This is a genomic window from Amycolatopsis eburnea, assembly GCF_003937945.1.
Lineage (GTDB): Bacteria > Actinomycetota > Actinomycetes > Mycobacteriales > Pseudonocardiaceae > Amycolatopsis > Amycolatopsis eburnea.
On the sequence record NZ_RSEC01000036.1, the window covers coordinates 560,543 to 616,153 of the forward strand.

The window sequence follows — 55,611 nt, forward strand, 5'->3', positions numbered from 1 at the left end:
ACCGTCGCGAACGCCGAGCGCACCGCCCGGACGTACGCGGCACGCCACACGACCCCCGCCCCCAGATTCCACATGGCCGGGGAGTCTGCGCCACGACCGGCCCGCGGGGAAGGACTTCGCCGTCAGGTCACCCCGAATGCCGGATGGGTTACTACTTTGGTCTGGGGCTGAACGGTGGAATTCGTAGAACTACCGTCGCCGTTCGCCGATCCATCTGCTTATAACTCCGGCCACACCGCAATCGGCAAGCGCTCTTACCGGATCCGGCTGGGGGATTCATGATCACAATTCACACTGTGGGTGACCGTGCGGACACGAATTCGGTACACCCACCTGAGCAGGGCAGATGACCACCCCTTTCCCGGGGCCGGCCCACAGTGGACTCACCGTAGTCATTCCGTGCTTCAACGAAGTCGAGAACGTCGAACCGTCCTATCGGGAAATAACCAACGAACTAGGCCACTATTCACTGGAACTGTTCTACGTCGATGACGGGAGCGTCGACGGAACCCTGGACAAGATCCGCGCGCTCGCGGCCGCCGACCCGCGCGTGCGGTACTTGTCCTTTTCCCGGAACTTCGGTTTCGAGGCCGCTTTCTCGGCCGGCTACCGCTACGCGTCGCAGCCGTGGATCCTGCACGTCGACGCCGACCAGCAGTTCCCCGCCGCCGAGGCGGAGAAGCTCGTCGCGGCGGCCGAGCAGGGCAACGACGCGGTCTTCGGCGTCCGCACGAACCGGCAGGACCCGCGGTTGCGGCGGTGGGGCACCGCCGCGTTCCACTTCCTCGGCCGGCGCGTGCTGCGCATCGAGATCCCACCGGGCGCCACGGCGTTCCGGCTGGTCCGCGCGGAACTGGCCCGCAAGATCGTCGACCTGCGCCTGGGCACGCCGTACTTCCTGGCCACCGTGCCCCGGCTGACCAGCCGGTACACCTGCGTCCAGGTCGCGCACCGGGCCCGCGAGCGCGGCGAGTCCAAAGTTGGCTTCGGGTTCCTGGCTTCGCACGCCATCGAGCTCTTCGTCGGGTTCACCCGGCGGCTCACGACCGCGGCGTCCGCGACGGCGCTGCTGGCCGCGGGGATCGCGGTGCTCGCCGGCGGCGCGGCGGCGTTCGGCCTGCTCGGCGCGGGGGTCACGGCCACGCTGCTGTTCGCGCTGCTCGCGGTGCTGCTGCTGGTGGCGTCGCTGACCGTGCGCTACCTCGTCGTGGTCGGCGCGGGCCAGGCGCGGCCGCGGCAGTTCTACGTCCGGGAGGCGAACGTCGTCGTCGACGCCGAGGACCGGCTCTTCACCCCGGCGGACCCGGCGGGTCCCCGGCTCATCGATGTGCAACTGGGGAAAGGCGTTTCGGCGTGACGAGTTCGAAGAAGGACCCCGCGAGAACCCTGGTGATCCTGGGGGGCGCGGACGGTTCGGTCAGCACCTACGAGCGGGCGCGGGAACTGGGGTTCCGCACGATCTGCGTCGACGTCCGGCCCGCCGCGCCGGCGGTGGCGTACGCGGACGAGTTCCTGCAGGTCAGCGTCCGGGCGCCGGAGCAGATCGCGGCCGGGCTGGCGGGCCGCCGCGACCTCGCGGGCGTGCTGTGCCCGGCCAGCGACGTCGGGCTGCCCGCGCTGGCGTGGCTGACCCGCCACTGGGGGATGCCCGATCCGCTGCCCGAGTACGCGGTCCGGGCGTCGACGGACAAGTCCGTGTTCCGCGCGCTGTGCGACCACCTCGGCCTGCCGAGCTACCGCAGCGTCGACGGCCGCCCGGGTCCGGAGCTCGCCCACGCCGCCCAGCAGCTGCGGTTCCCCGCGCTGGTCAAGCCGGTCGACTCCTCCGGCAGCCGCGGGGTCGTCTCGTGCGCCGGCCCCGGCCTGCTGCCCAAGGCGTTCACCGAGTCGCTCGCGTTCTCGCCGTCCGGCCGGCTGGTCGTGGAGGAGCACCTCGACGGCTCGCACTACACCATCGAGGCGCTGGTCGTCGACGGCCGGATCGTCTTCCACGCCGTCACCGAACGGGTGCTCACGCCGCCGCCGTTCTTCGTGACGTCGTCGCACCTGCTGCCCGCCGAGCTGCCCGCCGACGTCGAGCTGGGCCTGATCGAAGCCCTCGACCGGATCTGCACCGAGCTCGGCTACCGCACCGGCCCGCTGACGCTCGACGCCGTGCTCGGCCGGGACGGGCGGCTCTACCTCATCGAGATGGGCTCCCGGATGGGCGGCAACGGGCTGGCGGAAGCGATCGCGCACTGCCACGGCGCCGACCTGATCGGCGCGGGGATCGCCGCGGCCACCGGCGGCGAGGTCACGCTCGACCTGCACGAGCCGAAGCCGACGCTGGTGCACATCCTGGCGTCCGACCGCGGTGGTCACCTGTCCCGAGTGGACGGTGCCGACGACGTGCGCGCGATGCCCGGCCTGGTCGGGCTGCACCTGTTCGCCGACGCGGGTTCGTTCGTCCGGCCGTACGAGCAGGCGGGGCACAAGCTCGGGTACGTCGTGCTCACCGCCGGCTCGGTGCCGGAGCTGCTCACGGCGGAGAACGCCGTCCGCGGCACGCTGAAGTTCCTGCTCCACGACCAGGACATGGCGGTACCCCTGCCGTGACCGCGCCCGCCACCGCCTCGCCGGCCGCGGCCCCGCCGCGCCCGGCGGTGGTGCTGCGGCTGCTCGCCGGCCGCGGGGTCTTCCGGCTGGCGGTCCAGCTGATGGGGCTGGTCCTGATCACGGCGTGGGGCGCCCGCGACTACGGGCGCTTCGCGAACGCGCTCGGCCTGATGACCTGGCTCAACTTCGTGCCGGCCGCGGCGGAGAAGTCGGCGTTGAAGAGCCTGCCGCGGCTGCACCGGACCCGGGACGCCGTCGCGGCGCTCGCGGTCCGGCTGGCCGCGGTGCCCGTGCTGGCGGTGCTGGTGGCGACGGCCGTCGCGCTGGTGCTGGCGCCGCGCTCGGACGCGGCGCTGTACCTGACGGCGGCGGCCTGGTCGATCTCCGGCGGGCTGCTGATGACGGTGTCCGGCCTGCACCGGTTGCGCGAGAGGTCCACTTTGGACGCGCTGGCGTTCGCCGCGGGCTCGGTCGTCGTCGGCGTCGTGACGTGCGTGACGTGGGCGGTGCGGTGGCCGCCCGAGACGCACTTGGCGTTGCTGCTGGGCGGGATCCTCGTCATCCTCGGCACCTCGGTCGCCTTGCTGCCGCGGCCGTGGCTGCGGGGCGGCGGTGTCCCGGGGCACCGGCTGCTGCCCGCGTTCGGGCGCAGCACCGTCCTGCTCGGCCTGACCGAACTGCTCGACGTCATCTCGACGTCGGTCGTGTTCGCGGTGCTCGCGCTGTCCGGCCGGACCACCGACAGCGGCCCGTTCTACCTGGCGTTGCTGGTGTCGAGCGCGTTCTGCTCGCTGCTGTACTACCAGCTCAAGCTGCACCAGCCGGCGGCGTCACGGCGGATGCGCGGCACGGGCGCGGCGGCCGGGCGGGCGCGGGCGGTTTCGCTGCTGCGGCTGGTCGAACGCGCCGGGATCGCCGTGGTCGTCCTGCTCGGCGCGGGTCTCGCCATCCCCGCGACCCGCGCCCTGCTCACCGCCGAAGACGCGTACGTCGTCCTCGGGGTGCTCGTGCTCGCCGAGACCGCGTTGTACGCGATCGGCCTGTACGCGGGCTTCCTCATCGAAAACACCAACAGCAAGGTGCTGACGCTGACGTCCGGTACCGCCGTCGTCTCGCTCGTCGCCACCGCCGTCGCCGCGGCGCTGCTCGTCCCCGTCCTCGGGCCGGTCGGCGGGTTCGCCGCGCTCGTCCTCGCGCTCGCGGTGAAGGCGGCCGTCCTGCGGCGCCTGGTCCGCCGATTCTGAACCACTGGGAGAGATCATGTACGTACTGGGCATCAGCCGGGTGCACGACTCGGCGGCGGCACTCGTGCGCGACGGCGAGATCATCGCGTTCGCCGAAGAGGAGCGCTTCACGCGCGTGAAGCACGACGGCGGCTTCCCCGCCGAGGCCATCAAGTTCTGCCTCGAGCGCGCCGGGATCACCCTCGCCGACGTCGACCACGTCGCCTACTACTGGCAGCGCTGGAAGGAAGGCATCCACGCGGCCAAGGTGTTCGCACGGTACTTCCCCGGCACGCTCGACGTCTTCCGCAACGCCAACGGCGACGAAGGCGGCAAGTCCGCGGGCATGGTCGACACGTTCCGGACCGGCGGCGGCTCCGGCCACGACGACTACCACGTCGGCGGCGCGGTCCTGGCCCACATCAAGCGGTCCTACACGCTGGCCAACGACGTCAAGGAAGCCGTCGGCTGGACCGGGCCGACGAAGTTCAAGACCCACCTCGTCGACCACCACCGCGCGCACGCGGCCAGCGGCTACTTCATCTCGCCGTGGGACGAGTCGGCCGTGCTCACCTTCGACGGCATCGGCAGCGACGGCACGGCGACCTACCTCGCGCACGGCCGCGGGAACAAGATCGTCGACCTGCGGCGGATCAAGTTCCCGCACTCGCTCGGCGCGATGTACGCGGGCGTCACCGGCTACCTCGGTTTCTTCCCGACCCGCGACGAAGGCAAGATCATGGGCCTCGCGCCGCTGGGCGAGGACACCTACGTCGACGCGTTCAAGCAGCTCATCCACCTCGACGACGACGGCGGCTTCGAGCTGGACCTGTCGTGGTTCGGCCACCACCGCACGGGCAAGCACGTGATGTCCCGCAAGTTCACCGACACGTTCGGCCCGGCGCGGCCGAAAACCCGCGTCACAGCCGCGAACCCGGTTCCCCAGCACTACTGCGACATCGCGTACGCGCTGCAGGTGACGCTGGAGGAAGCGGGCCTGCACCTGGCGCGCTGGCTGCAGCGGGAGACGGGTTCGAAGCGGCTGTGCGTGGCCGGCGGGGTCGCGTTGAACAGCGTCATGAACGGGCGGATCCTGCTGGAGACGCCGTTCGAGGACTTCTTCGCCCAGCCCGCGGCGGCCGACGACGGCTGCGCGCTCGGCGCCGCCCTCGACGTGTCGGTGGCGAAGTACGGCAAGCCGCGCCCGCGTGACGGCTACACCTACACCGGCCCGGACTACACCGAGGCCGAGATGGAGCTGGCGCTGCAGGACGCGGGCGTCAAGTACGAGCGGGTCGACGACATCGCGGCGCACACGGCGGCGAAGGTGGCCGACGGCAAGATCGTCGGCTGGGTGCAGGGCCGGATGGAGTGCGGGCCGCGGGCGCTGGGCAACCGCTCGCTCGTCGCCGACCCGCGCGACCCGGAGTCGAAGACGCGGATGAACGAGAAGGTGAAGCACCGCGAGGCGTTCCGGCCGTTCGCGCCGTCGTGCCTGGAAGAGCGGGCGGGCGAGTACTTCGTCAGCGATTACCCGTCGCCGGTGATGCTGCTGGTGTTCGACGTCCTGCCGGACAAGCGGGCCGAGGTCCCGGCGATCACGCACGTCGACGGCACCGCGCGGGTGCAGACTGTGAGCCGTACCGACAACCCGCTGTACTACCGGATGATCAGCGAGTTCGAGAAGCTGACGGGAGTGCCGATGGTCGTCAACACCTCGTTCAACGACAACAACGAGCCGATCGTGGCCAGCCCGGCGGACGCGATCGCGTGCTACCTCAAGACCGACGTCGACGCGCTGGCCCTCGGACCGTTCTGGGTGGAGAAGGAACTGTGACGCTCTTGGAATCGCCCGGCCTGGTCGCCGCCCTGTACCGGCGGCGGCAGTGGCTGTGGCTGGTGGCCGCCGTGCCCGCGGTGGTCACGACGCTGCTGATCATGGTGGTGCTGCCGCCGGACCAGACGCTGGACAACGTCGGCGACTGGGCGTTCAAGCTGTGCCCGTTCGTCTTCGCGGTGCTGACGGTCTCGCTGTTCCCGCGTGGTCGCTTCGGACCGGCGTTGATCGTGTTCGCGGTGTTCGTCTACATGTCCTATTTGGACACCGAGCTGGTGATGCGGGTGCAGGGCTTCGCGCGCTCGCCCGACCAGGACTTCCAGCCGGTGTACCAGTTCGAGCTGTTCGTGACGACGTTCATCGTGCTGTTCGCACTGCTGGCCTACCGCCTCGGCGGCGGCCGGACGGCGAACGTGCTGAAGGTCGGGATCGCGTCGATCCTCGTCGTGATCTCCGGCGTGAACGACCTGACGTTCTGGGCGCTCAACGACGTCTGGGCGGCGGGCACGAAGCCGACCGAGCTGAAGTGGGCGTCGCACATGATCGTGTTCCTCGGCGGGCCGCCGAGCGTGCCGGCCGCGGTGGCGTTCATGGCCGTGCACCTGGTGCTGGCCGCGATCGTGGTGGCGCTGCCCGTGGGCCGCTGGGTGTCGGTCAGAGTCCGCGGCTCACGGCCTGCAGCTTCGTGACGGCGGCCGCGTCGCCTTCGAACTCGAGGTGCACGGCGTCGCGGCCGAACACGAACAGCAGCAGGTCGATCGGCGCCCCGATCACGGCGACGGGCTCGGGCCCGGCCTTGACGACGGCCTCCTGCCCGGTGGTGGTCCGGAGGGTGACGCCGACCGGGGCCTTGCGGAGGTTGAGCTTGGCGGCCTGCTTCGCCGACCGCCACGCGGCGGCGTCCCTCGTGCCGTCGGCGGGCCGGGGCTCCCAACCGGGCTGCGCGCGCCGGACGTCCTCGTGGTGGACGAGGAACTCGGCGGTGTTGATGAGCTCGTCGAGGGGGCCGATCGCGGTGGGCCAGAACTTCGCCGGACCCTTCTTGACCTGCTCGACCAGGCTGCCCCACGGCTTGGCGGCGTAGCGGTCCTGGACCTTCTGGGTGTGCCCGGCGAGCGCGGGGATGAGGATCCCGGGCGCGGCGTCGGGGCGGTGCTCACGCACGACGAGGTGCGCGGCGAGGTCCCGGGTCGTCCACCCTTCGCACAGCGTGGGCGCGTCGGGCCCGAGTTCGCGAAGGAGGGAGCTCAAGGCCTGACGTTCGTCTGCGGCGACACCCATGGCGTTGAGGTTACTCGCCGGTAGAGACGTTGGCGACGGGAAGAGACGGCGGGCACGTGCCGTTGCGCATGAGGTGAGCCGACTCTTCAGCCCGATCACCGTCCGCGGCCTGACCCTGCCCAACCGCGTCTGGGTGTCGCCGATGTGCCAGTACTCCGCCACCGATGGCTTCCCCGGTGACTGGCACCTCGTCCACCTCGGCCAGTTCGCCACCGGCGGGGCCGGGCTGGTGCTGACCGAGGCCACCGCCGTCACCCCCGAGGGGCGGATCAGCCCGCAGGACACCGGCATCTGGAGCGACGAGCACGCCAACGCCTGGCGCCGGATCGTCGACTTCGCGCACGGGCAGGACACCGCGATCGGCATGCAGCTCGCCCACGCCGGCCGCAAGGGTTCGACGCACCGGCCGTGGGAGGGGCCCGGGAGCGTCATGCCCGAGGACGGTGGCTGGGAGAGCGTCGGCCCGTCCGCGACCGCGTTCGGCAGTTACGCCACGCCGCGTGAGCTGACCGCCGACGAGGTGAGCGCGCTCCCCGAGGTCTTCGCCCAGGCGGCCCGCCGGGCCGAGAACGCCGGCTTCGACGTGCTCGAGCTGCACTTCGCGCACGGCTACCTCGTCCACCAGTTCCTGTCGCCGCTGTCCAACACGCGCACCGACCGCTACGGCGGCGACTTCGAGGGCCGCACGCGCCTGGCGCTCGAGATCGCCGACGCCGTCCGCGCGACGACCGAGCTGCCGCTCTTCGCCCGGCTGAGCGCCACCGACTGGGCCGACGGCGGCTGGACCGCCGACGACTCCGTCCGGCTGGCGAAGCTCCTGGCCGAGCGCGGGATCGACCTCATCGACACCTCGACCGGCGGCAACGTCCCGAACCCGGACATCCCCGTCGGCCCCGGGTACCAGGTGCCGTTCGCCGAGCGGATCCGCGCCGAAGCCGGCCTCCCGACCGGTGCGGTCGGCATGATCACCGATCCGCACCAGGCCGAGGAGATCCTCGAACGCGACCAGGCCGACGTCGTCTTCCTGGCCCGCGCCCTGCTGCGCGACCCGCACTGGCCGCTGCGCGCGGCGAACGTCCTCGGCGCCGACGTGCGCTGGCCCGACCAGTACGCCCGCGCCAAGTCCTGGCACTAAGGCCAGGATCGAAATAGTTCAGCGCCGTTCGGCGACCGTGGCCCCGCCTCCTGGCCGCAGGAATGCCGTGAGCGTGATCCAGGATTCCGGCAGACCGTCCACGCCTCGCTCGCCGCGCTGCCGCCGTGTGACCGGCGACAAAGTGCCTGGCCGCGTGGTCTGCCCGGCGCCGCGGGGATGGCCGGACCACCCGCCGGCTGTCCGCACCGACACCGACGCCGATTTCGATACAGACCTAGTGGTGGAAGGCGGTCGCCTTCGAAGGATCCTTCGGGTGGCCTCCCTCCTTCGCCAGGTCAGGCAACACGCGCTCGAGGTCCGCCAGCAGCAGGTCCGCGAGGTCGTGCGTGAAGCCGTTGCGGACCACGATCCGCAGCACCGCCAGGTCCGTCCGGTGCTCCGGGAACGTGTACGCCGGCACCAGCCAGCCCCGCTCGCGCAGGCGGCGGGACACGTCGAAGACGTCGAACCCCGCGTCCGGCCGGGTCGTGAACGCGAACACCGGGAGCTGGTCGCCGCGGGTCAGCAGTTCGAAGGGCCCCAACGCGGAGATCCCCGACGAAAGGTGCGTGGCGACGTCACGCGAAGCCTGCTGCACCGCCCGGAAACCCTCCCGGCCCAGCCGGACGAACGTGTAGTACTGGGCCGCCACCTCGGCGCCCGGGCGCGAGAAGTTCAGCGCGAACGTCGGCATGTCGCCGCCCAGGTAGTTGACGTTGAACACCAGCTCCGACGGCAGCGCCGCCCGGTCGCGCCAGAGCACCCAGCCCACGCCCGGGTACACCAGCCCGTACTTGTGGCCGGACGTGTTGATCGACGCCACCCGCGGCAGCCGGAAGTCCCACTCCAGCCCGGGGTCGAGGAACGGCGCGATCATCGCGCCGGAAGCGCCGTCGACGTGCATCGGGATGTCCCAGCCCGTCCGCGACGCCAACGCGTCCAGCGCCGCGGCGATCTCCGCGACCGGCTCGTAGCTGCCGTCGAACGTCGAGCCCAGGATGGCCACCACGCCGATCGTGTTCTCGTCGCAGCGCGCGACCGCCTCCTCGGCGGAGAGGTGGTACCGGTCGCCCTCCATCGGCACCAGCCGCGGCTCGACTTCCCAGTACTCGCAGAACTTCTCCCAGCAGACCTGGACGTTGACGCCCATCACCAGGTTCGGCTTCCCGGTGTGCCCGAGCTTCGACCAGCGGCGCTTCAACGCCATCCCGGCGAGCATGCACGCTTCGGACGAACCGGTCGTCGAGCAGCCCATGACGTCGGTGGGATCCGGCGCGTGCCACAGGTCGGCGAGGATGTTCACGCAGCGGCGCTCCAGCTCCGCCGTCTGCGGGTACTCGTCCTTGTCGATCATGTTCTTGTCGACGCACTCGGCCATCAGCTCGCGCGCCTGCGGCTCCATCCACGTCGTGACGAACGTGGCGAGGTTGAGCCGCGCGTTGCCGTCGAGCATCAGCTCGTCGCGCACGAGCTGCAACGCGGTGTCGGGTGGCAGCGAGTCGTCGCGCAGCTTGTCGTGCGGCATGACGAAGTCCGCCGCCAGCGCCGGGTTGGCCCCGGCGTAGAGCGGGTTCGTCCCGGCGGTGCGGTCGCGGTCGGCTTTCCCTTGGTGCAGGACCATGCCACCGAACGTACTTGCCCCCACCGACGAAAAAGGGCCGCTCCGCCCGGAACGGCCCTTTCGCGCTAAAAAATCAAGCCTGCTGGGCCTGCCACATCCAGTGCGCCTCTTCCAGCGCGCGGGTGATCTCGATCAGCAGGTCCTGCGTGACGAGGTCGCTCTTGTCGGTCTCGTCGATGCGGGCCCGCAGCCGCTCGATCAGCTTCGCGAGGATGTCGACGATCGCGGCGACCGTGGACTCGACGGACTGCCAGTTGTCCGGGTAGTCCGGCGCGCCCGAGCTCTCGACGACGGTCTTCGCCTTGCCGTTCGGCGAAACACCGATGGCGTTGGCGCGCTCGGCCACCTCGTCGACGTACTGGCGCGCGGTGTTGACCAGCTCGTCGAGCTGCAGGTGCGCGCTGCGGAAGTTCGCGCCGACGACGTTCCAGTGTGCCTGCTTCGCGATCAGGGAAAGGTCGACCAGGTCGACCAGCGTCGCCTGCAGGGCGTTGCCCGTGATCTCCTTGTCGGCCTCGGAAAGCGGGCTCTTGATGGGAGAGTTGCTCATCTGGCGGTGATCCTTTCCTCTGACTGGTTCGGAGCGGGGGTCAAACGGTGGCGGACAGCGCGACCTCGATGTTGCCGCGGGTCGCGTTGGAGTAGGGGCAGACCTGGTGGGCCTGCTCGACCAGCTGGTCGGCCTGCGCCTGCTCGAGACCCGGGAGCGAAACGTTGAGCGCGACGCCGAGGCCGAAGCCGACCTCCTGCTTGAGCACGCTCACTTCCGCGGTCACCGTCGAGTCGTGGAGCTGGACCTTGGCCTGGCGGGCGACGAGCTGCAGGGCGCTGTGGAAGCAGGCCGAGTAGCCGGCGGCGAAGAGCTGCTCGGGATTGGTCTTGTCCCCGCCCGGACCGCCCATCTCCTTCGGGATGGCCAGCGACTCGTCGATGACGCCGTCCGACGAAGTCACCTCGCCGTTGCGGCCGTCGCCGCGCGCCGTCGCCACCGCCGTGTAGATCGCCTGGCTCATCCTCAGCCCGCCTTCTGGTTCCGGACACTCCTCTACGAGCGTCTCACTGGGCACAACATCCCGCACCCGCGGAACAGTGCCCGCACATGGCAGGCGTCACGTCCATCGATTACCCGGGCACCCCCGGGCGAAACGTCATGCGGCGCGCGTCACCGCGAATTCGGCCACCTGGCGGCCGATCAGGCGAAGCGTCCGGACGCTCTTCTCGTCCGACGCGCCGCCGCCCTCGTCGAACTTGGTCTCGGCCGAGTTGATCGAACCACCCAGAGGGGTGGCCCAGCCGCGCAGCGCGTGCGTGATCGTGCGCAGCTGTTCGAGCGTGGTCACCGCGGCCTGCCAGCCGTACGCGACGGCGGCGAGGCCGACCGCGCGGCCGTCGAGGTAGGGCCGCTGGTCGTCGCGCAGGTCCTCGACGTAGTCCAGGGCGTTCTTGACCAGGCCGGACAGCGCGCCGTGGTAGCCGGGCGAGACGACGATGATCCCGTCCGCCGCCCGGATGGCTTCGACGAGCCGGGTGGCGCGTTCGTCGCGTTCCGGCACGCCGGCGTCGTAGAACGGGAGGACCAGCTCCGGGCCGGACAGCAGCCGGGTCCGGACGCCGACTTCGGCCGCGCCGCCGAGCGCGATCTGCAGCGCGCGTTCGGACTGCGAGCCCTCGCGGAGGGAGCCGCCGATCCCGAGCACGTTGAGCGTCCTGGCTGAAGTCACGTTTTCCAGGCTAACCCCTCCACTTAACTGGAGGACCAGTCTCTGGGACGGAGGTCCTGGTCACAGCTGGACCTGTTACCTACTGACAAGTAACGTCCGGGGCGGCATCGACGCTCAGGAGGAACCATGGCGATCCCGCTCCCGATCCGTGTCCAGGCGGCCGCGTCCCAGCTGGCGTTCTGGCTGCCCACGCCGGTCCGGCGCGCGGCGGCGGGCCGGACCGTCCGCATCGACGGCCAGGAGCTGGCGCTCGACGCCCAGCTGCTGCTCCGGTTGCAGAAGATCGCGAAGGCGGAGCTGGTGCGCGGCTCGGTCGAGCAGTCGCGCGCCCTGCTCGACGTGGGCAGGCACCTGGTCAGCGGCAAGCCGGTCGAGCCGGTCTCGGTGCGAGAGATCGCCGTACCGACCCCGGACGGCGACTTGCCCGCCACGCTCTACACGCCGGCCGGGCTGCCCGAGAAGTCGCCGCTGCTGGTGTTCTTCCACGGCGGCGGCTGGGTGATCGGCACCCGCGCGAGCCACGACAACGCCTGCCGCTTCCTGGCCAAGCACGCCGGGGTGCGGGTGCTCTCGATCGAGTACCGGCTGGCCCCGGAGTTCCCCTTCCCGGCGGCGACCGACGACGCACTGGCGGCGTTCGACTACGCGGTGGCGAAGGCGGGCGACCTCGGCGCCGACCCGGCGCGCATCGCCGTCGGCGGGGACAGCGCGGGCGGCAACCTCGCGGCGGTGACCGCGCAGCAGGCGGTCAAGCGCGGCGGCCCGGCGCCGGCGTTCCAGCTGCTGATCTACCCCGCGACGGACTTCGCGCACCGCTACCGCTCGCAGGACCTGTTCGCCGAGGACCTGTTCCTGACCGACGTGCACATGAAGTGGTTCGAAGGCCACTACGTGCCGGAAGGCACCGACCTGACCGACCCGCGGCTCTCCCCGCTGCGCGCGGACGACCTGAGCGGCCTGCCGCCGGCACTGGTCGTCACGGCCGGCTTCGACCCGCTGCGCGACGAGGGCGAGGCGTACGCGAAGAAGCTCGCGGACGCCGGCGTCGACGTGGCGCTGCGACGGCACGAGGACCTGATCCACGGCTTCATCAACTTCACCGGCGTCGGCACGCGATTCCGCGAAGCGCTGGCCGAAATGGCGGGCGCGCTGCGGCAGGGATTGTCATGAAAGAGTCGTTCATCTCGCCAGACGCCAGGGCCCCGGCAAAGTCGCCGGGGGCCGGCCGCCCTCGGTCTGAACCCACTGGCGCCGGCCGCGGCGAGTGGTGCCGGGCGGCCCTGCGGTGTCTTGAATGACTCATTCAGGACCTCCGAAGACCTGAATGAGTCATTCAAGACGTCGGCGAAGCCGCCGCCGCGCAAACCGCCGCGACTTTTCCGGGACCCTGATCTCCGAACGGAACCGGCGTAAAACGAATCCGGAGCCCGGCGCGGAGAAATGTCCGCGGGCCGGGCTCCGGATCCCCCTGTTTCCTCTGTGGTTATGGAGCGGGCAGCGGCGGCACCGGCAGCGGCGGTACCGGCAGGCCGCCGAGCAGCCCGCCGAGGATGCCCGTGACGGCCGCGAGCAACGCCTTCACCAGGTCGCTGACGATCTTCAGCGGGCCGGGCAGGTCGGGCAGCGACGGGATCGGCACCGGCAGCGGCGGCAGCTGGCGCGCCTTGGCCGTGGGGTCGGCCAGCAGCCGGGCGGACTCGTCGGCCCGGCCCTTGGCCAGGCCGGCCAGCTGCTCGGTGTCGGTCTGGACCGTGTAGCGCTTGCCCGCCGCGATGTCCGCGAGCACCGGGCTGAACTGCCCGAGGTCGCCGCGCGTGGCGCCGACGTTGCCCGCGTAGGCCACCTTGGTCAGGTCGTCTCGCAGCTGGAGCACCTGTGCGGCGAGGGCCTGGGTGCTGGAGGAACCCTTGCCCCCGTCCGGGCTCGCCGAGGCGATCCCCGCCATTCCGACCGCCAGCAGACTGCTCGCGGCTACCAGGGCGATGGACCGCCCGAACTTGCCTTTCATTCCTTACCTCCTGGCCTCGGGAGACCTGACGGGTTAAATCGATACCCGCCGTGTCGGAGATAAGCCACCCGATCACCTGTTGGGAACGTTTTCTAACCCTTACGTGCCGGATCCGGAAAGAGCGAACTGGCCCGCATCTGATTAACGTCGAAAGCTTGCCCGTCCCCCTGAAGATCATCCTGACCGAGCACGATCGTCACTCAGCGGTGAGCACTGTCCACTATGGAACAGTTGGGTCACCCACACAGGCGTAAACGGTGATCATTTGGCTTCATCACTCCGTCGGACCGCGTGTCGCGGCTGCTCCGGACGGGGAGTCCCCCACGCTCGCACCGCCACCCACACAGGTCAGCGCGAAGACGCGAAAGCGATTCGCCGATTCAGAGCGGCAAGCCCGCTTCCAGGTGCGCCACGGCTTCATCGAGGACCTCCAGCGTGTCCGCCTCGGGGTCCGCCGCCGACCCCAGGAACGCGGCCAGCACCACGCCGACCACCGCGCCCGCCCAGTTGCGGACCTCGAAGCCGCCCGGCTCGCGGCCGGTGCGCTGCGCCGCGAACCCGGCCAGCAGGTCGATCCCCTCGGCGAACTTGTCCATGGCCGCGGTGCGCAGCTCCGGTTCGCGCAGCACCAGCCGCTGCCGCTGGCGTTCGCGCTCCCACTCGTCGGCGGGCAGCACCTCGCGGATGGTCGTCACGGTCGCCCGCAGCGCGCCGATCGGGCTGAGCTCGGGCGGCTGCGCCAGCGCCGCGGCGATGAGCATCGGGTCGAAGGGGTCGTACAGCACCGTCGCCTCCTTCGTCGGGAAGTACCGGAAGAAGGTGCTGGGCGAGATCTCCGCCGCGGCCGCGATCTGGTCGACCGTCGTCGCGCTGTAGCCCTGCTCGTGGAACAGCCGCAACGCGTGCCGCTGGATCGCGGCGCGCGTCCTGGCCTTCTTCCGCTCGCGCAGTCCCTGCGGTTCAGATGGCGACGACGTCATGCCCCGATTCTCGCGGCTGCGCCCCGGCGACCGCCCGCCCGGGCAGGAACAGCGCCGCCAGCAGCGCCCCGGCCACGCCGAGCCCGGCGCAGACCCACAGCGTCGCCGCCATGCCGTCGGTGAACGCCGTCCGCGCGGACTCGGCGAGCCCGGGCAGGTGGAGCTGCTCCGCGACGGCGACCGCGGCGGACGCGCTGCCTCGCGCCGCGTCGGCCACCGGCGCGGGCAGGCCCGCCACCTCGACGCCGTCGCGGTAGACGCCGTTGAGCACGGTGCCCAGCACGGCGACACCGATGGTGCCGCCGACCTGGCGCAGCACCTGGATCAGCGCCGAGCCGGCGCCCGAACGCCCCTCGGTGAGCGCGCCCATCGCCATCGACATCAGCGGCGGCAGCGTGCACCCGGTGCCGAGGCCGATGACGACCTCCCAGCCGACGGTGCCGCCGTAGCCGTCCGACGGCGCCGTCCCCCACGCCAGGCCCGCCGCGAGCAGCAGGAACCCGCCGGTGACGACCACGCGCACGCCGAGCGCGGCGACCAGCCGCTCGGCGATCTTCGCCGAGACCAGCATCCCGCCGATCAGCGGCAGCAGCCGCAGCCCGGTCTGCAGCGCGTCGGCGCCCTGCACGGCCTGGAACAGCTGCGGCAGCACGAACATCAGGCCCATCAGCGCGAAGGACGCCATCGTGGCGAGCACCGCGCCCCAGACGAACCGCGGTTCGCGGAACAGCGCGAGGTCGGTCAGCGGCGCGGCCACCCGCGTCTGGGTCCGGCAGAACACCGCGACCAGCGCGACGCCGAGCGCGATCAGGCCGTACGTCACCGGGTCGGCCCAGCCGTGCTCGCCGGCGTGGACGAAGCCGTAGGTCAGCGCGACCAGCCCGGCGGCCGAGAGCGCGATGCCCGCGACGTCGACGCGGCCCCGGCCCGACCCCGGCGTGAGCGGCACGAGGAACAGCACCGCGGCCACGCCGACCGCGGCCAGCGGGACGTTGATGAGGAACACCGAGCCCCACGCGAAGTGGTCGAGCAGCCAGCCGCCGAGCAGCGGCCCGAGCGGGATGCCGACGAAGGTCGCCATGACCCACGTCGTCAGCGCCTTCGCGCGCTCCTCCGGCGGGAAGAGGATGTTGAGCAGCGAGAGCGACAGCGGGATGAGGAACGCGGCGCCGACGCCGAGCACGACCCGCGCGGCGATCAGCGTGCCCGGCGAACCGGCGTAGGCGCAGCCCAGCGACGCGAGCCCGAACACCGCGAGCGCGCCGAGCAGGAGCTTCTTCGGGCCGAACCGGTCGCCGAGCAGGCCCGCCGGGAGCAGGAGCGCGGCGAGCGCCAGCGTGTAGGCGTTGCCGAACCACTGCAGCTGCGTGGTCGTGGCGCCGAGGTCGACGGCCAGGGTCGGCACGGCGACGTTGAGCACGGTCAGGTCGAGACCGACGGTCAGCAGGCTCACCGCGAGCGCACCGAGGGCCCACCACCTGCGTGGATAGAGCTGAGTCATAGCGACTCCCAATTGATAGTTACTGCCAAATGAGAGTAGCTCTCAAATTCTGTGGGCACCAGAGGCGAAATTTTGTTGCACGCGCGTACCAAGCTGGGTTCTCATCGAGGGCGTGCCACTGCAGCCGTACCGCCGGGTCCTCGCCGTTCCCCGCGTGTCCTCGACCATGGCCCTGATGTTCCTGGCCCGGCTGCCGATGACCATGAACGGCGTGATGATGACGCTGTACGTCGTCACCGGGCTCGGCCGCGGCTACGGCGCCGCCGGCCTGGTCGGCGCCGGCATCACCCTCGGGATGGCCCTCGGCGCGCCCCTGGTCGGCCGGTGCATCGACCGGTACGGGCTGCGCCCGGTCGTCGCGGTGTGCGGGATCGCCACGACGGCGTTCTGGGCCGCCGCGCCGCACCTGCCCTACGCGGCGCTCGCCGCGGTTGCGGTCCCGGCCGGTGCCCTGTCGGTCCCGGCGGGCTCGCTGGCCCGGCAGGTGCTGGCCGCGCTCGTCCCGGTGGCGGAGCGCCGGGCGGCGTACTCGCTGGACACCATCTCGATCGAAGTCACGTTCATGATCGGCCCGGCGGCCGGCATCGCGGCGATGACGTCGCTCCCGCCGACGTTCACCCTCAGCGCGCTCGGCGTCCTGTTCGGCGGCACGGCGTTCCTGATCTGGCTGGTCGACCCGCCGATCCGCGACGACCGCGAGCCGGTCGTCGACGACGTCCGCCCGAAGCTGCGCACCTGGCTGTCCTGGAAGCTGGTGTCCGCGCTGCTGATCGCGGGCGGCGCGCTGTTCGTGCTGGTCGGCACCGAGCTGGCGACGCTGGCGGCCCTGCGCGCGAACGGCGACCTCGGCGTGACCGGCCTGGTCATCGCGGTGATGTGCGCGGCGTCGATCCTCGGCGGCATCGTCCACGGCGCGGTCAAGCGGTCGCTGCCGCAGGGCGTGCTGATGCTGCTGATGGCGCTGCTGGTGGTGCCGGTCGGGCTGGCCGACCGGCCGTGGTGGCTGCTGATGCTGGTGCTGATCCCGACGAACCTGCTGTGCGCCCCGACCCTGGCGGCGACCACGGAGACGGTCAGCAGGATCGCCCCGCCCCGCGTCCGCGGCGAGGCGATGGGCCTGCAGGACGCGTCGACCCGGCTCGGCCTGGCGCTGGGCAGCCCGTTCGTCGGCTTCGCGATCGACCACTCGAGCCCCGCGTGGGGCTTCGCGGCGGCGGGCCTGGGCGGCTTGCTGATCGCGGCCGCGGGCCTGCTCCACCGCCACTCCCGCACCCCGGAACCGGCCACCGACCCGGTCCCGGCGATGGCCACCACCGGCGGCGAGTGACCGTAGCTTTCACGTGAAAGCTACGGTCAGCCGCAGGCGGCGCGGAGGGCGTCGAGCTTCTTGACGTTGCGCTGCACCCACTGGGCCACGACGCCGGCGTCCTCGATGCGTTCCTTCTGCACCTCGACGTACGAACCCGCCATGCCGAGCAGCGCGTTCTTGACGTCCTGGTCCTGGACGTTCGCCGCCAGCTCGCGCAGCCGCCGTTCCTTGTCGGCCGCCCGTGCCTTGAGCTTGTCCGGGTCGACCAGCGGGTTCAGGTCCGCCAGCCCGAGCGCCTCCGTGCACGCGCTCACCTTGTCCGCGGTCTTCGACCCCTGGTCGACCGCGTCGCTGACCTCGGCACAGCCGCTCAGCAGCAGTGCGCTCGCGGCCAGCAACGCGGCCGTCGTTCCACCCCTCGTCATGGCGCCAAGGTACCGCTCAGCCCTTGACGCAGACCACCTGCTTGAGGTGCGCCACGACCTCGACCAGGTCCGTCTGCGCCCGGATCACCGAATCGATGTCCTTGTACGCCGCCGGGATCTCGTCGACGACGCCGGAGTCCTTGCGGCACTCGACGCCGGCCGTCTGCGCCGCGAGGTCGTCCGCGGTGAACAGCTTCTTGGCCTTGTTCCGGGACATCCGGCGGCCGGCGCCGTGCGACGCCGACTGGAACGACGAGTCGTTCCCGAGCCCGCGGACGATGTACGACCCGGTCCCCATGCTGCCCGGGATGATCCCGAGATCACCCGATCCGGCCCGGATCGCGCCCTTGCGGGTGACGAGCAGCTCCACCCCGTCGTACGTCTCCTCCGAAACGTAGTTGTGGTGGCAGGAGATGGCGTCGTCGAACGTCGTCTGCGGGACGACGTCCTTCAGCGCCTGCTTCACGAGCGCGACCATCGTGGCGCGGTTGCGCGCCGCGTAGTCCTGCGCCCAGAACAGGTCGCGCCGGTACGCCTGCATCTCCGGCGTGCCCGCGACGAACACGGCGAGGTCGCGGTCGGGCAGGTCGGCGTTGTGCGGCAGCTTCCGCGCGACCGCCATGTGCCGCTCGGCCAGCTCCTTGCCGATGTTGCGCGAACCCGAGTGCAGCATCAGCCAGACCCGGCCGTCGTCGTCGAGGCAGACCTCGATGAAGTGGTTCCCGCCCCCGAGGCTCCCGATCTGCCGCGCGGCCCGGTCGTGCAGCTCCTGGACGCCGCTGTGCAGCTCGCCGAAGCCCTTCCAGAACGCGTCCCAGCCGCCCACGCCGTGCACCTTCGCGGGGTTGACGGGCGTCTTGTGCAGCCCGAACCCGACCGGCACGGCGCTTTCGATCCGGCGGCGCAGCTTCCCGAGGTCGTCGGGCAGGTCGGCGGCGGTCAGCGACGTCCGCACGGCGCTCATCCCGCACCCGATGTCCACCCCGACGGCGGCGGGCGAGACGGCGTCGCGCATGGCGATGACGCTGCCGACGGTCGCCCCCTTGCCGTAGTGCACGTCGGGCATCACGGCGACGCCGTGCACCCACGGCAGGTTGGCGACGTTGTGCAGCTGCCGCATGGCCTGCTCTTCGACCGACGCGGGATCGGCCCACATCCGGATCGGGACGCGGGCGCCGTCGACAGCGGTGTACATGGTTTTCCTCCCCTGGAAATGTTTTCGCGGCGCTCAGGATCTCCCGAGCGCCGCGAAACGGCCAAGCGAATTTAGTTGTCCACTGTGGTCAGTGCTGGTCGGCGATCAGCTCCGCGATCTGCACCGCGTTCAGCGCCGCGCCCTTGCGCAGGTTGTCGTTCGAGATGAACAGCGCCAGCCCGCGGCCGTCCTCGATGCCCTGGTCGACGCGGATGCGGCCGACGTAGCTGGGGTCGTTGCCCGCTGCCTGCAGCGGGGTCGGGACCTCCGACAGCTCGACGCCCGGCGCGTGCGTCAGCAGCTCCGTCGCGCGCTCGACCGAAAGCGGCTGCGCGAACTCCGCGTTCACCGAGATCGAGTGCCCCGAGAACACCGGGACCCGCACGCAGGTGCACGAAACGCCGAGACCCGGGATGCTCAGGATCTTGCGGCTCTCGTTGCGGAACTTCTTCTCCTCGTCCGTCTCGAACTCGCCGTCGTCCACAATGGACCCGGCCATCGGGAGGACGTTGAACGCGATCGGGCGGACGTACTTCTCCGGCTTCGGGAACTCGATCGCCGCGCCGTCGTGGGTCAGCAGCGAGGCGTGCCCGGCCGCCGCGCGAACCTGGCCCGCCAGCTCGTCGACGCCGGCCAGCCCGCTGCCGGACACCGCCTGGTACGTCGAGGCGACCAGCCGGACGAGCCCGGCTTCGTCGTGCAGGGGCTTCAGCACCGGCATCGCGGCCATCGTGGTGCAGTTGGGGTTCGCGATGATCCCCTTGCGCGCTTCCTTGACGGCCTGCGGGTTGACCTCGCTGACGACCAGCGGCACGTCCGGGTCCATCCGGAACGCCGAGGAGTTGTCGATCACCGTCACGCCCGCCTCGGCGAACCGCGGCGCCTGCGCCTTCGACGTCGAACCGCCCGCGGAGAACAGCGCGATGTCCAAACCGGACGGATCCGCCGTCGACGCGTCCTCGATCGTGATTTCGGTGTCGCGCCAAGGCAGCTTCGACCCCGCCGAGCGCGCCGAAGCGAAGTACCGGAGCTCGGCGACCGGGAACTCCCGCTCCGCCAGCAGCTTGCGCATCACCCCGCCGACCTGGCCGGTCGCGCCGACCACCCCGACCCGCAACCCTTCCGCCATCAGCGACCACTCCCCGCGTAGACGACGGCTTCTTCGTCGCCGCCGAGTTCGAACGCCTCGTGGATCGCGCGCACGGCGTCGTCGAGCTGCGCGTCCCGGATCAGCACCGAGATGCGGATCTCCGAGGTGTTGATGATTTCGATGTTGACGCCCGAGTTGGCCAGCGCCTCGCAGAACGTCGCCGTGACACCGGGGTGCGAGCGCATCCCGGCGCCGACCAGCGAGACCTTGCCGACGTGGTCGTCGTAGAGGACGGACTCGAAGCCGATCTCCGCCTTGACCTTCTCCAGCTCCTTGACCGCCTTGGCGCCGTTGGCCTTCGACAGCGTGAACGTGATGTCGGTGCGGCCGGAGACGGTGCTGGACACGTTCTGCAGCACCATGTCGATGTCGATCTCGGCGTCGGCGATCACGCGGAAGATCCGGGCCGCGGCACCGGTGTGGTCCGGCACCCCGGTGACCGTGATCTTGGCTTCGGAGCGGTCGTGCGCCACACCGGTGATCAGGGCTTGTTCCACGGGGATCTCCTCGATAGAACCGGTCACCGTCGTGCCCGGCTTGTCACTGTAGGAAGAGCGGACTCGGATCGGCACGCCGTAGCGGCGCGCGTACTCGACCGAACGCAGGTGCAGGATCTTCGAGCCGCTGGCGGCGAGCTCCAGCATCTCCTCGTACGGGATGGTGTCGAGCTTCCGCGCGTCCGGCACGATCCGCGGGTCGGCCGAGTACACACCGTCCACATCGGAATAGATCTCGCAGACGTCGGCGTTGAGCGCGGCGGCCAGCGCGACGGCGGTGGTGTCCGAGCCGCCGCGGCCGAGCGTGGTGATGTCCTTGGTGTCCTGCGCGACGCCCTGGAAGCCCGCCACGAGCGCGACGTACCCCTGCTCGAGGGCTTCGGTGACGCGGCTGGGCGTGACGTCGATGATGCGCGCGTTGCCGTGCACCGACGTCGTGACGACGCCGGCCTGCGAACCGGTGAACGACCACGCTTCGGCACCCTGGGCCGCGATGGCCATGGCGACCAGCGAGTTCGAGATGCGCTCACCCGCCGTGAGCAGCATGTCCATCTCCCGCTCCGGCGGCGCCGGGTTCACCTGCTGCGCCAGGTCGAGCAGCTCGTCGGTGGTGTCACCCATCGCCGAGCAGACCACCACGACGTCGTTGCCCGCCTTCTTGGTGGCGACGATCCGCTCGGCGACGCGCTTGATCCGGTCGGCACTTTCCAGCGACGATCCGCCGTACTTCTGGACCACGAGGGCCACGCCCGAACCTCCTCGCGGGCCGGGCGGCTCCCTGGTGGGCACCGGAGAGCCCCCGCGTCCCATGATTTGCAGTGGAGCCTACCGGGGGTTGGACGGCCCGCCACCCTCTTGACGTGGGGCGGACCCTTCGCGCGGGTCACTCGGAAGTAAATCTTCCGCAACACCAACGAAATGCGTGGAGCCCTTCCTCCCGAGTGATGCACAGCACTCGCGGGTAACGTCTTGATCGTGCGAAAGCCAGCTGTGACGAGCGTCCCGATCGCAACCCTGATGGCCGAACGGTGGAGCCCGCGGGCCTACGACCCGGCGGCCGTGGTCACGCCGGACCAGGTCCGGGCGCTGCTGGAGGCGGCCCGCTGGGCCCCGTCGTTCGGCAACACCCAGCCGGCCCGCTACCTGGTTGGCGTCCGCGGGACCCCGGCGTTCGACGCGATCCTGTCGACCTTGAACTCGGGCAACCAGGCCTGGGCGCACCGGGCGGGCCTGCTGCTGATCGGCGTGATGGTGACGACGAACGAGAAGGGTCCGGTGCCGTACGCGGAGTACGGGCTGGGGCTGGCTTCGGAGAACCTGGTGCTGCAGGCGGTGGAGCTCGGGCTGATCGCGCACCAGATGGCGGGCTTCTCGGCGGACGCGGTCCGGTCGGCGTTCTCGCTCCCGGAGGACGCCGTCCCGAAGGTGGCGATCGCGGTGGGGTCGCCGGCGGCGCCGGATGTGCTGGAGGAGGACTGGCGGATCGAGCGCGAGAAGGCGGAGCGGGTGCGGCTGCCGCTGGCGGAGTTCGCGTTCACGGACTCCTGGGGCAAGCCGGCGCTCTGACCGGCCGCGGCACCGTCCACGAACTGGCCGTGAACCTCATCGGCTACCCGATGACGACCATTCCCAAGGTGCAGGCCGACCTGGGCGTGTCATACCCCACCGCCGCCAACGCGATCAGGAAGCTGGCGGAAGCCGGATTCCTCCGCGAGGTCACCGGGGGGAACTACGGGCGACGGTACATCTGCGATCGCGTGTACGACGAACTCGCCGAGAGCTGATCACCGCGAGTTCAGGAAGCCCCGCCCACCCGGCGGATCACCTTCGCGAGGATGCCCGAAACCACCAGCCAGAAGATCGCCGCGATGCCGTAGTTCACCAGGACGCGCAGCTTCTCGTCACTCGGTGTGAACAGATCGCTGAACCCCAGCGCCAGGCTGTCCGCCCAGGACTTCACGAACGAGACGATGCCGTTGTCCGGGTTGGCCGAGCCGACCGTGAAGATCACGTGGATCACCAGGAACGCGGCGAAGACCAGACCCACCCAGCGGACGATCGACGCCACCACCGACGCCGCCCGGCCACGGGTGCGGCGCCAGTCGACGGGAGCCCGGCGGGAGACCTTGGTCTCCTCCGACGACGACTCTGCGTGCTCAGCCATGTCCGCAGTTTCGCACGGCGACCGTCCCGTGGCTACCCACAGGTAACCCCTGGAAGGAGCTGCCCGGCTTCCCTCGGGCGGCGTTCCGTGGTTATGGTGGTGCCGTGGCGCGTGCTCTCCTGCTTCGCTGCCGCGACGGGGCCTGACCGGACCGGCTCCCCGTCGCGGGGCTTCGTGGTGCCGGTCGCACCCGTCGAGCTGGAGACACCCTCAAACCCATGAGCAAGATCCGCAAGCCCTCTCGTCCCGCGCCCGCTGACCAGCCCGCCTGGAACACCCAGCGCGGCACGTCCATGCCGGTGCACCGCTACCGCCCCTGGTACGACGTCGTCGAGAACATCGACCTGCCCGACCGCACCTGGCCCGCCAAGCGCATCGAGCGCGCGCCGCTGTGGTGCGCCGTCGACCTGCGGGACGGCAACCAGGCCCTGATCGACCCGATGTCGCCCGCGCGCAAGCGCAAGTTCTTCGACCTGCTGGTCCGCATGGGCTACAAGGAGATCGAGGTCGGCTTCCCGGCCGCGTCGCAGACGGACTTCGACTTCGTCCGCGAGATCATCGAAGAAGGCGCCATCCCGGACGACGTCAGCATCCAGGTGCTGACCCAGTGCCGCCCGGAGCTGATCGAGCGGACGTTCCAGTCGCTCGAAGGCGCGCCGCGGGCGATCGTCCACATCTACAACTCGACGTCGATCCTGCAGCGCCGCGTGGTCTTCCGCGAGGAGCGCGAGGGCATCAAGAAGATCGCGACGCAGGCCGCCGAAATGGTCGTCGAGCTGGCCGACAAGCAGCCCGACACCGACTTCCGGTTCCAGTACTCGCCGGAGTCCTACACCGGCACCGAGCTGTCGTACGCGCTCGAGGTCTGCGACGCCGTCACCGAGATCTGGCAGCCGACGCCGGAGAAGCCGGTGATCCTGAACCTGCCGGCGACCGTCGAGATGGCGACGCCGAACGTCTACGCCGACTCGATCGAGTGGATGAGCCGCAACCTGGCCCACCGCGACTCGGTGATCCTGTCGCTGCACCCGCACAACGACCGCGGCACCGGCATCGCCGCGGCCGAGCTGGGCTTCCAGGCCGGCGCCGACCGGATCGAAGGCTGCCTGTTCGGCAACGGCGAGCGCACCGGCAACGTCGACCTGGTCGCGCTGGGCATGAACCTCTACAGCCAGGGCATCGACCCGCAGATCGACTTCTCCGACATGGACGAGATCAAGCGGACGGTCGAGTACTGCAACCAGCTGCCGGTACCCGAGCGCTCGCCGTGGGGCGGCGACCTGGTGTTCACCGCGTTCTCCGGCAGCCACCAGGACGCGATCAACAAGGGTCTCGACGCGTTGAAGGACGCCGCCGACAAGCAGGGCGTGCCGGTCGAGGAGTACCCGTGGGAGGTCCCGTACCTGCCGATCGACCCGAAGGACGTCGGCCGCACGTACGAGGCCGTCATCCGGGTGAACTCGCAGTCCGGCAAGGGCGGCGTCGCCTACATCATGAAGGCCGAGCACCAGCTCGACCTGCCGCGGCGCCTGCAGATCGAGTTCTCGAAGGTGATCCAGCACCACACCGACACCGAGGGCGGCGAGGTCGACCCGACGACGATGTGGAACGCGTTCTCGGCCGAGTACCTGGAGCTGAAGACGCCGCTGGAGCTGGTCCGCCAGCACGTCCGCGACAACGGCGACGGCGAGTACGACATCACCGCGACCGTTCGCGTCGAAGGTGACGAGCACGAGGTCACCGGCCGCGGCAACGGCCCGATCGCGGCGTTCTTCGACGCGCTGTCCACCGTGGGCTTCGACCTGCGGCTGCTGGACTACAGCGAGCACACGCTCTCGCCGGGCGACGACGCGCGCGCCGCGTCGTACATCGAGTGCGCGATCTCGGACCGGGTGTTCTGGGGCATCGGCGTCGACCCGTCGATCGTGACGGCGTCGCTGCGCGCGGTCGTGTCGGCGGTGAACCGCGCCAACCGCTGAACCTGTGGACCGCCTGTCGGGTTCCTGTGAGTCCCCCTTGCCCGGGAGTTTTCCGGGCCCGGCAGGCGGTTAATGGGGGTGTGGACACGACTGCGGCGGGACTGCTGGTGCTGTTCGTCGTTTCGCTCGTGCCCCTGCTGCCCACCGAGGTGACGCTCCTCGGCATGGGCATCGCGGCGGCGCAGGGCGGGACGTCGCTGGCGCTGGTGATCGCCGTGTCGAGTGCCGGGTGCCTGGTGTCCGACCAGGCGCTCTACGCCCTCGGCCGGTTCGGTGGCCGGGCGGCGCTGAACCGGCTGAGCCGGCGGCGGAAGATCGCCGCCGGCCTCGGCTGGCTCGACGGCCGGCTGCAGCGCCACCCGCGCCCGGTGCTGGTGGTCGCCCGCTGGCTGCCGTCGGGCGGCACCGTCGGCGCCCTCCTCGCCGGATCGCTCCGGTGGCCGATGGCGGAGTTCTTCACCGCCTCGGCCGTCGGCGTCACGCTCTGGACGTCCTACGTGGCCTTCCTCGGCTACGCGGGCGGCCGGATCGTCACCGAACCCGGGATCAGCCTGCTGCTCTCCCTGGGCGTCGCCCTGATCCTGGGTTCGGTGATCACCTTCGGCGTGAAACGGTCCGCTAGAGCGCTTCGATGATGTCCGCCGGCTCGGTCCGCGTGACGAAGTCCGGGTGGACGTCGACGAACCTGAGCACCCGGTCCCGGTCGACCACGAGCACCGCCGGGTGGACCAGCTCCCAGGTGCCGTTGACCTTTTCGAGGTCCGTGCCGAGCGTCTGCATGGCTTCGCGCACGGGCGCGGAAACCGGGTAGCTCAGCCCGAGCCCCCGCGCGACCGTGCTGCCGGCGTCCGACAGCACCGGGAACCCCAGCTCCGGCACCGTGCCATCGGGCTTCTGGGGGCTGATCGCCGCCAGCTTCGCGCCGCGCTTTTCCAGCTCCGGCAGCAGTTCCCGCTGGTAGGTGCGCAGGGTCAGGTTGCAGTACGGGCACCACTGGCCGCGGTAGAACACGAGCACCGCCGGGCCCTCCTCGACCAGCGCCGCCAGCTTCACCGGCGTCCCATCGGCGCCGGGCAGCTCGAAGTCGTCGATCTTGGCGCCCACCTCGGCGAACGTCGTCGCGGCGCGGCGCCGGTCCGCGTCGAGGACCTCGGCGATCTCCGGCGGCAGGGCGGCGCGGAGCTGGTCGTTCAGCTCGTTGAGGGCGGTTTCGAGCGTCATGGATCCCCCTAGTCGGTTGTACTGATCGGTACAGTGCGCCGAACTGTACTATTCAGTACATGGAGGCGCAAGCGGCTTCGACCCCACGCGGCAAGCGGACCCGTGACGCGATCGTGGACGCGGCGGCGGGGCTGATGTACGTCGACGGCGTCGCGGGCACGAGCGTCGACAAGGTGCTCGCCGCGAGCGGGGCCGGGAAATCGCAGATGTACCACTACTTCAAGAACAAGGAGCAGCTGGTCGGGGCCGTGATCGACCGGTACCTCGAGCAGATCCTCGGCAACCAGCCGGCGATCTTCACGCTGTCGTCGTGGGCCGATCTCGAGACGTGGACCGAGCAGCTGCTGGACGTCCACCGCCGCGCGGGCGGGCCGATCGCCTGCCCGCTGGGCAACCTCGCCGGCGAGGTCGGCGACAACCCGAAGCTCGCGCCGCTGGTCGACCAGGCCTACCGGACGTGGGAGTCCCACCTGGAGCGCGGGCTGAAAACGTTGCAGGACAACGGGGAACTGGCCGCGGACGCCGACCCGGCCCGGCTGGCGCAGGCGGCGATGACGTCCGTCCAAGGTGGACTGCTGCTCGCGCACATCCGGCACGACCTCACGGCGTTGCAGGACGCGCTCGGGATCGCGCTGTCCTACCTGCGCGGTTTCAAGCGGTGAGCTGGGCGACCTCCGCGGCCAGCTCCTCGATCACCTTCGCCACGGCGGGGCGCTGCAGCGCGCCGGTCCGGCACACCGCCTCGACCAGCCGCGCCGCGCGGATCCCGGCCAGCGGCCTGCTGACCAGGCCGCTGCCGCGGCGCGTGTCGATCGTGTAGCGCGGCACCAGCGCGATGCCGTGGCCGGCCGCGACCAGCCGTTCGGTGATCCGGAAGTCGTTGATCCGCTGGACGACGACCGGCCGCACGCCGGTGCGGATGGTCAGCGAGCGCAGCACGTCGTCCACCGGGAAGCCGTGGTCGACGCCGATCCAGCGTTCGTCGGCCAGCTCCGCCAGGTCGACACGCCGCTTGGCCGCCAGCCGGTGCCCGACCGGCAGCGCGACGTCGAGCGGCTCGCGCAGCAGCGGCACGACGTCCAGGCGGTCGTGGTCGAACTCCGGCGCGTGCTCGTCGCGGTGCGCCACGACGACGTCGTAGTCCGCGACCAGGCCCGGCACCTCGGGTGGCGTCATGTCGACGTCCCGGACGTCGACCTCCAGGCCGTCGTAGCCGACGACGCGGGTCAGCAGCCCCGGCAGCAGCATCAGCCCGGCCGACTGGAAGATCGCCAGCCGCACCCGCCCGCGCGGCGCGCTGCGGTAGGTGTCCAATTCGGACTCCGCCCGCTCGAGCGCGGCCAGCACCTCGTCGGCGCGGGCGACCAGCGCGCGGCCCGCGTCGGTCAGCCGCAACCCGCGGCCGGCCGGCTCGGTGAGCGGCAGCCCGACCTCGCCCTGCAGCGCGCGCAACTGCTGCGAGACGGCCGACGGCGTGCAGTGCAGCGCCCGCGCGGCCGCCGTCACGCTCCCGCGGTCGGCGAACTCGCGCAGCGTGCGCAGGCGACCCAGATCCACGGGCCCAGCATATGTGAAGCGGCGCTACAAGGTTCCTGCAGATATTCTCGCTGGTCCTTCAGGGTCGTCGTTGCGAAGGTGGGGGCATGCCCGCTCGTGACCGCCTGCTCGCCGTGCTCGTCGCCGTCCTCTGGGGACTCAACTTCCTCGCCATCCACGCCACGCTCGGCCAGTTCCCGCCGGTGTTCGCGGGCGCGCTGCGGTTCGCCGTCATCGCCGTCCCGACGATCCTGTTCGTGCCGTGGCCGAAGGTGAAGGTGCGCTACCTGCTCGGCTACGGCCTCGGCTTCGGCACCGGGCAGTTCGCGTTCCTGTTCATCGCGATGGACACCGGGATGCCGACCGGGCTCGCGTCGCTGGTGCTGCAGGCGTCGGCGCCGTTCACGGTGCTGCTCGGCGCCGTCTTCCTGCGCGAACGCGTCACGCCGCACCAGCTGGCCGGCATCGCGCTGGCCGTCGCCGGGATGGTCGCGATCGCGTGGCAGCAGTCCGGGCACGCCGCCCTGCTGCCGATGGTGCTGACCCTGCTGGGCGCGCTGAGCTGGGCGTTCGGCAACCTGAGCACGCGCCGGGCCGAGCCGGACAACCCGCTGCACTTCACGCTGTGGATGTCGGTGGTGCCGCCGCTGCCGATGTTCGCGCTGTCGCTGGTCATGGAGGGCCCGGCCGCGCAGTGGCACTCGCTGGCGACGCTCGGCACCCCGGCCGGGCTGACCGCGCTCGGCGGCCTGACCTACGTCGTGCTGATCGGCACCGTCGTCGGCTCGGGCCTGTGGACGACGCTGATGCGACGCAACCCGGCCGGCGTCGTGTCGCCGTTTTCGCTGCTGGTGCCGGTGGTCGGGCTGTCGGCGTCGTTCGTCTTCCTCGGCGAGCGGCCGACCGCGCTGGAGATCGGCGCGGCCGCCGTCGTGATCGCCGGGGTGCTGCTGGGCTCGCTGCGGTTCACGCGCAAGCCGGAGCCGGAGCTGGTGGCGGTTTAGGCCGCCGTCTCCTCCTGCTTCGGGGTTTCTTCTTCGCCCTCGTGGTTGCGGCCGAGGCGCTTCTTCATGACGAAGAAGACGACGATGCCGATGACGACGGCGGCGACCAGGCCGAACTTGGAGAACCGGCCGAGCCACTCTTCCGCGACGACGCCGAGGTAGTAGACGAGCACGGTGGTGCCGCCGGCCCAGACGATGCCGCCGGCCGCGTTCGCCAGCAGGAACTTCGGGTAGTGCATGCGCAGCGACCCGGCCAGCGGGCCGGCGAGGATGCGCAGGAACGCGATGAAGCGGCCGAGGAAGACGGCCCACACGCCGCGCTTGTCGAAGATGCGTTCGGCGTTGGCCAGGTGCGTCGGGCCGAAGTGCTTCGGGAATTTCCGGCCGGCCCAGGCGAACAGCCGCTGGCCACCGGTTTTCCCGATGAAATACCCGATGCTGTCGCCGATGATGGCGCCTGCGCTGGCCAGGATCGCGATCCAGAGCGGACTCAGCGTGTCGTGCGTCGAAGCCAGCAAGGCCGCGCTGACCAGCACGATTTCGCCGGGGAGCGGGATGCCGAGGCTCTCGATCATGATCACCGCACCGACGATCAGGTACACCGAAAGCGGCGGGATCGCCTCCAGCCATTGGTCGATGTGCACTGTTCGTACCCCCTGGTACTCCGGAATCTGCTTTCCGCAGGGTACCGGGGGCGAGGCACCCCGGGCGGCCTACTCAGGTATTGCCCGGGGTCCTCCTTTGGTGGGGGGTCCCCAGGGTTGTCCACAGGGTTCACCCCCATGTGGACAACTCGGGAACGGCGGGTCCGCGATGTCATGAAAGGGTCGTTCATCTCGCCAGACGACATGAACGACCCTTTCATGACATCCCCGCCAGGGCCCCGGCAAAGTCGCGGCGGTTTGCCCGGCGGCGGCTTCGCCGACGTCTTGAATGAGTCATTCAGGTCTTCGGAGGTCCTGAATGACTCATTCAAGACACCACAGGGCCGTCCTCCGACGACTTTGCCGGGGCCCTGACATCCCCAGCGGCGCCGGAAGACCACACGGCCAGGTGACTCTGTCACCGGTCAAGACACCACCGACCCGGCTCAGCCGCCGCCCAAAGCAGCCGCGCGGGACCGCAGGTACGCCTGTTCCGGCACGCTCAACGTCCGCCCCGCCGCGGCCAGGTACGCCTCCCGCGCCTCCGCCAGGTCCCCCGACAGCTCCAGCAGGTGCCCCCGCACCGCATCGACCCGGTGGTGCGAAGCCAGCGCCGGATCCGACGCCGCCGCGGACAGCTCGGCCAGCCCCGCCGAAGGGCCCGCGACCTGCGCCAACGCCACCACCCGGTTCAACGTCACCATCGGCCCCGGCGCCACCACCCGCAGCAGGTCGTACAACGTCAAGATCTGCGCCCAGTCCGTCGCGTCCGCCGACGCCGCCTCCGCGTGCACCGCCGCGATCGCCGCCTGGAGCTGGTACGGGCCCACCGGCGACGACGACAACGCGCCCGTGATGAGGGAAATCCCCTCCTCGATCGACGCCCGGTCCCACAACGACCGGTCCTGCGAAGCCAGCGGCACCAGCTCCCCCGACGCCGACACGCGGGCCGGGCGGCGGGCGTCCGTCAGGAGCATCAACGCCAGCAGTCCCGTCACCTCGCCGTCCGAAGGGAGCGACGAGCGCAGCTGCCGGGTGAGGCGGATCGCTTCCGCCGTCAGCTCGACACGGTTCACCTCGGCGCCGGAGCTGGCCGTGTGGCCCTCCGTGAAGATCAGGTACAGCACCTCGAGCACCTGGGCCGTCGAGTCCGAAGCGACGAACCGCTCGCCGCGGAGTGACCGCTTCGCGCGGCTGATGCGCTGGCCGATCGTGGGCTCCGGGACCAGGAACGCCCGGGCGATCTCCGCCGTCGTCAGGCCGCCGACCGCGCGCAACGTCAGCGCCACCTGCGACGGCCGGGACAGCGACGGGTGGCAGCAGAGCGACAGCAGCGTCAACGTGTCGTCGACGGCGACCGGCTCCGCGTCCGGGGGTTCGGCCAGTGCCACCGCCTCTTCCCGCCGGTGCCGGGCCGTCTCGCTGCGCAGCTGCTCGATGCGGCGGCGGGAGGCCGCGGTGATCAGCCACGCCTTCGGGTTGTCCGGCAGCCCCGACGTCGGCCACTGCTGGGACGCCGCCAGCAGCGCCTCCTGGACCGCGTCCTCACACGCGTCGAAGTCGCCGTAGCGGCGGACCAGGGCCGAGAGGACCTGCGGGGCCAGCGAGCGCAGGAGTTCGACGTTCACTGCAGGCCCATCACCGGCCGGACCTCCACCACCCCGAACGCCGCCTCCGGGACGCGGGCGGCGATCTCGGTCGCCCGTTCGAGGCTCTCGCAGTCCAGCAGGTAGAAGCCGGCGAGGAACTCCTTGGCCTCGGCGAACGGGCCGTCGGTCGTCAGGACGCCGCTCTCGCCCACGCGGACCTGCGTCGTCTCCTCCGGGTACGCCAGCCGCTCGGACACGATGCGCTCGCCGGACGCGTCGAGGTCGGCGTTGAGCTGCCGGTAGTACGCGAGCCCGGCCGCGCGCTGCTCCTCGGTCATGCCCGCCCACGCCGCGCGGGACCCGGGGTTGCCGTAGATCAACACCACGTACTTCAAAACTTCCTCCCGCTGGATGTCGAAATCCGCGCGGCGGCGCCTACGTCCCCTTCGACAGGCAGGAACCACCACCTCAGGAGGATGGCATGACCGAGCACGACGACAAGCTGATCCGCGAACTCGTGGCCGCCCGCGCCCAGGCGATGACCGAGCGTGACGCCGAGGCGCTCGCCGCGCAGTGCGTGCCGGAGCTGCTCGCGTACACCCTGGCCCCGCCGCTCGCCCACCACGGCGAAGACGTCGAGGCGCGCATGGCCTGGTTCGCGAGCTTCGACGGCCCGATCGAGTACGAGGTCCGCGACCTGGAAGTCACCGTCGGCGGCGACGTCGCGTTCAGCCACTCCCTCACCCGGCTGTCGACGACGCCGAAGGGGATGCCGCAGAAGTTCGAGCTGTGGTTCCGCTCGACGACGGGGTTCCGCCGGGAGGACGGCGAGTGGCGGATCAGCCACGTCCACGACTCGACGCCGTTCTACATGGACGGCACGATGAGCGCCGCCCTCGACCTCAAGCCCTGAGGCGGCACTTTCACGTGAAAGTGACGTGGAGGAGTCACCTCCGGGTCACTTTCACGTGAAAGCTCCGGTCAGAGGATTTCGGCGGAGGTGCCGACGTCCGGCGGGCCCAGGTCGGGGTTCAGCGCCCCGGTGAGCTCGATCAGCTCCGGCTCCACCTCGTGCGGCTGGATGCGCCCGTCGCGGATGTCCTCCGCGTAGTGGCACGCCACCCGGTGCCCGCCGCCGATCTCGCGCAGCTGCGGGCGTTCGGTGTCGCACAGGCTCGCCTGCCGCCACGGGCAGCGCGTGTGGAAGCGGCAGCCCGACGGCGGGTTGGCGGGCGAGGGCAGGTCACCGGCGAGCAGGATCTGCTCGCGGGTGTCCTCGACCTGCGGGTCCGGCACCGGGATGGCCGACAGCAGTGCCCGCGTGTACGGGTGCAGCGGCTCGCGGTACAGCGAGTCCGCGTCGGTCTCCTCGACCAGCGCGCCCAGGTACATCACGCCGATGCGGTCGGAGATGTGCCGCACCACCGCGAGGTCGTGCGCGATCACCAGGTACGTCAGCCCGAGCTGGTCCTGCAGGTCCTCCAGCAGGTTCACCACCTGGGCCTGCACCGAAACGTCCAATGCGGACACCGGCTCGTCGGCGACGATCAGGTCCGGCTCCACGGCCAGCGCCCGCGCGATGCCGATGCGCTGGCGCTGCCCGCCCGAGAACTCGTGCGGGTACTTCCGCAGCGCCGTCTCCGGCAGGCCGACCGCGGACAGGAGCTGCCGCAGCCGCTGCTGCGTGGCTTCCTTGTCCTTGTCGAGGCCGTGCGCGCGCATCCCTTCCAGCAGAATGGATTCCACCGACTGGCGGGGGTCCAAACTGGACAGCGGGTCCTGGAAGATCATCTGCATCCGGCGCCGGGCCTTCCGCAGCTCCTCGCCCTTCAGGGCCGCGACGTCGGTGCCGTCGAAGACGACCTGGCCGTCGGTCGGCTCGTTGAGCCGCAGGATCGCGCGGCCGAGCGTGGACTTGCCGCACCCGGATTCGCCCACCAGGCCGTAGGTTTCGCCGCGGCGGATGGCCAGGTCGACGCCGTCGACCGCGAACACGTGCCCGACCGTCCGGTCGATCACGATGCCGCGCTTGATCGGGAAGTGCACCTTGAGGTCGGTGACCTCGAGCAGCACGTCACCAGCAGGACGGGTCATCGGGTTCCTCCTCCCGCCGCGACCGGCGGCCGCACGGGGTTGTGGCAGCGCAGCAGCCCGCCGCGGTCGGGGACCAGCTGCGGCTGGACCTCGCGGCACGCGGGCACGGCGTTGGGGCACCGCGGCGCGAACGCGCACCCGTGCTCCCACGGGATGTTGTCGGCCACCGAGCCCCGGATGGGGACCAGCTTCTCGCCGCGGCCCGCGTCCAGGCGCGGGATCGAGGCGAGCAGGCCGTGCGTGTACGGGTGGCGCGGCTCGGCGAACAGCTGGTGCCGCTGCGCGCGCTCGACGATCTTGCCGCCGTAGAGCACGTTGACCTCGTCGCAGAGGCCCGCGACGACGCCGAGGTCGTGCGTGATCATGATCAGCGCGGTGCCGGTGTCCTGCACCAGTTCCCGCAGCAGCGCCAGGATCTGCGCCTGGATGGTGACGTCCAGCGCCGTGGTCGGCTCGTCGGCGATGAGCAGCCGCGGCCGGCACGCCAGCGCGATCGCGATCAGCGCGCGCTGCCGCATCCCGCCGGAAAGCTGGTGCGGGTACTCGGAAAGCCGCCGCGACGGGTCGGGGATGCCGACCTTGTCGAGCAGGTCCACCGCTTCCACGGACGCCGCCTTGCGCGCCATCCCGCGGTGGCGCTCCAGCACCTCGGTGATCTGCAGCCCGATCGGGATGACCGGGTTCAGCGAGGACAGCGGGTCCTGGAACACCATGCCGAGGTCGCGGCCGCGGCGGTCACGCATTTCCTTGTCGGACAGCGTGAGCAGGTCGGTGCCTTCGAAGCGCACCGAGCCGCTGACCTGGTTGCCGCGGCGGGCGAGCAGCCGCATGATCGCCAGCGACGTCACGGACTTGCCGCAGCCGGACTCGCCGACCAGGCCGACCGTCTGGCCCGGCTCGACGTCGAAGCTGACCCCGTCCACCGCGGTGAACGGCTTCTCGCCGCGGCGCTGGAACACGACCGAAAGGTCGCGGACTTCAAGGAGTGCCATGGGTTCTCACCGCCTGTTCTTCGGGTCGAGGGCTTCGCGGAGGGACTCGCCGAGCAGCGTGAACCCGAGCGCGACCACGATGATCGCGATCGCCGGGTAGTACGCGAGCTCCGGGCGGATGTCGAGGAACTGGCGCGCGGCCTTGCCGAGCATCAGCCCCCACTCCGCCCGCGACGGGTCCGGGTCGCCCAGACCGAGGAACGACAGCGCCGCGGCCTCGAGGATGGCGGTCGCCAGCGTCAGCGTCGCCTGCACGATGACCGGGCCGAGCGAGTTCGGCAGCATGTGCCGGAACACGATCGTCCCGCGCTTCACGCCCAGCGACGTCGCCGCCAGGACGTGGTCGGCGTCGCGCTGGGCCAGCATGGACCCGCGCAGCAGCCGCGCGAAGATCGGCACGCCGACCATCGACACGGCCAGGATGACCGTCCACTGGCTCGGCTTCGCGAACAGCGCCGCGATCGAGATGGCCAGCAGCAGCGACGGGAACGACAGCATGACGTCGACCAGTCGCATGAGGACGGTGTCGACCCAGCCGCCGAACGCGCCCGCGACGCCGCCGATGATGACGCCGAGCAGCACGCCGATCAGCGTCGCCAGCACGCCGACGATCAGCGTCTGCTGGGCACCGACGATCAGCCGGGACAGGAAGTCGCGGCCGAAGTCGTCGACGCCGAGCGGGTAGCCGGGCATCGAGCCGGGGATGATGCCCCGGCCGAGCTGCACCTGGTCCTGCATCGCGCGGTCGAGCGGGTCCTTGGGCGCGAGCAGCGGCGCGAAGATCGCCAGGAGGAAGAACAGGCCGGTGATGACCCCGCCGGTGATCGCGACCGGGCTGCGCAGCATGCGGCGGAACGCTTCGCCGCCGATGCTGTGCCCGCTCGCCGCGGCGAGCTTGTCGATCGGTTCCTTCTTCTTGTTGAGCAGAGTGTTCATCGCACACGCACCCTCGGGTCGATGATCCCGTACGAGATGTCGACCAGCATGTTCACCAGGACGTAGACCACGGCCCCGAACAGCAGCAGCGCCTGCAGCCGCGGGTAGTCACGCCGCTCGATGCCTTCGGCCAGGAGGAACCCGAGGCCGCGGAAGTTGAACACCCGCTCGGTCAGCACCGCGCCGCCGAGCAGCGCGCCGGTCTGCAGGCCGATGGTGGTGACCACCGGGAGCAGGCCGTTGCGCAGCACGTGCCGGCGGCGGACCACCGGCTGCGTGAGGCCCTTCGAGTTGGCCGTGCGGATGAAGTCCTCGTTGAGCACCTCGAGCACCGACGCGCGGGTGATCCGGGTGATCACCGCGAGCGGGATGGTGGCCAGCGCGAACGCGGGGAGGATCAGGTGCCGGATGGCGTCCCAGACCGCGTCCCACTCGCTGGTCATGATGCCGTCGAGGATGGCGAAGTTCGTGATGGCCGTGGCGTCGAGCCCGGTCGTCTGCCTGCCCTGCGAGGGCAGCCCCAGCGGGGAGGCCAGCAGGTCCTGCATCATGTAGCCGAGGAAGAACACCGGCACCGCGACGCCGATCAGGCTGAGCAGGATGACACCGTTGTCAACGGGCCCGCCGCGGTAGCGCGCCGAAAGGTAGCCCGCGGGGATGCCGATGACGACCGCGATGAGCATGGCGCTGAAGCCGAGCTCGATGGTCGCGGGGAGGAACGTGGTGATCTCGCCCATGACGGGCTGGGTCGAGACCAGGGAGTTGCCGAAGTCGCCGGTGAAGGCGCGGCCGAGGAACCCGAAGTACTGCAGGATGATCGGCTGATCGAGCCCGAGTACGTGGTTGAGGTCGGCGATCTTCTCGGGCGTTGCCTTGTCACCCAGCAGCGCGGCCGCGGGGCCGCCGGGCAGGGAACGCAACCACGCGAAGACCAGGATGGACAGGATGAGGAGCGTCGGGATCGCTTGTAGCAGCCGACGCACGAGAAAACGGAGCACGTGCAGTCCTTTGTCGCCAGCCCGGGATCAGGCGCAAGGGGTGGGCGCGGTAGCACCCACCCCTTGCCGTTGGCTGAAATCCAGCAATCAGCTCACGGTCACGGTGTTGAAGCGCTCATCGGTGAGCGGGCTCGCCACCAGACCCTTGACCTTCGGGCCGACCACGATGGCCGGCGTCGGGTACGCGATCGGGACCGCCGGGAGGAAGTCCATGATCTTCTTGTTCACTTCCTGGTACGCCTTGGCGTGCGCGTCGCCGGCGGGCGAGGCGTCCGCGGCGGCGAGGGCCGAGAAGAGCTCGGGGTTGTTGAAGCCGAACTCCTTCTTCTCGCGGCCGAAGAACGTGCCGACGAAGTTGCCGGCGTCGTTGTAGTCACCGGTCCAGCCGAGCAGGTGCAGGTCCTGCTTGCCGAACTTCTGCACGTCGTCCTTGTAGCCACCGTTCCACGGCTCGGCGTGGGCCTCGATGTTGATGCCGATCTTCTTCAGGTCCTCGGAGATCGCCGTGAAGGTGTCCGCCGGGTTCGGCATGTACGGACGGCTGACCTCGGTCGGGTAGTAGAACTTCAGCGTCATGCCCTCGGCACCGGCCGCCTTCAGCAGGTCCTTGGCCTTCTGCTGGTCGTACGGGTACTTGGTGACGTCGTCGGTGTAGCCCGAGATGACCTTCGGGACGAACTCGGTCGCGACCTCGGAACCCTCGGCCAGCTTGGACTTCACGAACTGCTCGCGGTTGATGCCGTAGGCCAGCGCCTGGCGGACCCGCGGGTCCTTCAGCTTCGCCGCGTTCGGGCCGGACTGGTTGATGCCCAGGTACAGCACGTTGAACGACGGGCGGATGAGGACCTGCTCGCCGTCGTTGCGCAGCAGGCCGTAGTCCGCCGGGTTCGGGTAGTCGTAGCCGTTGATGTCGCCGGCCTTCAGCGCCTGCTTGCGGGCGTTCTCGTCCGGGATGACCTTGAAGATCAGCTTGTCGAGCTTCGCCGGGGTCGGGCTGCTGTCGTTGCGCACCAGGGTGATCTCACCCTTGCCCTGGTCCCAGCTCTCGAACTTGAACGGGCCGGTGCCGACCGGGTGCTTGTTCGCGTACTCGCTGTAGGTGAACGAGTCGCCGCTCTGGGTGACCGTGTCGCCGTTGTACTGCTTGATCGCCGTCGGGCTCTGGATGGCGAACGACGGGAGGGTGAACGCCGCCGGGAACGCGCCCTTGGCCTTGTTCAGGTTGAGGACCGCGGTCGTCGGGTCCTTCGCCTCGCAGCTCTTGTAGACCGGGTCGCCGCCCGCGTCGCCCTCGTTCTTGGCGAAGCCCTCGAAGACGTCGCCGTAGTAGATCATCTGGCTCTGGGCGGCGGCGCCCTTCATGTTGAACCAGCGGTCGAAGTTGGCGCAGACCGCCGTCGCGTCCATCGCGGTGCCGTCGGAGAACTTGACGCCCGACTTGAGGGTGAACGTCCAGGTCTTGCCCTCGTTGCTCGACTCCCACTTCTCGGCGAGGGAGGGTTCGAGGTCAGCGGTGCCCGGCTTGTTCTGGATCAGCGTGTCGAAGATCTGCCGCGTGATGCGGAAGGTCTCGCCCTCGTCGTTGAACGCGGGGTCGAACAGCTTCGGGTTACCGGCCGCACCGAAGATCATCGTGCCCCCGGTACCACCCCCGGCGCCTTCTTCACGCTTGGATTCCGCACAGGCGGACAGCGAAACCGCGAGCGCGCCGGCGAGCCCGATCAGGGCCACGCGGCGTGTTCGGGTCAGCCGCAATTGCTGCATCTGGCACCCCTTGGGAGATGTTTCGGGTTCAAAGTCACCGTCCGGTCGGTCAGGAACTCGACGGACGATCGGTGTGCTCGCCGACACTAGCGGGAACTCGGCCCGCACTTAAGCACGTGAGGTTACGATCGCGCTACGTGGGCGTCGATTTGACCGCAATGTGTCCGTAAATCACGACAGAATGTGACCGTTTGCGCGTTACGGCTGCGCCCGGTACCGGATCACTAACTCAGATGGCGGTACCTATGTTGCTCCGGTCGTGATGGCGTCCTGGATCGATCCGGGTCGTTCGGACACGCTGGGTGACCGGTCCGTTCCCTACGAAAGTCGGGTGCCGGCCGCGCCGGGGGTGCCGTCGACGGCGAACCAGCCGCGTTCGAACCGTTGCCAGCGCCCCAAATCGGCCCGTGCGCCCGTTCCGTCCCGGCGGACGGTCCGGTGCAGGCGCTCGCTTTCCGAGCCGCCGGAGACCCAGCAGAGGTGCGAAAGCAGGGTTCTTGCCGAAGCCCGGCCGCTCGAGACGCCTTCCAGCACCAGCACGTCCGGCACGCTCACCCGGACGAGCTCACCCGGACGGGGAACCCCCGTGGTCCAGTCCATGCGCCGGTAAGCGCCCGGAACGCCTTCGGCCAGGGGCCGCAGGACGCCGTCGACGAGCCGTGGCCACCACGCGACCGGGTCGTCCCAGGTGGCGAAGGCGTCGGTGCTGATCAGCTCGGTGCGGCGGCCGCGGGCGCGGAGCGCGTCGATGACCTGCGCGGCCAGCGTGGACTTCCCGGCCCCGGACGGCCCGTCGATGGCGAGCACGCGAACCGGGCCCAGCCGGGCCGGAGCGGCCAGCAGGGCTTCGACCAGTGCGTCACTTGCTGACGCGCTCGACCTCCGGGAGCCCTTTGACGTCGTCGGGAGCCGACACGCGGGCCTCCAGCCCGGCGATCCGCTGCTCCAGGTCGCGCCGGGTGTCCTCCAGCTCGCAGCGCAGCAGCGCGATCTCCTCGACCGCCGTGCGCACCTCTTCCTCGAGGTGCCCGACCTCGGTGGACAGGTGCAGCGACACGAGCGCCAGCACGACGCCGGCCAGGAGGAAGACGAAGTTCGACGGGGTTTCCACCCCGGTCAGCTTGGCCAGGAAATCCGCGGCCGACGGGACGACGGCCAAGACGACGACGCCGATGGAGACGATCAGCCACACGCCCGCGTACTTCTCGCGCAGCTTGCGCCGCCGCATCATCTCGATGACGACGAAGAGCACCAGGCATGCGATGACGATGCTGAGGATGCGCCAACCGACCATCTTCGGTAGCTCCTTAAGCCGAGTCTGAGGAGTCGACGGCCGGGCGGCGGCGGACCAGCGCGAGCAGCAGCGCGAGGCCGGCGCGGCCCAGGTAGACGGCCGACTTGACGGGCGAGTGGCTGGGCGTGCCGCCCGCGCGCTCGCGCATGATGACCGGGATCTCCTTGATGGTCAGCTTGGCCCGGATGGCCATGACCAGCGACTCCACCGTGTCGCCCAGGTACTCCGCCGGGTAGTAGCCGGCGAACAGCCGGATCGCCCGCGGGCCCATCGCCTTGAACCCCGACGTGACGTCGGTGAGCTTGGTCTTCGCCAGCCGCGAGAACACCAGCGACAGCACGACCATCGCGTACTTGCGCGGCCCGCTGGCCTTGTAGGCGCCCTTGCCGGCGAACCGGGAGCCGATCACGATGTCGGCGTCGTCCAGGCCGCGCAGCAGCGCGTCCAGCTCGTCCGGGTCGTGCTGGCCGTCCGCGTCCACCTGCACGACGACGTCGTAGCCGCGGGCGGCGGCGTACCGGAAGCCGGTGCGCATCGCGCCGCCGACCCCGAGGTTCACCGAAAGCCGGGCCACCTCGGCCCCGGCCGCACGGGCCAGCTGGGCGGTGTCGTCCACCGAGCCGTCGTCGACGACCAGCAGATCGCCGTCCGGCAATGCCCGCTTGACCTGCGCGATGACCGAAGCGACGCTCGCCGATTCGTTGAGCGCGGGCATCACGATGAGCACCCGTCGGCTGGTCACGGAGGTGGTGGACACGCGATCACTTTAGCCTTTCACTGCCCGTTACCGGCCGCGGACCCGGGCGCGGCGCCCGCCGCGACGACGCCCTGCTGGCCCTCGATCTCGTAGATCTTGGCGCCCGCGTTGCGGTAGACCAGCTTGAACCCGGGGCTGCTGTCGAGGTGCTGGAGACCGACGTCGTTCTGCGTCGTCGGGGTCACCTTGCCCGCCCCGACGAAGGCGTAGCGGACCTTCAGGTCGGTGAGCAGCTCTCGCACCTTCGGGTACTTCTCGACGTCGTTGGCGAAGACGCTCAGGTAGCCCGCGTCGGTGTCGAACTCGGCGCCGTAGAAGTTCCACTGCGTCGGCATCACACCGGCCAGCGCGTACATCCAGACCGAGCCGTCGGCCTTGTCGTTCAGCACCCGCTCGCCCGGCGCGGTGTGCTGCGCGAGCCAGGTGAACGCGGCCTCTTCGTCCTTGCTGACCGTCGGGCCGCCGCTGTAGTTCAGCTGCAGGCGGGCGGCGTTGCGCCCGATGTAGCCGCCGCGGCTCAGCCCGCCGACGACCAGCGCGAGCACCACGACGCCGACCAGGGTGAGCGTGGCGGGCTTGAGGTTCGGCAGGCGCGGGGCGACCTTCTCGGCGAACCAGCCGGACGCCGTGTGCACGAACTCGCCGAACGCGACGCAGCCCGCCAGCGGCACCAGGGCCGCGACGCGCCAGTTGTCGTTGTAGAACGGGCTGCTCAGCGTGTGGATCAGGTCGGTCTCGAGCGAGACGGTCGCGGCGAACAGCGCGCCGAGCACGATGTAGGCGCCGACCATCCACATCATCCGGCGGTGCTTGACCAGCAGGAAGACGCCGATGATCGCGGGAACGCCGATCCACCACTGCGGGAACGCGGCCATCGGCGAGAACGTGATCGTCTCGCCGACCGCGCCGCTCACGGTCGCTTCGGACGCCCAGTACGCGCTGGTCACGCCGCCGGCGTTGTACAGCGACGGGAGCACCACCGGGATGCCGAGCGCGGCGGCCAGCACCACGGTCGCGACCAGCGACGGCAGCGACCGGCGCCAGGTGATCGCCTCGAAGCGGAACACCACCGCGGCGAGGATCAGCAGGAAGTAGACGATGACGACGAACACGACGCTGGTGTGCAGGCCGGCCAGGCCGGCGACGCCGACGCCGATGGCGACCGGGCCGGCGATCGCGCGGGGCTCCAGCAGGTGCCGGGCGACCGCGAGCATGGCCGGGATCAGGGCGACGCCGGCGACGAACGGCCACAGCGGACCGCGCCACAGCGAGTCGTACGGGAACACCGTGAAGCAGGCCGACACCGCGGCCGCCGAGGCCACCCCGATCGGCGGCATCCGCCAGGCGTGGCACATCGCGGCGACGCCGAGCGGCACGGTCAGCACGACCGCGAGCGCCGCCAGGTTCAGCGTCGGCATGATCGTCAGGCCGCCCTTGCCGAAGACCAGGGCGAGCAGCGCGTGGTAGGTGTCCGGGTAGAAGTAGTGCGTCTCGTCCGGCAGGTTCGCGATCGTGCCGACGGTCGAGGGCCGGGCGTCGCCGTGCTCGGCGATCCAGCGGACCAGGTTCGCGTGGAACGGCGCGTCCCAGCCCTGCTGGACGTTGCCGACGTTCCGGATGCCGCGGAGGAACGTGACGGTGCCGATGCCGAGGCCGGCGAGGACGCCGAGGCCGATCAGGACGTGGTCGCGGACACTGCGTTCGGGTCGCTCGGGCTCTTCCCAGTCCGGGTGGCGCCGGCGCGTGGAGCGGGTCACGGCGAAGGCCAGTGCGAACCCGGCGGCCGACAGCACGAGCGTCCACAGCGCGACGTTCAGCAGCGACCAGCGGATGCCGAAGCGGCCGAGCACCGGGATGCCGAGGGCGACGAGGCCGAAGGTGAGCATCGGCGCGGCGGCGGCCAGCGTCCAGCCGCGCAGCCGGATCGCGGCACCGAACACCAGACCCGGCAGCCAGAACGCGAGCAAAACGAGTAGCACGTTCATCGAATTCGCAGTCCAAACCTTACCGGCGTTTCACGCCGTTTCCCGTCCCCACCGGCGGGTTCGCATCGCACCTTACTGGGCCGCTACGAAGACGTTTCACCGGTGCCCGGGGTTGTCCCCGGAACCGTTTCCGGCGCTTTCCGCAGCACGAACGCGAGCACCACGGCCAGGCCGAGCGTCGGCGCCGCGGCCAGCGCGACGACCGCGCGGAACACGGTGTCGCCGGGCAGCAGCACCAGCAGGAGGGACGCGGTGCCGGTGACGACGGCCCAGGTGAGCAGCACGAGCCGGGCCTGGGTGCGGGCCACCAGCACGGCGGTGAGCAGCTGCATCGGCACCAGCAGCACCGACGACCAGACGAGCCCGGCGACCGACCAGCCGTCGATGTCGTACTTCGGCCCGCTGACGAACCGCACCGCCCACGGCCCGAGCCACAGCCCGACCAGCGCGCCGAGCGCGGCCAGCACCAGCGCGGCGGCGGCACCGAGGGCCAGCACGCGGCGGAGCCGGTGGCGGCCTTCCTCGGTGACCGAGAGCCGGACGACGAACGGCACGGCCAGCGACTGCACCGGCCCGATCAGCGTCAGCGGCAGCCGCGCGATGACCAGCGCGGCGAACAGGGCGCCCACGCGGTCGCCGTCCCCGCCCGGGGCGAGCAGGCCGACCAGCGCGGGGTAGCCGGTGATGACCGCGGCCGTCAGCGCCGCGCCGACCAGCAGCATGCCCATCCGGCGGCCGGTGACGCCCCAGCCGTCCCCCTCGACGTGGACGTCGAGCAGCTGCCGGGCCGGGCGGGCGAACAGCAGCCAGGCGAACGACCCGGCGGCGACCGCGATGGCCAGCGAGACGACGTTGTAGGCGACCGAGACGACGAGCGCGCCCAGCACGAGCGCCCGGATCGCCGGTTCGGCGACCACGAGCAGCGAGAAGGCCTTCACCTTGTGCTGCCCGATGAGCAGCCCGCGCGTGCCGAACTGGCAGGCGAACGCGACCCCGCCGCAGAGCACGATCACGGCCAGCGACCAGTCGCCGTGGAAGAGCTTCTCGGTGATCGGCGGGATCAGCAGCGCAAGGGAAAAAGCGGCCGCGACCAGCATGCCGACGGCGACCGCGCGCAGCGCCGGGCGGCCCGCCCTGCCCCCGGTCAGCGCGGCCACCGCGGACTGGCGCGAGAGCTCCTGCTCCAGCGGCGAGAGGGTGCTGCCGAGGCCCATCACCAGGCCCCAGAAGGTGACGAAGACCGCGTAGTCCGGCGGGGACAGCAGGCGCTGGCAGGCGACGGTGAGGACGTAGCCGAGGCCGATCGACACGATCAGCGAGCCGCCGAGGCTGCCCGCGGTGGTGCGTCCGCTGCTCGTCGCGGCCGGGGTTTCCACGTCCGCGCTGCTCATCGGCGGCGGAGCTTGGTCCGCACGGCCATGGCCAGTCCACGCAGGACACCGGCACCGAAACCGCCGGCGAACACCGGCAGCAGCTTGGTGACCGCGCGGGCTTCGGGGCCGGTCGCACCGCACTTCTTGACGACCTCGCCTGCCGCGACCGCGCCGAGCACACCGGCGGCCAGCGTCGTCTTCGGCTTCTTCGCGGCGAAGGCGAGCCCGAGGACACCGGCCGCGAGCGCGCCGAACAGGGCGTTGCGGGCCGGGCCGGGCGAAGCGATGTAGGAGTCCACGTAGGTCGTGCCGCGGAAGTACGCCTGCTGCGTGAACTTCTTGAAGGAGTCGCGCCCGTTGTAGGTCGCGGACAGCTCGGGAGCCAGCCAGATCCGCTCGCGCTCGGCGATCCACCGCAGCATGCGGGTGTCGTCGCTGGCGAAGCGGATGTCGTCGAACAGCGACGCGAACGCCGTGACCGAGCCTTCGAGGAGCCCGCGGCGGGCGCAGAAGAACGTCGTGCCCTTCGGGTAGACGTCGAACTCCTCGATGCCGTACGACATCAGCCGCGGGTTCGCGCAGTACTTGCGCCACGGCACCTTGACCAGCCCGGCCATGAACCCGGCGTACGGGTTGTGCTCGGAAGCGACGTTGATGTGGCCGTTCCAGACCGCGCGCTCGGGGTGGTCGACGAGCTGGTCGCGCAGGAACGTGAGGGTGTGCTCGTCGACGATGACGCGGCTGTCGAGCAGCGCGATCCACTCGCCGGACGACTTGGCGATGCCCGCGCTCCTGGCCTCGAAGCGGCCGGCGTTGGCCTGGCTGAGCACCGTGATGCCGTGGCGTTCGCGCAGGCCGTCGAGGCGCGACGGCGTGGCGTCGGTGCTGCCGTCGTCCACCACGACGACCTCGATCGGCCAGCTCGCGGCCGACGCCGAAGCGAGCAGCGCGCCGACACTGCGTTCGATCCAGTCCTGCTCGTTGTAGACCGGGATCACGACGCTGAGCGAGGGGAGGAGCGGGTTCGCACTCACCGTGCCGAGGCTACCCGGCGGCCCCCGCGGCGGGTCGGCCAGTATCCTTACGCCACCGCACCCGACCAGAAATGGGCTCTCCGGTGATTTCCTTCATTCTCGGCACCACCGCGGAACTGATCAAGATCGCGCCCGTCTACCACGGGATCCGCGAGCGCGGGATGCGGCCGAAGATCTGGTTCACCGCCCAGCACGTCGACGAGGTCGCGGACGTACTGGCGGACCTGAACATGCCGGCGCCCGACGTCTGGCTGGTGCCGGAGGACAAGGCCCACAACCTCGAGTCGCCGGCACAGGTGCCCGGCTGGGCCGCGCAGGTGCTGCGGACCGCCTGGAGCCGCCGCCACGAGCTGCGCGCCGCGCTCACCGAGGACGGCCGTCCCCCGCTGGTGCTGGTGCACGGCGACACGTTCACCACGCCGTACGGCTCGCTGATCGGGAAGCGCATCCTCAAGTCCCGCGTCGGGCACGTCGAGGCGGGCGCGCGGTCGGGCAGCATCCTCTCGCCGCTGCCGGAGGAGCTGAACCGCAAGATCGCGGCGAAGATCGTCGACATCCACTTCGCGCCGAGCATCCGCGAGGTCAACAACCTGCGCAACGCCCGCGGCGTCGTCGTCGACACCGAGGCGAACACCGCGATCGACGCGATGCGCCTGGCCATCAACGGGCCGCTGGACGTGCCGAACCTGCCGGAGAAGTTCGGCCTGGCGACGCTGCACCGCTTCGAGCTGGTTTCGCGCCCGGACAAGTACCGCGAGGCGCTGGAGATCCTGCGCGAGCAGAGCCGCAAGATGCCGATCCTGTACATGGCGGGCGCACCGGAGCGCGAGAAGATCCGCGCGCTGGGCATCGGGAACATCTTCGACGACCAGTTCATCGTCCAGCCGAAGATGCGCTACCTGAAGTTCCTGCCGCTGGTCGCGCGCGCCGAGTACGTCGTCACCGACTCGGGCGGCCTGTCCGCGGAGTGCTACTACCTCGGCCTCCCCTGCGCGGTGCACCGCGAGCGCACGGAGACCCCGCAGCACCTCGGCGAGACGGTCGTGCTGACCGAGATGCGCGGCGACAAGCTGCAGAACTTCCTCGACACGTACCAGAACCGGCGCGGCGAGTCCTGGATGGACAAGTACCACCCGTCCGAGATCGTCGTCGACACCCTGGCCCAGCTCGGCTACTGCTGAGTCCTTCGTCCGGGTGACGTCCGGTTTTCCGGGGCGGGTGAGCCGGGCAGAGTGTCGCCATGATCCACATCGGACTGGCGGCGCTGCTGGCGGTGGTCCCGCCGCCCATCGACCAGACGTCGGTGCGTGACGAGGCGCTTTCGTCGGGCTTCCAGGACGTGTACGTCGCTTCGGCGGGGCCGATCGCCCGCGCGATCCACGCGGCGTACGACATCCCGGCGTCGGTGACGGTGGCGCAGTCGATCCTGGAGTCGAACTGGGGCCGCAGCCGGCTGTCGGTGAACGAGCTGAACCACTTCGGCTTCAAGTGTGTGACGCCGACGAGCCCGGGACCCATCGCGGTGCGGTGCGCTTCCTACCCGACGACGGAGTGCGTTCCGGCGCCGTGCCATCCGGTGGACGCGTTTTTCCGCTCGTACGCGTCGGTTTACGACTCGTTCCGCGACTACGGGCGGCTGCTGACGACTTCGCCGAACTACGCGGCGGCGTTGCCGGTGCGAGACGATCCGGACGCGTTCGTCCGGGCGGTGGCGCGGAAGTACGCCACCGACCCGGAGTACGCGAACAAGGTGATCGGCTTGATGGACCGGTACGACCTGCGCCGCTTCGACGCCGCTTAGAGCGCGCGGCGGCCCGAGAGCGCCCGGCCGAGCGTGAGCTCGTCGGCGAACTCGAGGTCGCCGCCCATCGGGAGGCCCGAGGCCAGCCGCGTCACGGTCAGGCCCGGGAAGTCGCGCAGCATCCGGACGAGGTACGTCGCGGTCGCCTCGCCCTCGGTGTTGGGGTCGGTCGCGATGATGATCTCGGTGATGTCGTGCTCGCCGATCCGCTTGAGCAGCTCGCGCATCCGCAGCTGCTCTGGGCCGATGCCCGACAACGGGTCGAGCGCGCCGCCGAGGACGTGGTAGCGGCCCTTGAACTCGCGCGTGCGCTCGACCGCCAGGACGTCCTTCGGCTCCTCGACCACGCAGATGACCGTGAGGTCGCGGCGCTCGTCGCGGCAGATGCGGCAGGTCGGCTGCTCGGAGACGTTGCCGCAGATCTCGCAGAACTGCACGCCCTCCTTGACCTTGCCGAGCACGTCCTGCAGCCGCGCGATGTCGGCCGGGTCGGTGGCCAGCAGGTGGAACGCGATCCGCTGGGCGCTCTTCGGCCCGACCCCGGGCAGGCGCCCGAGCTCGTCGATCAGGTCCTGGACGACACCTTCGTACAAGTTCGTCAGCCGCCGAAGCCGAGGCTGCCGAGGTCCGGCATGCCGCCACCGCCACCGAGGCCGCCGGCCAGGGGGCCGAGCTTCTGCTCGGTGAGCTTCTGCGCGCTCGCCGAAGCATCGCGGACCGCCGCCACGATCAGGTCGGACAGCGTCTCGACGTCGTCCGGGTCGACCACCTTCGGGTCGATCTGCAGGCTCTTCAGCTGGCTGTCACCGGAGACGGTCGCGGTGACCAGCCCGCCGCCGGCGCTGCCGGTGACCTCGGTGTTGGCGAGCTCTTCCTGGGCCTCGACGAGCTTCTGCTGCATCTGCTGGGCCTGCTGCATCAGCTGGGAAATGTCGAAGCCACCGCCGGGTTGCACCATGATCGCACTCGGTCCTCTCTGCACGCCTGTGTCCCCACCAGGGTAGTCGCGCCACGCGGGGTGCCGGGCTGTGGCACCGTGGTCGCCGTGCGACGCGCGATTGTCCCCCTCCTGCTGGCCGGTGCCCTGCTGCTCACGGGCTGCTCCGGTGCGATCCCGGCGGCCCCGGCACCCGCCCCCGTCACCACGCGGACGATCACGCCGGCGCCGACGACGGTCACGCCGTCGTCGTCCGCACCGCTCCCGTCGTCTTCCCCGGTCGCGCCCCCGGCGCCGGGGAAGGTCGTCGTGCTCGACCCCGGGCACAACGGCGGCAACGCGTCCCACCCGGCGGAGATCAACCGCCAGGTGCCCGCCGGGCGCGGGCAGACGAAGCCGTGCAACACCACCGGCACCTCGACCAACGCGGGCTACCCGGAGCACGCGTTCACGTTCGACGTCGCCCGGCGGGTCGGGGAAGCGTTGGCCGCCAAGGGAATCCGGGTCGTCTACACGCGACAGGACGACACGGGCGTCGGCCCCTGCGTCGACCGCCGCGCGGCTATCGGCAACGAAGCGAACGCGGACGCCGTCGTGTCGATCCACGCCGACGGCTCGACCGCGGCCGGCGCGAACGGCTTCCACGTCGCGTATTCGTCCCCGCCGCTGAACGCCGCGCAGGGCGCGCCTTCCCTGCGGCTGGCGGAGGTCCTGCGCGACACGATGCGCACGGGCGGCTTCAGCACGTCGAACTACATCGGCGGCAACGGCCTGTCGGCCCGCTCGGACCTGGCCGGCCTGAACCTGTCGACCCGCCCGGCGGCCCTGGTGGAGTGCGGCAACATGCGCAACGCCGCCGAGGCGGCCCGGATGACGAGCCCGGACGGCCGCCAGCACTACGCGACCGCCATCGCCGCGGCCATCGAGGCTTACCTGGCGTCCTGAGCCCCCGGTCAGGGCACCCCGGACGTCATGAACGAGTCGTTCACCTCGCCAGACGACATGAACGACCCTTTCATGACATCCCCGCGGCCCCGGGCAGACCACGCGGCCAGGCACTCTGCCGCCGGTCACCTGCTCGCCGGCGCGACTTTGCCCCCGGTCAGTCCAGGGGGCGGGCACCGAGGTGGTCGGCGATGAGCTTGCGGGCCACCTCGTCCGGGTCCTGGTCCGGCGGCGGTGGAGGCGGCGGCGGGGCCGGGCTGGCGTCCTCGTTGTAGAGGTCCTCGTCGTCCTCGTCGGAGGGCTCCGGGGGCAACGGGATGTCCGGCTCGCTCGTCGTGACCTTGGGCCGCGCGGGCGGCGGCGGGGTCGCCGGCCGGGCGGGCGCTTCGGCGGCGGGCGCCGCGGTCGACTGGCGCGTGAACGAGCGCTCCGGCGCGGGCGCCGCCTGCTGGACGCGGGCGGCGGGGGCCGCCGGGGCGTTGCCGTGGACGCAGCGGACCTGCCAGTCGCCACCGAGGACGTCGGACAGCGCGCCGGCGATCTTGCGGGCGTTGTCCTGGTCGGAGAGGCGGCGGGACAGGGGCTCGGACTTGTGGGTGAGCGTAACGGCGTGGCCCTCGACGCTCGCCACCGTCGCCTGGGTCAGCATCGCTTCGAGGCTGCGCCCACCGGTGAACTTGCGCAACGCGGTCATGAGCTGCGGCCAGACGTTCCGGATCGCGGCGGCGTCCATCGCGCCCCCCGCCGCGGGTGCCGCCGGTGCGGCTTCCGGAGCCGGAGCGGGCGTGCCGCCGCCGGGCGTGCGCGGAGTGCCCCAGCCACCCTCCGAGGCCGCAGCACCCGCCGAAGCGGCGGCGCCGGAACCCGCCGGAGCGGCAGTGCCACCGCCGGGCGTGCGCGGCGCACCCCAGCCACCATCCGACGCCGGTGCCGCCGAAGCGGAACTACCGGAACCGGCCGCGCCGGAACCCGCCGAAGCGGAACCGTCGGAACCGGCCGCACCGGCACCCGCCGGAGCCGGAGCGCCACCGCCCGGCGTGCGCGGCGAACCCCAGCCACCACCCGAAGCAGGCGCCGCCGGTGCGGAACCAGCCGCAGCGCTCGCAGCCGCCGGCGCGGGTTCCGGAGCCGCCGGGCGCTGGGGCGCCGCAGCGGGCTCCGCCACCGGCGCCGGGCCCGCCGAAGCGGCGCGCTGCGAAGGACGTGAGAACTCCCGCTCCGGCGCCGCCCGCACCGGCGGCTCGGCGCCGCCCTCGGCCGGGGCGGCGGGCGCCGTCGCGCGGCGCTCGAGGCGTTCGATGCGGGCCAGCAGCGCCTTCTCCGCGTCCGTCACCGACGGCAGCAGCATCCGGGCGGCCAGCAGCTCCAGCACGAGCCGCGGGGAGGTCGCGCCGCGCATCTCCAGGAGTCCATTGTGGACGATGTCCGCGTAGCGCGACAGCGTCGCCAGGCCGATCCGCTCGGCCTGCGCCACCATCCGCGTCAGTTCCTCCTCCGGCGCGGACACCAGCCCGCCCGCGGAGTCCGGGACCGCGCGCAGCAGCACCAGGTCGCGCAGCCGGTCGAGCAGGTCCGTGGCGAACCGGCGCGGGTCGTGGCCGGCTTCGGCGAGCTTCTCGACCGTGCCGAACACCGTCGCGGCGTCCTCGGTCGACAGCGCGTCCACCATGTCGTCGATCAGCGCGACGTCGGTGACGCCGAGCAGCGCCACCGCGCGGCTGTACGACACGCCTTCGGGACCGGCGCCGGCGAGTAGCTGGTCGAGCACCGACTGCGTGTCGCGCGCCGACCCGCCGCCCGCGCGGATGACCAGCGGGTACACCGACGGCTCGACCTCGACGCCCTCCGCAGCGATGTTGCGCTCCAGCAGGGCGCGCATCGAGCTCGGCGGGATCAGCCGGAACGGGTAGTGGTGCGTGCGCGAGCGGATGGTGGTGAGCACCTTGTCCGGCTCGGTCGTCGCGAAGATGAAGATGACGTGTTCCGGCGGCTCTTCCACGATCTTCAGCAGGGCGTTGAAGCCCTGCGTGGTGACCATGTGCGCCTCGTCGATGATGAACACGCGGTAGCGCGACTCGGCCGGCGCGTAGAACGCCTTGTCCCGCAGCTCGCGTGCGTCGTCGACGCCACCGTGGCTCGCCGCGTCCAGCTCCGTGACGTCGACGCTGCCCGACCCCTCCGGCGCCAGCGCCTTGCACGAGTTGCACTCGCCGCACGGGTCCGGCGTCGGGCCCTTGGCGCAGTTCAGCGAGCGCGCCATGATGCGCGCGCTCGACGTCTTGCCGCAGCCGCGCGGGCCCGAGAACAGGTAGGCGTGGTTGATCCGCCCGGCGGACAGCGCCGTGCGGAGGGGATCGGTCACATGCTCCTGCCCGACGACCTCGGCGAAGGTTGCCGGACGGTACTTGCGGTACAGCGCGAGAGCCACGTCGCGAGGGTACCGTCAGGGTCCGACAACCTTCGCCGTGCGGGTCAGGGCAGCTGGGCGAGCAGCGCGTTGACCTTGGCGACGTGCTCCGCGGTGAAGGCGTCACGGGCCCGCGCCTTCGCCAGCTCGCCGTCCAGGTACGGCTGCAGGAACGAGTCCGGCCCGTCGAGGACGCCCTGCGCGACGGCGTCGACCTCGGCGCCGTCCGAAAGCGTCTGCGTCACCTTGACCCGCAGGTCGATCACGTGCGCGGCGTACTGACCGCGGGCGAGAAACTCGCGGACGTCGGCGACGGTGCCGTCCAGCGCCCGCTGGGCCGCCGACTTCGTCGCCGGTCCGCCTGCCGCCATGATCTGGTTGACCTCGACGCGGTCGTCGGTGTCGCGACCCGGGTAGTCCCCGGTGCGCAGCAGCGCGACCACGGCGGAGTACGGCCCGGCCAGCGCGTCACGAGCGGCCTGACGCAGCCCGGGGCGCGCCTTCTCGTCGGCCGCGATCGCCGAAACGGCGGCTCGGTCGTCGGTCTCCTGCGCGACCGCGAGCCCGCCGCGCACGAACGTGACGACGTCGTCGTCGGAACCGCTCAGCGCGGCACGGGCGGCGTTCTTCACCGCGGCACCGCCGTTGCGCAGCAGGTAGACCGACGCGCGGCGGCCGTTCGGCACGGTCAGCGCCGGGTCGGCCGCGTCCGTGAGCAGCTTGTCGTTGTCGGCCTTGGCCTGCGCCGCGCGGGCGGCGGCGTCACGGGCCTGCTGCTCGGCGTCGGCCTCCGCACCAGCCGCGACCCGCGCGTCCTGCTGGGCCTTGGCGCGCTGGCCGGCGAGCCGGTCGGTGTTCGCCTGACGCGCGTCCGAAGCGATCGTCGTGGCGCGGCTCCTGGCCAGCTGCACCCCGATGGCGCTGTGGTGGGCCGCGGCGGCCTTGCCGTAGTCGACCTGCGCCTGGATCCCGGCGAGTTCGGCGTCCCCGGCCGCGGCGACCTGCCGCCACACGGACAGGAAGTACCGGATGTCGTCGGGGGTGCCGTCGAGCGCGGTCTGCGCGGCCGCCTTCACCTCGGGCCCACCGGCCGAGAGGGCCTGGTTCGCGGTGATCCGCTCGTCGGTGTCACGCGCCTGCCGCAGGCCGGTCTCGAGGAACGCGCGGACGTCGGCGGGCGTGCCGTCGAGCGCCTTCTGCGCGCGGGCGTTGACGGTCGGGCCGCCGGTGCTCATGGCCTGGCCGACGGCGATCCGGTCGTCCGCGATCCGGGCCTGGGCCAGCCCGGTGGCCAGGAAGGCCCGGATGTCGTCGGCCGTGCCGTCCAGCGCCTGCTGGGCGGCGCGCTTGGTGACCGGGCCGCCCGCGCTCAGCGCCTGGTTGACCAGGACGCGTTCGTCGGTCTCCTGGGCCCGGTACCGTCCGGTGGCCAGGAACTCCTGCAGGTCGGCGGCCGAGCCGAGCAACGCCGTTTCGGCGGCCCGGCTCACCCCGGGACCGCCGGTCTCCAGCAGCGAGACGGCCTGGGCCCGGTCGGGCAGGACGTCCGCGGCGGCCGGCGTCGCCAAGGCGACGGCGGCGAGTGCCACGGCAGCGATTACTGCGTTCGCACGCAAGGAAGAACCCCCTCGATCGATGATCGTTCCGGTCACTTATCGCGGAGCCCGGGGGAATGTTTCCGATAACCTCGGACCCCGTGAGCCGTTCGCGGAAGACCGGGCCGATGCCCGGGCGCTACCCGGTGCGCTTCGGCACCGCGGAGCTGATCCGGGACGCCGACCGCGCGAACGCCTGGCTGCTGTCGGTGGACGGGGTCGCGCAGTCGTACGTCGACCTCGACACCCCCGCCAACCTGGAGTTCGACTACGTCCGCCGGTTCGGGGACGTGGTGGACCAGCTGCCGCCCGGCCCCGTCGACGCCCTGCACATCGGCGGCGCGGCGTGCACGCTCCCGCGCTACGTCGCGGCGACGCGGCCGGGCTCGCGGCAGCTGGTGTTCGACGCCGACGGCGAGCTGGTCGACCTGGTCCGCGCCCAGCTCGGCCTGCGGCTCCCGGGCCTGCGGGTCCGGATCACCGACGGCCGGACGGGCCTGGCCACCCGCCGCGAGGACACGGCGGACCTGGTGGTGGTCGACGCGTTCGAGCGCGCGACCCTCGCCGGCGGCCTGGCCACGCTGGAGGCGACGCGCGCGATCGCGGAAATCCTGCGCGCCCCGGGCATCTACCTGGCCAACATCACCGACGGCTCGGGCCTGCCCTTCGCCCGCCGCTTCCTGGCGACGTTGCGGGAGGTCTTCCCGGAGGTCCTGGCGCTGGCGGACCCGGCGGTCCTGAAGGGCCGCCGCTTCGGCAACCTGGTGTTCGCGGCCTCGGCCGCCCCGCTCCCGACCGCGGAGATCGACCGTCGAACGGCGTCGGCGGCGTTCCCCGCGCGCTGCGTGTCCGGCGCCGAGCTGCGGAAACTGGCGGGCCGCGCAACCCCGATCACGGACGCGGACCTACCACCCTCACCCCAACCCCCGGAAGACGTCCTGGGCCTGTTCTGAGACCGGGCCGCCCCGCAATGCCATGAAAGAGTCGTTCACCTCGCCGGACGAGATGAAAGGGTCGTTCATGCCGCCGCCGGGCCGCGCGAGCCACGGCAGAGCTCGCAACCCGCGCCGACGGCACCGTGGGGGCTCCGGGGGCTCGGCCCCCGGGCAAAACGACGAAGTTGCAGGCCCGGCGAAGGGGCGAAGCCCCGAAGACCGGAGCCGAAAACGAAGGGGACCCCGCGCACCCGCCAGAGCCTGCTTATCCTTGCTGCCTTCCGGCCCTGGGGAGGTTCACAGGGTGGACGCCGCGCGGGGTCCGTGGATCAGTGTAGCGAACTCCGCTCAAGCCCCCGCGCCCGCCTGGGCCCGGGCCTTCTTGAACGTGTTGTGCAGCACCGCCAGCAGCGCGTCCCGCACCGACAGCTTCTGCCGCGCGTCGAACGTGATCAGGGGGACGTCCTCGCTGACCGCCAGCGCCCAGCGGATGTCCTCGAGGTTGTGGCCCAGCGCCCCGTCGAACATGTTCACCGCCACCACGAACGGCAGGCCGGCGTTCTCGAAGTAGTCGACCGCCGGGTAGCAGTCGTCCATGCGGCGGGTGTCCACGATCACCAGCGCGCCGAGTGCGCCGTGGACCAGGTCCTGCCACATGAAGCCGAAGCGGTCCTGGCCGGGCGTGCCGAACAGGTACAGCTTGACCTCGTCGTCGATCGTGATGCAGCCGAAGTCCAGCGCGACCGTGGTCGTGGTCTTGGCCGGGACGTGGCCGGTGCGGTCCACCGAAGCCGCCACCGACGTGATCGCCGCTTCGGTGGTCAGCGGCTTGATCTCCGAGATGGCGCCGACCGCCGTCGTCTTGCCGACGCCGAAGCCGCCCGCGATGACGATCTTGACCGGGGCCGGCGGGCGGGGCGCCGGTTCAGTGAATGGCTTCGAGTCCACGAATGACCCTTTCGATCATGCCGAGGTCGTGCTTGTTGTGGTTCCCGGGGCGCCGGACGACGACGTAGCCCAGCTCGGCGAGGTCGGCCACCAGCACGCGGGCGACGCCGATGTGGAGGCCGAGCATCGCGGCCACCTCGGCGACCGACATCGTGCTCCGGCAGAGGGAAACGATTTCCTGCCGCTCGAACGTGAGCTTCGGGTGCGACGCCGCACCGAGGCGGGACGTCATGACCTGCGCCTCGATCTCGAGGGTCTGGTCCACCGGCTGCGCCCGCCCCGAGGTCATCAGGTACGGCCGCAGCAGCGAGATGTCCGGCTCCTCGGTCATCACGCACCCACGGTGTTCTTGAGCTCCTCGATCAGGCCCGGCGTGAGGACTTCGGTGGCGCGGTTGGCGAACATCGCCATCTCGTAGGCGATGGTCCCGAGGCTCGCCTGCTTGTTGGCGAGGACGCCGAGCGAGCAGCCGATGCTGATGGTGCAGACCAGCAGGTAGCCGTGCTCCAGCTCGATGATCACCTTGTCCGGCGAGCCGAGCGGGTGGCTTTCGGAGACGCCGTGCGCGAGGCCGAGCATGGCGGAGGAGATCGCGGCGAGGCGGTCGGCGTTGGAGCGCTCGAGCTCCGAGGACACCGCGATCAGCAAGCCGTCGGCCGAGACCGCGATGGCGGCGATCGCGCCCGCGGTGTGCTGCGCGAAGCGGCTCACCAGCCAGTTGAAGTTCTGGGCTTCGACACTGACTCCAGGTGCGGGGATGCTCATTTCCTGCTCTCTTCTCCTCGTTCCATCACACGACCGGCGACCACGCCTTGGGGCGGGCTGTCTGCCGTCACCACGTCCGCCTTGGCCAGGCCGGCGGCGAACGCGTCGAACGCCGCTCGCTCGGCCGCCGGGTCCCGCTTGCTGCGGTTGACGACGGCTCGGGCGATCGGCCGCCCCGCGGGCTGCTGGCGCAGGCCGGGGGCGAGCTGGGCACCGGGGACGCGGCGGACCAGGCCGTCCCGGGACGGCGGGGTCGCGGCGGCCGGCGGGGTGGCGCGCACCGCACCACCGGGCATCGCCGAATCCCCGGGCACGCGCACCGGCAGCGACGCCCCATCACCCGGCGACGGGGCCGCACTTTCACGTGAAAGTGCGGCCCCCAGGTCGGCACTTTCACGTGAAAGTGCGGGCTGCATCGCGCTGACCTCGGCGGCCTTGGCGAACGCGCTCTCGAAGCCGTCCATGGCGAGCTTGGTCGCCTCGGGGTCGTGCCGCGGCTTGGCTTCGGCCGGTGACGGCGGCGCCGTCGTGCCCGCGGTGGGCAGCTGCGCCCCGCGGACGCGGCGGCGGAGGCCACCCCGGCTCTCCGGCTCCGGCTCCGGCTCGGGCGGCTCGGCGGGTTCGGCGTCCGGCCACACCGGTTCGAGCTGGTTGAACCAGCGGAAGCCGGTGCCGTGGCCGAGCAGGGCCGGGATCGCCGGCGCCGGCAGCTCGGCCGGGCGCGCGTCGTCCGAAGTGGACAACGCGGTCACCGCGACGGCTTCCGCGGGACGCGGTTTCGGCGCGGGCGCGGCCGGGATCGCCGCCACCGGCTCGGTCTTCGGCAGCAGCCCGGTGCGGTGGCTGAACAGCGACGGCGGGATGGTCAGCCGCGCGGTCACGCCGCCGGTGGTGGGCGTCGCGAGCAGTTCGACGCCCAGGTCGTGCCGCCGCGCCAAGCGGCCGACCACGAACAGGCCGAGCACGCTGGTCGGCGCCAGCTCCAGGCGTTCGCGCTCGACGAGCCGCTTGTTCTCTTCGGCCAGCTTCTCCGCGGTCATGCCGATGCCGTGGTCGACGATGTTCACCAGGCACGACCCGTCGGCGAGGAGCATCGTGTCCACCTCGACCATCGACCCCGGCGGCGAGAACGACGTCGCGTTCTCCAGCAGCTCGGCGAACACCAGCACCAGGTCGGCGCCCAGCGCCGAAGACAGCAGGATGTCGGCGACGACGCCGAGCTTCACCCGCTGGTAGTCCTCGATTTCGGCGAGCGCCGAGCGCAACGCCGTGGCCAGCTCGATCGGGCCGGCGATGCGGGTGTCGTCGCGGGTGCCGGAGACGACGAGCAGGTTGTCCGCGTTCCGGCGCAGGCGGGTGGAGAGGTGGTCGAGCCGGTAGAGGCTGGCCAGCAGCCGGGTGTCCTGCTCGTTGCGCTCGACCTCGTCGATCAGCGC

Annotated in this window: 57 protein-coding genes and 1 other RNA gene (2 of these 58 only partly in view); 19 read left to right on the plus strand and 39 right to left on the minus strand. The window is 71.1% G+C overall.

Features of this window, described 5'->3' with window-relative positions:
* Positions 1–23, minus strand: the beginning of a protein-coding gene (locus tag EIY87_RS15215) for a hypothetical protein (RefSeq protein ID WP_125309787.1). The gene continues 685 nt to the left of window position 1, outside the view; the window shows 23 of its 708 coding nt (coding positions 1–23); the start codon lies at positions 21–23; its stop codon lies beyond the left edge, outside the window.
* 323 nt (positions 24–346) lie between these two features.
* On the opposite strand from EIY87_RS15215, the gene EIY87_RS15220 reads away from it, so the two are divergent.
* The 5 genes from EIY87_RS15220 to EIY87_RS15240 are packed head-to-tail and all read left to right on the plus strand — an operon-like array spanning position 347 to position 6,344.
* On the plus strand, positions 347–1,357 hold the full coding sequence (locus tag EIY87_RS15220) for a glycosyltransferase family 2 protein (RefSeq protein ID WP_125308337.1): 1,011 nt from the start codon (positions 347–349) through the stop codon (positions 1,355–1,357).
* Complete coding sequence (locus EIY87_RS15225) at positions 1,354–2,595, plus strand: ATP-grasp domain-containing protein (protein WP_125308338.1); 1,242 nt, start codon at positions 1,354–1,356, stop codon at positions 2,593–2,595. Before EIY87_RS15220 ends, EIY87_RS15225 begins: the two co-directional genes overlap by 4 nt.
* Positions 2,592–3,839: a hypothetical protein gene (locus tag EIY87_RS15230; RefSeq protein ID WP_125308339.1), complete on the plus strand. Its 1,248-nt coding sequence runs from the start codon at positions 2,592–2,594 to the stop codon at positions 3,837–3,839. The genes EIY87_RS15225 and EIY87_RS15230 overlap by 4 nt, the downstream gene beginning before the upstream one ends.
* A 16-nt stretch (positions 3,840–3,855) precedes the next feature.
* Positions 3,856–5,655 carry a carbamoyltransferase family protein gene (locus EIY87_RS15235; protein ID WP_125308340.1) on the plus strand — a complete coding sequence of 600 codons (1,800 nt, stop codon included), beginning with the start codon at positions 3,856–3,858 and terminating at the stop codon, positions 5,653–5,655.
* A complete protein-coding gene (locus EIY87_RS15240; RefSeq protein WP_225439879.1) occupies positions 5,652–6,344 on the plus strand; it encodes a hypothetical protein in 693 nt (230 codons plus the stop codon). The genes EIY87_RS15235 and EIY87_RS15240 overlap by 4 nt, the downstream gene beginning before the upstream one ends.
* Here the strand turns inward: EIY87_RS15240 and EIY87_RS15245 are convergent.
* Positions 6,310–6,936 (minus strand): TIGR03085 family metal-binding protein, encoded by a 627-nt coding sequence (locus tag EIY87_RS15245; protein WP_125308341.1) that lies wholly within the window; start codon positions 6,934–6,936, stop codon positions 6,310–6,312. The genes EIY87_RS15240 and EIY87_RS15245 overlap by 35 nt on opposite strands.
* A 73-nt stretch (positions 6,937–7,009) precedes the next feature.
* Between EIY87_RS15245 and EIY87_RS15250 the strand changes: the two genes are divergently transcribed.
* Positions 7,010–8,071, plus strand: coding sequence for an NADH:flavin oxidoreductase/NADH oxidase (locus EIY87_RS15250; protein ID WP_125308342.1), 1,062 nt, complete (start codon positions 7,010–7,012; stop codon positions 8,069–8,071).
* A gap of 235 nt (positions 8,072–8,306) precedes the next feature.
* On the opposite strand, the gene EIY87_RS15255 is transcribed toward EIY87_RS15250, so the two are convergent.
* From EIY87_RS15255 to EIY87_RS15270, 4 genes are all read right to left on the minus strand, one after another.
* A complete protein-coding gene (locus EIY87_RS15255) occupies positions 8,307–9,692 on the minus strand; it encodes a glutamate decarboxylase (protein WP_125308343.1) in 1,386 nt (461 codons plus the stop codon).
* Between the two features lie 73 nt (positions 9,693–9,765).
* On the minus strand, positions 9,766–10,242 hold the full coding sequence (locus EIY87_RS15260) for a Dps family protein (protein WP_125308344.1): 477 nt from the start codon (positions 10,240–10,242) through the stop codon (positions 9,766–9,768).
* Positions 10,243–10,282: 40 nt separating this feature from the next.
* The gene (locus tag EIY87_RS15265) at positions 10,283–10,705 is read right to left on the minus strand and encodes an organic hydroperoxide resistance protein (RefSeq protein ID WP_125308345.1); all 423 of its coding nucleotides are present in this window, start codon (positions 10,703–10,705) and stop codon (positions 10,283–10,285) included.
* Between the two features lie 135 nt (positions 10,706–10,840).
* Complete coding sequence (locus tag EIY87_RS15270) at positions 10,841–11,389, minus strand: NADPH-dependent FMN reductase (protein WP_125309791.1); 549 nt, start codon at positions 11,387–11,389, stop codon at positions 10,841–10,843.
* Positions 11,390–11,539: 150 nt separating this feature from the next.
* Here EIY87_RS15270 and EIY87_RS15275 point away from each other — a divergent pair, with 150 nt between their 5' ends.
* Positions 11,540–12,583: an alpha/beta hydrolase gene (locus EIY87_RS15275; RefSeq protein ID WP_125308346.1), complete on the plus strand. Its 1,044-nt coding sequence runs from the start codon at positions 11,540–11,542 to the stop codon at positions 12,581–12,583.
* Between the two features lie 313 nt (positions 12,584–12,896).
* On the opposite strand, the gene EIY87_RS15280 is transcribed toward EIY87_RS15275, so the two are convergent.
* The 3 genes from EIY87_RS15280 to EIY87_RS15290 all read right to left on the minus strand — a co-directional run bounded on the left by EIY87_RS15280 (position 12,897) and on the right by EIY87_RS15290 (position 15,902).
* Positions 12,897–13,421 (minus strand): hypothetical protein, encoded by a 525-nt coding sequence (locus tag EIY87_RS15280; RefSeq protein ID WP_125308347.1) that lies wholly within the window; start codon positions 13,419–13,421, stop codon positions 12,897–12,899.
* Between the two features lie 380 nt (positions 13,422–13,801).
* Positions 13,802–14,401 carry an acyl-CoA-like ligand-binding transcription factor gene (locus tag EIY87_RS15285; RefSeq protein ID WP_191984100.1) on the minus strand — a complete coding sequence of 200 codons (600 nt, stop codon included), beginning with the start codon at positions 14,399–14,401 and terminating at the stop codon, positions 13,802–13,804.
* Positions 14,382–15,902 carry a DHA2 family efflux MFS transporter permease subunit gene (locus EIY87_RS15290; RefSeq protein ID WP_225439880.1) on the minus strand — a complete coding sequence of 507 codons (1,521 nt, stop codon included), beginning with the start codon at positions 15,900–15,902 and terminating at the stop codon, positions 14,382–14,384. Before EIY87_RS15290 ends, EIY87_RS15285 begins: the two co-directional genes overlap by 20 nt.
* A gap of 166 nt (positions 15,903–16,068) precedes the next feature.
* On the opposite strand from EIY87_RS15290, the gene EIY87_RS15295 reads away from it, so the two are divergent.
* Complete coding sequence (locus EIY87_RS15295; protein WP_191984160.1) at positions 16,069–17,229, plus strand: MFS transporter; 1,161 nt, start codon at positions 16,069–16,071, stop codon at positions 17,227–17,229.
* A gap of 26 nt (positions 17,230–17,255) precedes the next feature.
* On the opposite strand, the gene EIY87_RS15300 is transcribed toward EIY87_RS15295, so the two are convergent.
* The 4 genes from EIY87_RS15300 to EIY87_RS15315 all read right to left on the minus strand — a co-directional run bounded on the left by EIY87_RS15300 (position 17,256) and on the right by EIY87_RS15315 (position 21,225).
* On the minus strand, positions 17,256–17,636 hold the full coding sequence (locus EIY87_RS15300) for a hypothetical protein (RefSeq protein WP_191984101.1): 381 nt from the start codon (positions 17,634–17,636) through the stop codon (positions 17,256–17,258).
* A gap of 16 nt (positions 17,637–17,652) precedes the next feature.
* Entirely contained in the window at positions 17,653–18,831 is a 1,179-nt protein-coding gene (locus tag EIY87_RS15305) for an RtcB family protein (protein WP_125308348.1), read from the minus strand.
* An 88-nt stretch (positions 18,832–18,919) separates the two neighbouring features.
* Entirely contained in the window at positions 18,920–19,960 is a 1,041-nt protein-coding gene (locus tag EIY87_RS15310) for an aspartate-semialdehyde dehydrogenase (protein ID WP_125308349.1), read from the minus strand.
* Complete coding sequence (locus EIY87_RS15315; protein ID WP_125308350.1) at positions 19,960–21,225, minus strand: aspartate kinase; 1,266 nt, start codon at positions 21,223–21,225, stop codon at positions 19,960–19,962. The genes EIY87_RS15310 and EIY87_RS15315 overlap by 1 nt, the downstream gene beginning before the upstream one ends.
* Positions 21,226–21,453: 228 nt before the next feature.
* Between EIY87_RS15315 and EIY87_RS15320 the strand changes: the two genes are divergently transcribed.
* On the plus strand, positions 21,454–22,044 hold the full coding sequence (locus EIY87_RS15320) for a nitroreductase family protein (protein WP_191984102.1): 591 nt from the start codon (positions 21,454–21,456) through the stop codon (positions 22,042–22,044).
* Positions 22,045–22,073: 29 nt separating this feature from the next.
* Complete coding sequence (locus EIY87_RS15325) at positions 22,074–22,262, plus strand: hypothetical protein (RefSeq protein ID WP_191984103.1); 189 nt, start codon at positions 22,074–22,076, stop codon at positions 22,260–22,262.
* Between the two features lie 11 nt (positions 22,263–22,273).
* Here EIY87_RS15325 and EIY87_RS15330 read toward each other — a convergent pair whose 3' ends face one another.
* A complete protein-coding gene (locus tag EIY87_RS15330; protein ID WP_125308351.1) occupies positions 22,274–22,642 on the minus strand; it encodes a hypothetical protein in 369 nt (122 codons plus the stop codon).
* 218 nt (positions 22,643–22,860) lie between these two features.
* On the opposite strand from EIY87_RS15330, the gene leuA reads away from it, so the two are divergent.
* Complete coding sequence (gene leuA, locus EIY87_RS15335; protein ID WP_191984104.1) at positions 22,861–24,621, plus strand: 2-isopropylmalate synthase; 1,761 nt, start codon at positions 22,861–22,863, stop codon at positions 24,619–24,621.
* Between the two features lie 80 nt (positions 24,622–24,701).
* Positions 24,702–25,256: a DedA family protein gene (locus tag EIY87_RS15340; protein WP_125308352.1), complete on the plus strand. Its 555-nt coding sequence runs from the start codon at positions 24,702–24,704 to the stop codon at positions 25,254–25,256.
* Here EIY87_RS15340 and EIY87_RS15345 read toward each other — a convergent pair.
* Positions 25,240–25,842 carry a peroxiredoxin-like family protein gene (locus EIY87_RS15345; RefSeq protein ID WP_125308353.1) on the minus strand — a complete coding sequence of 201 codons (603 nt, stop codon included), beginning with the start codon at positions 25,840–25,842 and terminating at the stop codon, positions 25,240–25,242. The two genes, EIY87_RS15340 and EIY87_RS15345, sit on opposite strands and share 17 nt — an antisense overlap.
* Positions 25,843–25,901: 59 nt before the next feature.
* On the opposite strand from EIY87_RS15345, the gene EIY87_RS15350 reads away from it, so the two are divergent.
* Positions 25,902–26,504: a TetR/AcrR family transcriptional regulator gene (locus EIY87_RS15350; protein WP_125308354.1), complete on the plus strand. Its 603-nt coding sequence runs from the start codon at positions 25,902–25,904 to the stop codon at positions 26,502–26,504.
* Here EIY87_RS15350 and EIY87_RS15355 read toward each other — a convergent pair.
* Positions 26,494–27,399 carry a LysR family transcriptional regulator gene (locus EIY87_RS15355; RefSeq protein WP_125308355.1) on the minus strand — a complete coding sequence of 302 codons (906 nt, stop codon included), beginning with the start codon at positions 27,397–27,399 and terminating at the stop codon, positions 26,494–26,496. The genes EIY87_RS15350 and EIY87_RS15355 overlap by 11 nt on opposite strands.
* An 86-nt stretch (positions 27,400–27,485) precedes the next feature.
* Here EIY87_RS15355 and EIY87_RS15360 point away from each other — a divergent pair, with 86 nt between their 5' ends.
* On the plus strand, positions 27,486–28,382 hold the full coding sequence (locus EIY87_RS15360) for an EamA family transporter (RefSeq protein WP_125308357.1): 897 nt from the start codon (positions 27,486–27,488) through the stop codon (positions 28,380–28,382).
* On the opposite strand, the gene EIY87_RS15365 is transcribed toward EIY87_RS15360, so the two are convergent.
* The 3 genes from EIY87_RS15365 to EIY87_RS15375 all read right to left on the minus strand — a co-directional run bounded on the left by EIY87_RS15365 (position 28,379) and on the right by EIY87_RS15375 (position 31,001).
* A complete protein-coding gene (locus tag EIY87_RS15365; RefSeq protein WP_125308360.1) occupies positions 28,379–29,026 on the minus strand; it encodes a DedA family protein in 648 nt (215 codons plus the stop codon). The two genes, EIY87_RS15360 and EIY87_RS15365, sit on opposite strands and share 4 nt — an antisense overlap.
* A 446-nt stretch (positions 29,027–29,472) precedes the next feature.
* The gene (locus tag EIY87_RS15370) at positions 29,473–30,654 is read right to left on the minus strand and encodes an RNA polymerase sigma factor (protein ID WP_125308362.1); all 1,182 of its coding nucleotides are present in this window, start codon (positions 30,652–30,654) and stop codon (positions 29,473–29,475) included.
* Positions 30,651–31,001: a YciI family protein gene (locus EIY87_RS15375; RefSeq protein ID WP_404800059.1), complete on the minus strand. Its 351-nt coding sequence runs from the start codon at positions 30,999–31,001 to the stop codon at positions 30,651–30,653. Before EIY87_RS15375 ends, EIY87_RS15370 begins: the two co-directional genes overlap by 4 nt.
* Before the next feature lie 95 nt (positions 31,002–31,096).
* On the opposite strand from EIY87_RS15375, the gene EIY87_RS15380 reads away from it, so the two are divergent.
* Positions 31,097–31,528, plus strand: a complete 432-nt coding sequence (locus EIY87_RS15380; RefSeq protein WP_125308366.1) for a YybH family protein — start codon at positions 31,097–31,099, stop codon at positions 31,526–31,528.
* A 68-nt stretch (positions 31,529–31,596) separates the two neighbouring features.
* On the opposite strand, the gene EIY87_RS15385 is transcribed toward EIY87_RS15380, so the two are convergent.
* The 11 genes from EIY87_RS15385 to EIY87_RS15440 all read right to left on the minus strand — a co-directional run bounded on the left by EIY87_RS15385 (position 31,597) and on the right by EIY87_RS15440 (position 43,842).
* Positions 31,597–32,709, minus strand: coding sequence for an ABC transporter ATP-binding protein (locus EIY87_RS15385; protein ID WP_125308368.1), 1,113 nt, complete (start codon positions 32,707–32,709; stop codon positions 31,597–31,599).
* Positions 32,706–33,701 (minus strand): ABC transporter ATP-binding protein, encoded by a 996-nt coding sequence (locus EIY87_RS15390; protein WP_125308370.1) that lies wholly within the window; start codon positions 33,699–33,701, stop codon positions 32,706–32,708. Before EIY87_RS15390 ends, EIY87_RS15385 begins: the two co-directional genes overlap by 4 nt.
* Positions 33,702–33,707: 6 nt before the next feature.
* Positions 33,708–34,637: an ABC transporter permease gene (locus EIY87_RS15395; protein WP_125308372.1), complete on the minus strand. Its 930-nt coding sequence runs from the start codon at positions 34,635–34,637 to the stop codon at positions 33,708–33,710.
* A complete protein-coding gene (locus tag EIY87_RS15400; protein WP_125308374.1) occupies positions 34,634–35,635 on the minus strand; it encodes an ABC transporter permease in 1,002 nt (333 codons plus the stop codon). Before EIY87_RS15400 ends, EIY87_RS15395 begins: the two co-directional genes overlap by 4 nt.
* Positions 35,636–35,722: 87 nt before the next feature.
* Positions 35,723–37,399 carry an ABC transporter substrate-binding protein gene (locus EIY87_RS15405; RefSeq protein ID WP_225439881.1) on the minus strand — a complete coding sequence of 559 codons (1,677 nt, stop codon included), beginning with the start codon at positions 37,397–37,399 and terminating at the stop codon, positions 35,723–35,725.
* 318 nt (positions 37,400–37,717) lie between these two features.
* Positions 37,718–38,206, minus strand: a complete 489-nt coding sequence (locus EIY87_RS15415; protein ID WP_225439882.1) for a uridine kinase family protein — start codon at positions 38,204–38,206, stop codon at positions 37,718–37,720.
* Positions 38,207–38,258: 52 nt separating this feature from the next.
* Positions 38,259–38,693: a DUF2304 domain-containing protein gene (locus EIY87_RS15420; protein WP_125308378.1), complete on the minus strand. Its 435-nt coding sequence runs from the start codon at positions 38,691–38,693 to the stop codon at positions 38,259–38,261.
* A 13-nt stretch (positions 38,694–38,706) separates the two neighbouring features.
* Entirely contained in the window at positions 38,707–39,408 is a 702-nt protein-coding gene (locus EIY87_RS15425; protein WP_125309807.1) for a glycosyltransferase family 2 protein, read from the minus strand.
* Positions 39,409–39,467: 59 nt separating this feature from the next.
* The gene (locus EIY87_RS15430; RefSeq protein ID WP_125308380.1) at positions 39,468–41,435 is read right to left on the minus strand and encodes a DUF6541 family protein; all 1,968 of its coding nucleotides are present in this window, start codon (positions 41,433–41,435) and stop codon (positions 39,468–39,470) included.
* Between the two features lie 83 nt (positions 41,436–41,518).
* Positions 41,519–42,826, minus strand: coding sequence for a lipopolysaccharide biosynthesis protein (locus EIY87_RS15435; protein ID WP_125308383.1), 1,308 nt, complete (start codon positions 42,824–42,826; stop codon positions 41,519–41,521).
* Positions 42,823–43,842 carry a glycosyltransferase family 2 protein gene (locus EIY87_RS15440; RefSeq protein WP_125308385.1) on the minus strand — a complete coding sequence of 340 codons (1,020 nt, stop codon included), beginning with the start codon at positions 43,840–43,842 and terminating at the stop codon, positions 42,823–42,825. The genes EIY87_RS15435 and EIY87_RS15440 overlap by 4 nt, the downstream gene beginning before the upstream one ends.
* Before the next feature lie 71 nt (positions 43,843–43,913).
* On the opposite strand from EIY87_RS15440, the gene EIY87_RS15445 reads away from it, so the two are divergent.
* Both EIY87_RS15445 and EIY87_RS15450 read left to right on the plus strand, forming a co-directional pair.
* Positions 43,914–45,023, plus strand: a complete 1,110-nt coding sequence (locus EIY87_RS15445) for a UDP-N-acetylglucosamine 2-epimerase (RefSeq protein WP_125308387.1) — start codon at positions 43,914–43,916, stop codon at positions 45,021–45,023.
* Between the two features lie 59 nt (positions 45,024–45,082).
* Positions 45,083–45,643 carry a glucosaminidase domain-containing protein gene (locus EIY87_RS15450; RefSeq protein ID WP_125308389.1) on the plus strand — a complete coding sequence of 187 codons (561 nt, stop codon included), beginning with the start codon at positions 45,083–45,085 and terminating at the stop codon, positions 45,641–45,643.
* On the opposite strand, the gene recR is transcribed toward EIY87_RS15450, so the two are convergent.
* The gene (recR, locus tag EIY87_RS15455; protein ID WP_125308392.1) at positions 45,640–46,236 is read right to left on the minus strand and encodes a recombination mediator RecR; all 597 of its coding nucleotides are present in this window, start codon (positions 46,234–46,236) and stop codon (positions 45,640–45,642) included. The genes EIY87_RS15450 and recR overlap by 4 nt on opposite strands.
* 5 nt (positions 46,237–46,241) lie before the next feature.
* A complete protein-coding gene (locus EIY87_RS15460) occupies positions 46,242–46,601 on the minus strand; it encodes a YbaB/EbfC family nucleoid-associated protein (RefSeq protein WP_125308395.1) in 360 nt (119 codons plus the stop codon).
* A gap of 78 nt (positions 46,602–46,679) precedes the next feature.
* Between EIY87_RS15460 and EIY87_RS15465 the strand changes: the two genes are divergently transcribed.
* Positions 46,680–47,525 carry an N-acetylmuramoyl-L-alanine amidase gene (locus tag EIY87_RS15465; protein WP_225439883.1) on the plus strand — a complete coding sequence of 282 codons (846 nt, stop codon included), beginning with the start codon at positions 46,680–46,682 and terminating at the stop codon, positions 47,523–47,525.
* Between the two features lie 157 nt (positions 47,526–47,682).
* Here EIY87_RS15465 and EIY87_RS15470 read toward each other — a convergent pair whose 3' ends face one another.
* Both EIY87_RS15470 and EIY87_RS15475 read right to left on the minus strand, forming a co-directional pair.
* A complete protein-coding gene (locus tag EIY87_RS15470; RefSeq protein WP_125308398.1) occupies positions 47,683–49,953 on the minus strand; it encodes a DNA polymerase III subunit gamma and tau in 2,271 nt (756 codons plus the stop codon).
* A gap of 44 nt (positions 49,954–49,997) precedes the next feature.
* Complete coding sequence (locus EIY87_RS15475) at positions 49,998–51,521, minus strand: ALF repeat-containing protein (protein ID WP_225439884.1); 1,524 nt, start codon at positions 51,519–51,521, stop codon at positions 49,998–50,000.
* An 83-nt stretch (positions 51,522–51,604) separates the two neighbouring features.
* Here EIY87_RS15475 and EIY87_RS15480 point away from each other — a divergent pair, with 83 nt between their 5' ends.
* Positions 51,605–52,480: a fused MFS/spermidine synthase gene (locus tag EIY87_RS15480; protein ID WP_191984105.1), complete on the plus strand. Its 876-nt coding sequence runs from the start codon at positions 51,605–51,607 to the stop codon at positions 52,478–52,480.
* A 214-nt stretch (positions 52,481–52,694) separates the two neighbouring features.
* Here EIY87_RS15480 and ffs read toward each other — a convergent pair.
* The 5 genes from ffs to EIY87_RS15505 form a co-directional block, all read right to left on the minus strand.
* Positions 52,695–52,789, minus strand: an RNA gene (gene ffs, locus EIY87_RS15485) — signal recognition particle sRNA small type.
* 21 nt (positions 52,790–52,810) lie between these two features.
* Positions 52,811–53,410: a GTP-binding protein gene (locus EIY87_RS15490; protein WP_125308402.1), complete on the minus strand. Its 600-nt coding sequence runs from the start codon at positions 53,408–53,410 to the stop codon at positions 52,811–52,813.
* Entirely contained in the window at positions 53,388–53,741 is a 354-nt protein-coding gene (locus EIY87_RS15495) for a DUF742 domain-containing protein (RefSeq protein ID WP_125309813.1), read from the minus strand. Before EIY87_RS15495 ends, EIY87_RS15490 begins: the two co-directional genes overlap by 23 nt.
* Entirely contained in the window at positions 53,741–54,175 is a 435-nt protein-coding gene (locus tag EIY87_RS15500) for a roadblock/LC7 domain-containing protein (RefSeq protein ID WP_086861817.1), read from the minus strand. The genes EIY87_RS15495 and EIY87_RS15500 overlap by 1 nt, the downstream gene beginning before the upstream one ends.
* Positions 54,172–55,611 carry the 3' portion of a sensor histidine kinase gene (locus tag EIY87_RS15505; protein WP_125308405.1) on the minus strand. It continues 1,311 nt past the right edge of the window, so only the last 1,440 of its 2,751 coding nucleotides appear in the window; the start codon falls outside the window, past its right edge; its stop codon occupies positions 54,172–54,174. The genes EIY87_RS15500 and EIY87_RS15505 overlap by 4 nt, the downstream gene beginning before the upstream one ends.

Excerpts from the sequence above, each read along its gene's own strand:
- EIY87_RS15305 (WP_125308348.1), bottom strand. The coding sequence starts at position 18,831 with ATGTACACCGCTGTCGACGGCGCCCGCGTCCCGATCCGGATGTGGGCC.
- EIY87_RS15290 (WP_225439880.1), bottom strand. The coding sequence starts at position 15,902 with ATGACTCAGCTCTATCCACGCAGGTGGTGGGCCCTCGGTGCGCTCGCG.
- EIY87_RS15405 (WP_225439881.1), bottom strand. The coding sequence starts at position 37,399 with ATGCAGCAATTGCGGCTGACCCGAACACGCCGCGTGGCCCTGATCGGG.
- EIY87_RS15395 (WP_125308372.1), bottom strand. The coding sequence starts at position 34,637 with ATGAACACTCTGCTCAACAAGAAGAAGGAACCGATCGACAAGCTCGCC.
- leuA (WP_191984104.1), top strand. The coding sequence starts at position 22,861 with ATGAGCAAGATCCGCAAGCCCTCTCGTCCCGCGCCCGCTGACCAGCCC.
- EIY87_RS15435 (WP_125308383.1), bottom strand. The coding sequence starts at position 42,826 with ATGAGCAGCGCGGACGTGGAAACCCCGGCCGCGACGAGCAGCGGACGC.
- EIY87_RS15425 (WP_125309807.1), bottom strand. The coding sequence starts at position 39,408 with ATGCCCGCGCTCAACGAATCGGCGAGCGTCGCTTCGGTCATCGCGCAG.
- EIY87_RS15390 (WP_125308370.1), bottom strand. The coding sequence starts at position 33,701 with ATGGCACTCCTTGAAGTCCGCGACCTTTCGGTCGTGTTCCAGCGCCGC.
- EIY87_RS15450 (WP_125308389.1), top strand. The coding sequence starts at position 45,083 with ATGATCCACATCGGACTGGCGGCGCTGCTGGCGGTGGTCCCGCCGCCC.
- EIY87_RS15350 (WP_125308354.1), top strand. The coding sequence starts at position 25,902 with ATGGAGGCGCAAGCGGCTTCGACCCCACGCGGCAAGCGGACCCGTGAC.
- EIY87_RS15265 (WP_125308345.1), bottom strand. The coding sequence starts at position 10,705 with ATGAGCCAGGCGATCTACACGGCGGTGGCGACGGCGCGCGGCGACGGC.
- EIY87_RS15385 (WP_125308368.1), bottom strand. The coding sequence starts at position 32,709 with ATGACCCGTCCTGCTGGTGACGTGCTGCTCGAGGTCACCGACCTCAAG.
- EIY87_RS15445 (WP_125308387.1), top strand. The coding sequence starts at position 43,914 with ATGGGCTCTCCGGTGATTTCCTTCATTCTCGGCACCACCGCGGAACTG.
- EIY87_RS15345 (WP_125308353.1), bottom strand. The coding sequence starts at position 25,842 with ATGACGCTCGAAACCGCCCTCAACGAGCTGAACGACCAGCTCCGCGCC.
- EIY87_RS15330 (WP_125308351.1), bottom strand. The coding sequence starts at position 22,642 with ATGGCTGAGCACGCAGAGTCGTCGTCGGAGGAGACCAAGGTCTCCCGC.
- EIY87_RS15235 (WP_125308340.1), top strand. The coding sequence starts at position 3,856 with ATGTACGTACTGGGCATCAGCCGGGTGCACGACTCGGCGGCGGCACTC.
- EIY87_RS15255 (WP_125308343.1), bottom strand. The coding sequence starts at position 9,692 with ATGGTCCTGCACCAAGGGAAAGCCGACCGCGACCGCACCGCCGGGACG.
- EIY87_RS15420 (WP_125308378.1), bottom strand. The coding sequence starts at position 38,693 with ATGGTCGGTTGGCGCATCCTCAGCATCGTCATCGCATGCCTGGTGCTC.
- EIY87_RS15310 (WP_125308349.1), bottom strand. The coding sequence starts at position 19,960 with ATGGCGGAAGGGTTGCGGGTCGGGGTGGTCGGCGCGACCGGCCAGGTC.
- EIY87_RS15460 (WP_125308395.1), bottom strand. The coding sequence starts at position 46,601 with ATGGTGCAACCCGGCGGTGGCTTCGACATTTCCCAGCTGATGCAGCAG.
- EIY87_RS15280 (WP_125308347.1), bottom strand. The coding sequence starts at position 13,421 with ATGAAAGGCAAGTTCGGGCGGTCCATCGCCCTGGTAGCCGCGAGCAGT.
- EIY87_RS15300 (WP_191984101.1), bottom strand. The coding sequence starts at position 17,636 with ATGACGAGGGGTGGAACGACGGCCGCGTTGCTGGCCGCGAGCGCACTG.
- EIY87_RS15360 (WP_125308357.1), top strand. The coding sequence starts at position 27,486 with ATGCCCGCTCGTGACCGCCTGCTCGCCGTGCTCGTCGCCGTCCTCTGG.
- EIY87_RS15220 (WP_125308337.1), top strand. The coding sequence starts at position 347 with ATGACCACCCCTTTCCCGGGGCCGGCCCACAGTGGACTCACCGTAGTC.
- EIY87_RS15480 (WP_191984105.1), top strand. The coding sequence starts at position 51,605 with ATGTTTCCGATAACCTCGGACCCCGTGAGCCGTTCGCGGAAGACCGGG.
- EIY87_RS15295 (WP_191984160.1), top strand. The coding sequence starts at position 16,069 with ATGGCCCTGATGTTCCTGGCCCGGCTGCCGATGACCATGAACGGCGTG.
- EIY87_RS15275 (WP_125308346.1), top strand. The coding sequence starts at position 11,540 with ATGGCGATCCCGCTCCCGATCCGTGTCCAGGCGGCCGCGTCCCAGCTG.
- EIY87_RS15260 (WP_125308344.1), bottom strand. The coding sequence starts at position 10,242 with ATGAGCAACTCTCCCATCAAGAGCCCGCTTTCCGAGGCCGACAAGGAG.
- EIY87_RS15495 (WP_125309813.1), bottom strand. The coding sequence starts at position 53,741 with ATGACCGAGGAGCCGGACATCTCGCTGCTGCGGCCGTACCTGATGACC.
- EIY87_RS15430 (WP_125308380.1), bottom strand. The coding sequence starts at position 41,435 with ATGAACGTGCTACTCGTTTTGCTCGCGTTCTGGCTGCCGGGTCTGGTG.
- EIY87_RS15245 (WP_125308341.1), bottom strand. The coding sequence starts at position 6,936 with ATGGGTGTCGCCGCAGACGAACGTCAGGCCTTGAGCTCCCTCCTTCGC.
- EIY87_RS15380 (WP_125308366.1), top strand. The coding sequence starts at position 31,097 with ATGACCGAGCACGACGACAAGCTGATCCGCGAACTCGTGGCCGCCCGC.
- EIY87_RS15285 (WP_191984100.1), bottom strand. The coding sequence starts at position 14,401 with ATGACGTCGTCGCCATCTGAACCGCAGGGACTGCGCGAGCGGAAGAAG.
- EIY87_RS15500 (WP_086861817.1), bottom strand. The coding sequence starts at position 54,175 with ATGAGCATCCCCGCACCTGGAGTCAGTGTCGAAGCCCAGAACTTCAAC.